We start from the raw sequence: 47482 nt of genomic DNA, 5'->3' as shown, positions 1-47482 counted from the left end.
CTGATGGAGAGTAATTGCAGAAATACTACAAATGAGCCTCAATATTGTTTTAGTGATTTCTACCAATCGTATCTCCGTTTTCGATAAATCGTACCTCCGTTTTTTATAAAACATACCTCCGTTTTTAATAAAACGTACCTCCGTTTTTAGTGAAACGTACCTCCGTTTTCGATAAATCGTACCTCCGTTTTTAGTGAAACGATAGTACTTTTTGTTTAAAACGATAGTACCTTTTATCTAGTTATAGGCTACAGGCGTATGATTCGTAGGGTATGAATTATATTTCTGTTCTCCGCCTAGTATAATTCGGCAATGTTACTAATGTGGATTTTTCTCTGATAATCTTGTACTCATAGAGCTTTATGATAGGAAAAAAGTATAAGTATTTCTATGACATACTGATTTCTGTTTGTAATTAAATTGGGAAGAATTTGCGACATTTTTTTTGAGTGCCTTGTAGATTGTAAAAGGTGGAAATATTAGTTTCCTAGAGAGCTTAGAATTGAATTGTATATATGTTATAGCCTTTATTTATAAATTTTATTTGTGGAAGGACTTTAGACGTAAGATGGTTCGTGCGTTTTATGAAAAAGAAGTAAGTAAACATTTGTAAGATTTCTAGTTAATCCTTACATTTGTATCAAAAGTTGTTCTATAGTCAGAAGTGGTATCTTTAGATGGAAAACCTAGTGTTGGATTTAGTTATGGAGTTTAAAGCAATGAAATGGAGATCGAGTATGTCTTTAATTTTATTACTTGCTGCAATGTTGTTTAGTAGTGGTATACCTAAGCAGGAGGTAATGGTTAGGAAAACTACCCCAAAGTCCCTAATAGTATCGAAAGATATACTTCAAATGTATGACAAGCAAATTAGGTCTTATTATTTGGATTTGAAGGAAGTGTCAGATGGTGGGATTCTCTCTTTTCCGAATAAAGCTCAAGTTGAATATACTGATGTTGCTGTTGAATTGCTGAACGCTGCACTTCGCCAGAGAGGCTTCTGCCCAGTTGATGATGAGTCAGCGCGAAATGCGATCTTAAAGTATTTCAATATTGATGTAACCCAGAGTAATTCTTCTTTAGGAAAGTTGCAGTTTAGAAAGTTTATCTTTAAGGGTGGTAACTATGCAGAGCGTATGTTACAAGCTAAGAGTATGCAATGTGACTTCTTTGATCAGCCTAATTACTTTTGGAAGTGCCTTATTTATATTCCAAAGTATAACTATCTTATGAGTGTGTCTCCTGTCATTGAAGATGCAGTCCGTATCGAAGGGGTGACAGATGAAGGCTCTGATAAGTTATATAAAGCGAAAGTGAGGCATGGGAAATTAGTTCTTAATCTCGTAGAAGATAAGTATTTCTATGAGAATGAGTTTATCTTTCACGATAATAAGATAGCTTTTCAATGGTTAAAGAAACATGATGTAGAGTTTCTCACGAACTTATTTTATAATTATGGATACGATAAGAATGAGGATATTAACAGACTTGTAATGAATGAAATGTTATCGAAATACAAAGAGGAAAAGGAAGTCTATATGTTTGAAAATACCTTTGCTTGTAAGAATACGAAACATTCATCTGTTGGGATTCGAGAAGGATTGTTGAAAACTATCCTCAACCAACCTGTTAATGATGTACGTTATTTTGTGTGGGGAAATCTTCTTCAGTCATATTTATCCCAATTCGTGTTGATGACTGAAGACGAACAACCTGAGTGGGTGAGTGCTTTCACGAAGCAAGAACGATTTCAAATAGTAGCTTATATTAGTTATTATCTTTATCAGTTAGGCGCTAAAGGCAGACAAAATTGGACATCGGTATTGGGTCATGAGCTTTATTATGAAGGCGCTTTTAGGGCTTATCTTGAGGAGAATAATTACTTAAATCTTCCAGACTATAAGAAGTTATGTGAGAGAGTTTATCATGAGTATGAAACAATGGTAAAATCGGGTGATAACTTAGAAGATGAGTAGTTATCTTATAAATCCAGCATATTTAGATATACCCAAGCTCGTTACTTTGAAAAAGATATTGAAAGTGGAGTTTGCTGGTTGGGATTAAATGGAGAGAAGAAAATGATACTCAATGAATCTTATCGTTTCAATTTGATCCTTTTTCATGAGCTTTTGGAAGTAATAATTATGAGATCTTCTCGTTATTAAAGTATGCAATGGACAGATAGGATCAGACAGGTAAAGATATTATTAGTTTTGGCAGCAATTTTTATTGCTGTTGCCTCTTTGCTTATCTCACATTCTTTGATACGTGATTTGGCGCAACAAGAAAGAAGTAAGATGGAGGTTTGGGCTGAAGCTATGAGGACATTGAGTGAAGCCGATGATAGTGCTGACCTGAGTTTAGTATTAAAAGTTTTAGATGAGAATAATACGATACCTGTGGTTGTTCTGGGCAAGGATGGTATGGTCACGGAGTATCGAAATGTGAAAATCAGTGCTAGTAATAAATCTGATAGTGTGAAATATGTAAATAAAGTAGCACAGCAGATGAAGGCCGCGGGGCAAGTTATTCGAATACCATTGGCAAATAATCATAATGATTATATAGAAGTTTGCTATGATGAATCACTCATGTTGAGACGAATAGCTATTTATCCTTATATTCAGTTAGGTGTTGTAATGCTTTTTGTTGTAGTTGCTATCTTTGCGTTATTGACATCTAAAAGAGCTGAACAGAATAAGGTTTGGGTGGGTTTAAGTAAGGAAACAGCCCATCAGTTGGGTACTCCTATATCCTCTTTAATGGCGTGGTTAGCTATTTTGAAGGAATCATATCCTAATGATAAATTACTTCCAGAATTAGATAAGGACGTGCAGAGGTTACAGCTTGTTGCAGATCGCTTTTCTAAGATAGGTTCTATTCCAGAACCTGTCCCAGCTAGTATGAATGAGGTCTTAGACCATGTAGTTGACTATATGGATCGTCGCACTTCTAAGAAAATACAGATGATAGCAGATTTACCTGACGAAGATATTATAATAAAAATGAATGCTTCGTTATTTGAATGGGTCATAGAGAATCTTTGTAAGAATGCTGTGGATGCGATGGGAGGAGAATGTGGACAAATAGTCCTTCATCTTGAACAACTTGATAATAAAGTTGTTGTTGAAATTTCAGATACTGGTAAAGGTATAAAGAAAAAGAATATTAAGAATGTATTCCGTCCAGGTTTTACAACAAAACAGCGCGGTTGGGGACTTGGATTAAGTCTTGCTAAACGTATAGTTGAAGATTATCATCATGGTAAGATCTTTGTGAAAAGCTCGGAGTTAGGGAAAGGAACTACGTTTAGAATTGAATTGAAGAAGGATTAGGAAATCCTCTTTTAATATTTAGACGTGTGACTTCTATAATGCTATTATAGCTAGATATTAGCGATAAAGTGTATATCCTTTCTATGAGGCGTTACTCTTATCTACGTTTACTTTTTTACTTATAATTTGCTTATAATCAGAAAAATATTCGTAACTTTGCAACCTGATTATGGACTTAGAAACCCTTAAAATCGACTTGAAAGGTCTTAATGAAGGTGCTAATCACCTTGAGTTTGACCTTGATGACACTTACTTTAAGGCAGTTGAAGCTCCTGAAGTGAGTCAGGGGAAAGTGCGTGTTTTATTGGATATTATGCGTACAGGAAATGATTTCTTTACCCTGGACTTCCATGAGACAGGCGTGGTAATGGTTCCATGTGATATCTGTCTTGACTTAATGGAGCAGCCCATAGAGACAACACAACGTCTCGAAGTGAAATTAGGAACAGAAAACTCAGAAGAGGAAGACCTTGTAATGGTGGCCGAGGACGAAGGAATACTCGATATTACATGGTACCTCTACGAATTCATAGCTCTCGCAATCCCTATCAGGCATGTGCATGCACCTGGAAAATGCAACCCTGCCATGATACGTACTCTTGAAGAGTACTCTGCCACCCGAAGTGGTCAGGAGGAAGACGACACACCAATGGATCCGCGCTGGGAAGCTCTATTAAAATTGAAAGAATAATATATTAAACGTTTAAAGAATTATGGCACATCCAAAAAGAAGACAGTCAAAGACTCGTACACTCAAGAGAAGAACTCACGATAAGGCAGTAGCTCCTACATTGGCAGTATGCCCTAATTGTGGTGCTTATTATGTTTACCACACAGTTTGCCCTACTTGTGGTTACTATCGTGGTAAAGTTGCTGTCGTAAAGGAAACAGCTGAATAAATATGAGTAAAATCAATGCGATCATAACGGGTGTCGCAGGTTACGTGCCAGACTATGTCCTCAACAATGAGGAATTGTCGCGCATGGTAGATACCAATGATGAGTGGATTACCACACGTACTGGTATTAAGGAGCGCAGAATCCTGACAGAGGAGGGACTTGGTACTTCTTATATGGCTCGAAAGGCTGCTAAGCTTCTGATGAAGAAGACTGGTGCAGATCCAGACAGCATTGATGCTGTTATTGTAGCCACTACGACCCCTGATTATCCTCATCCTTCTACAGCATCAATTGTATTAGGTAAGTTAGGTTTGAAGAATGCTTTCGCATTTGACTTTGCTGCAGCTTGCTGTGGTTTCATGTATGCATTTGATGTAGCCTGCAACATGATTCAAAGCGGTCGCCATAAGCGTATTATCGTTATTGGTGCAGATAAGATGTCGTCAATTACTGATTATCGTGATCGTGCGACATGTCCGCTTTTCGGTGATGGTGCGGGTGCTGTTATGGTTGAAGGTACAGAAGAGGAGGGAATCGGTTTGATAGATTCTTATCATCGCACAGATGGTAAGGGACTTCCTTTCTTGCATGTTAAGGCAGGCGGTTCTGTATGTCCTTCATCTCGTTTTACGGTAGACCATCGTTTGCATTATACCTATCAAGAAGGTCGCACAGTTTTCCGCTATGCTGTAACAGCAATGGGTGATGATTGTGCAGCATTGCTTGAGCGTAATGGTTTGACACAGAATGACGTTGATTACGTTGTTTGTCATCAAGCTAACTTACGAATCATAGAAGCAGTCGCAAAGCGTATTGGCGTTCCAATGGAGAAGGTATTGGTAAATATCCAGCGATATGGTAATACCAGTGCAGCCTGCATGCCTCTCGTTCTTTGGGATTTTGAGTCACAGCTAAAGAAAGGTGATAACATCATCTTTACGGCATTCGGAGCTGGTTTCGTAAATGGTGCTTCTTATTATAAGTGGGCATACGACGGAAATTCAGCAGCGGTTAAGAAATAAGACTCTAAGTTATCATATAATAAAAACGCATCTTTCTTTTCCTATAAGATTGATGCGTTTTTTTTAGGAGTTAATGGGCTTAGGGAGTGAAGAGCGTTAATCCTAATGTACTCTCTACTTTTAAAAGCCTCGCATATTAATGAAATATTTCGCAACTATCCCATAGAAAGGAGGTAGATATCAATTATGCACAAAGCAGGATTCGTAAACATTGTTGGCAACCCGAACGTTGGTAAGAGCACACTAATGAATCAGCTCGTTGGTGAGAAACTTAGTATTGCTACCTTTAAGGCACAGACAACACGTCACCGCATTATGGGAATTGTTAATACGGATGATTCTCAGATTGTGTTCTCTGATACGCCAGGTGTATTGAAGCCAAATTATAAGATGCAGGAGATGATGCTTCAGTTTTCTGAATCAGCCTTAGCTGACGCTGACATCCTACTCTATGTGACAGATGTTGTTGAAGACCCAGAGAAGAATATGGACTTCCTGGAGAAAGTCTCAAAGATGACAATCCCTGTCATTCTGCTTATTAACAAGATCGATGAGAGCGACCAGAAGAAACTTGGCGACCTCGTGGGGCGGTGGCATAAGTTACTCCCGAATGCTGAAATACTCCCTATTTCTGCAAAGAATAAGTTTGGTACAGACATCTTAATGAAGCGTATTCATGAGTTGTTACCAGATAGTCCTGCGTTTTTTGACAAAGACCAATTAACGGACAAGCCAGCCCGATTCTTTGTGTCGGAGATTATCCGTGAGAAGATACTCCGTTACTATGATAAGGAGGTACCTTACTCTGTTGAGGTTGTTGTTGAGCGTTTTAAGGAAGACGATCGACAGATTCATATCAATGCTATCATTTATGTGGAACGTAGCAGTCAGAAGGGTATAATCATCGGTCATCAGGGTATGGCACTGAAGAAAGTCTCAACAGAAGCACGAAAGAGTCTCGAGCGTTTCTTTGATAAGAAAGTATTCCTAGAAACCTTTGTTAAGGTTGATAAGGATTGGCGTAACTCTCAGAAGGAATTGAATAACTTTGGTTATAATCCAGAGTAAAAGCCCCCTCTAACTCCTGTGGAAGGGGGAGAGATGGGGGAATAAGGTTATTGAGCTAATCAGTCTAATAAGGCTAATAGACCCAATTAGGCTAATAGGCTCAATTAGGCTAATAGCCCCCCTTTGACAATAAGAAGACAATCGCCCTGACTGCTTAGTAGGGTACACTCTCACACAATGTGAGGGCTGGGGAATGGTCATCCTCGGCAAATATTCATCGGATGCCTGACCACATCCGGCGCCTTTTCATAATTTATTTATCAGTGTTAGAGCTGAGTTATGAGGAGGGAAAAGACCAATATTAATGGCAAATTTAGTAGCTATTGTGGGACGCCCTAACGTTGGTAAGTCCACTCTTTTTAATCGTTTGACTCAAACTCGTCATGCTATTGTGAGCGACACGGCAGGCACAACACGCGACCGTCAGTATGGTAAGTGTCAGTGGAATGGACGCGAGTTTTCCGTTGTTGATACGGGCGGATGGGTTGTTAAATCGGATGATGTATTTGAGGATGCAATCCGTAAGCAAGTACTCGTTGCTACGGAAGAGGCCGACCTCGTCCTGTTCTTAGTGGATACTGAGACGGGTGTTACTGATTGGGATGAAGATGTTGCAATGATTCTTCGTCGCACGAAACTTCCCGTATTGCTCGTTGCTAATAAGGTGGATAATAGCGGCGAATATTACCAGGCTGCTGAGTTTTACAAGCTCGGTCTAGGTGATCCTATATGTATTAGTGCCGCAACAGGTGGCGGTACAGGCGACTTGCTAGACACACTTCTTGAGAAGTTAAAAGACGCACCAGACGAGACAATCGATCAGGACATCCCACGTTTCGCCGTCGTTGGTCGACCTAATGCAGGCAAGTCAAGTATCATTAATGCCTTCATTGGTGAGGATCGTAACATTGTGACAGAGATAGCAGGAACCACACGTGATAGTATTTATACACGCTATACAAAGTTCGGTTTCGACTTCTATCTTGTAGATACTGCGGGTATCCGTCGTAAGAATAAGGTAACAGAAGACCTAGAGTTCTATAGCGTAATGCGTTCCATCCGAAGCATTGAGAATGCCGATGTATGTATTCTTATGTTGGATGCCACACGTGGTATTGAGTCGCAAGACATGAATATCTTCCAACTGATCCAGCGTAATAATAAGAGTTTGGTTGTTGTGGTCAATAAGTGGGACTTGGTGCCAGATAAGAACCAAAAGGTTATCGACACCTTCGTCAATGCAATCCGTAGTCGTATGGCACCATTCGTTGACTTCCCAATTATCTTCGCATCAGCTCTCACCAAGCAGCGCATCTTTAAGGTGTTAGAGACCGCTAAGGAGGTGTATCAGAATCGTAAGGCTCACATAGGTACAACCAAATTGAATGAGGTCATGTTGCCTATCATTGAGGCTACTCCACCGCAGTCAGTCAAGGGTAAGTATATCAAGATAAAGTATTGTTCACAACTGCCGAACACGCAAATCCCATCCTTTGTCTTCTATGCGAATCTCCCACAATATGTTAAGGAGCAATATCGTCGATTCTTAGAAAATAAGTTACGTGAGAATTGGAACCTACATGGTTGCCCCATAAATGTATTTATTCGTCAAAAGTAATGATAAGTAGTCTATGTCAATGAAGCAGGTTTCATCATGTCTTCTCATTGTCGTAACGTTACTATTAGCAGCTTGCGGCGGGAAGAAACAGGATATTGATCAAGGAAAGCTAGCAGCCAAAGCGGCAAAAGACTATTATGAGCAACTCCTAAAAGGCGATTACGAGGCGTTCCTCAATAATGAGAATCGCACCAATAACCTGCCTGATGGCTACAGAAAGCAGCTATTGCTCAATCTTAAGCAGTTTGTGACTCAGCAAGATAGTCTGCATCATGGTATCGATTCCATATCCTTAGGTGCATCCAACTTCTCTGCTAAGGATAACACAGCTAGCGTATTCCTCCTCTTCCATTATGGTGACAAAACCACAGAACAAGTGGTTGTGCCGATGGTGAAAGAGCGTGGGAAATGGATTCTTAGATAATCGTCTTATTATCTTATAAATGAGGATATACTGGCAAGTATATCCTCTTTTTTATGCTCCTTCATACGGGTGGTGACTCCCTAACACACTTGCCTCATCCTGATTTTACCCTAGATTTCGCACAGCAATATCCACTTTTTGTCTGCGTTAGACGCCTATGTTCTTGCGATCCTATGCTGATTTCGTATTCAATTCATACGTATCTTATTTTATTTGCGTGCGTATCTCGCATTTGTGGAACACGTATGTTTTTATATTATCTAAGTGTGATAAAGTATTATCTAAGTTTGATAATTAATTATCTAAGCGTGATAAAACTTTATCACACTTAGATAATACGATTAGATACGTTCAAAAACAATGCAGAACACGCAGGAAAACAATGCGGAATAGGTTGGGAACTAATGCGGAATGCGTTAGAAAACAATGTGGGATAGGCTTGTAAGCAATAAGAGATACGCTGGCGAATGATGGCGAATAGGCTAGAGACTAGTGTAAAATACGCCAGGAGACAAACGAAAAACAGGGAAAACGAAAGGCAATACGCGCGTATTTCGTTTTCCCTGCTTATCCTTTCGGATGGGTTATTGATGTTATTTCTTCTTTTAGAAGGCTATGCCCGCCAGCGAACTTTGGGTAGGTGCTGCCCTCCTATATAATCCTATGAAGTGCTATTTACTCTGCGGATAGCTCAATGCTCTTCACCTTCTTGAAGAGATCCGATGCGAAGACAAGGTCGTTCAGTTTCTTATTATGTGATGAGATGACAGAATCTTTATCGCCTTGCCACTCCTTCCTACCGTCTGCAATGAATACTATATTCTCGCCAATACCCATCACGGAGTTCATATCATGCGTGTTGATGATGGTCGTCATATTAAACTCTCGAGTGATACTCGTTAATAGTTCGTCTATGACAAGGGAAGTCTTAGGGTCGAGTCCAGAGTTCGGCTCATCACAGAAGAGGTATTTCGGGTTCATAACGATGGCTCTTGCTATGGCAACACGCTTCTGCATACCTCCTGAGATTTCACCCGGAAACTTCTGTTCTGCGCCTGATAGATTCACTCTCTCTAGACATTCTAGTGCCCTTTTGTCGCGTTCAGTAGCCGACATATCCGAGAACATATCTAGTGGGAAGCGTACATTCTCTAGCACGGTGAGCGAGTCAAAGAGCGCAGCACCCTGGAATATCATACCCATCTCACGCCTCATGAGTATCTTCTCCTTCTTTGTCATATTCACAAAGTTGCGTCCGTCATATAAGACTTCGCCCTTTGTGGGTTCTATGAGTCCCGTCAGAGAGCGCATGAGCACGGTCTTTCCCGCACCACTTTGTCCGATGATGAGATTCGTCTTACCATCTTCAAAGACTGTATTAATGTCCTTCAGCACTTCTTTGTCACCGAATGACTTGAATAGATGTTTTACTTCAATCATAGTAGAGGAGCCTCCTCCAGCCCCTCCGAAAGGAGGGGAGTCCCATATACTAAGAGTGGGATGTGGGAGAATTGTTAGTTTTCTTATTCTTAATGATACTATATGAAAAGTTTTCCCTGCCGTTTCTAACTAGCTTTCGTTAGATACTCCCTTCCTTGGAAGGGCTGTGGGAAGTCTTTTTCTAACTCAACATCTGCGTTAGGAACACATCGCTAAAGAGAATCAAAACGCTAGAGCAGACTACGGCATCAGTGGATGCTTTGCCCACTTCGACACTTCCGCCCTTCACGGTGTAGCCCATGTAAGACGATACACTTGAGATAATGAAGGCAAAGAAGAAGCCCTTAATAATACTCATCCACATAAACCACGGATTAAAATCATGCTGCAATCCAGCGGTGAGATCTACTGGTGTGATGATATGTGCGAAGTAGGCTGTGGCATAAGCTCCGATGATACCCGTTGCAGCAGAGAATATTACGAGGAATGGCATGATGGTCATCAAACCGAGAATCTTTGGTAATATCAGATAGCTGGCGGAGTTGATTCCCATAATCTCAAGGGCGTCTATTTGCTGAGTCACACGCATGGTGCCAAGCTCAGAGGCTATATTTGAGCCAACCTTACCCGATAATATCAAACACATGATACTACTCGAGAACTCCAAGAGCATAATCTCGCGCGTTACATAACCAGATACCCAATGAGGCATCCAAGCACTTTGTACGTTGAGTTTTATCTGAATACAAATCACAGCTCCTATAAAGAACGAGATGAGCAACACGATTCCTATAGAATCGACACCTAGTTGTGACATCTCTTTAAGATATCTTTTAAAAAACATCCTCATGCGTTCCGGGCGACTTAATGAGCGTCCCATCAGCATAAGATAATTACCGAATGTATTCAGCCACTTAATGATAAGCATGATTCTCTTATTTAGTTTTGTGGCTACAAAAGTAGGCAAATAATCACAGATATAGGCAGGAAAGACATTATTTAATAATCTTTCTTGTGTGGTTCTTGTGAATTATAGTGCATGAATAAAATGTCTGATGAAAGGCAAGAGGGGAGGGGTGTGCTGACAATAAATGATCTCTATTCAATGTGTTAATGGCTTCGTATATATATAAGAGCAATATTTATTTTCCTTATTAACTATCAGTTTGGCACAATTTTGTTTGCATATTTCAAATAAAATAACGAATATTGCAAAATGATTGCCACATATTCAAAGTGTCATCTATTTGCTTTCTTTATTTATTTAAATAACTCACTAGCGTTCCTTTTACGCTATATTAAAACAAATGTGTATGATGAAACAATTACTTATTTCAGCTTTATTCTTATGCTGTGTGACAATTTCAAGAGCTCAAACTATTCCTAATGAGAAGGTAGTAATCAGTGTGAAGGCTAATACCGCCTCGGTTTCGTTTGCAGTGCGTACGCTTGCTAATGCTCCCGTCGTCTGTGATTTTGGATCAGATGAAGGCGTTAAATCTTTTCCTTCAAATACTGATGGAACCTTCACAAAGGTAGAGTACCAATTCGTAACTCTTTCTACTTCCGAGCGTACCTTTACTATTGCTGCCGACAAACTAATGACTTTACGGATTGTACAGAGGCGTGAAGTAAATGGTGTGGTAGAGGTGAAGTCAAATACTCTTCGTGATTTGAATGTTGATTATGTAGACCTTACTGCGCACGACAAGGTGGATGTCTCTTTATGTCCTAACCTTGAAGTATTGACCTTGAGTGCTAGTGGTGTTGGTGAGATAGTACTTCCTAAGAGTGATAACCTTGTGTCGGTGCAGGCATCTCCAACCCTTCTTGGACAAGGATCATTGCGCCAGTTGAATAATCAAGACGCAAAGAATCTAAAGCAGTTAGGGGTTACGGGGGCGTCTATTAGCAAGCTCGATGTAAGCAATAACCTTAACTTAGAAACCCTTGTATTCGCTAATCCTAAGAAAGTTCTTCGTGAGATTAATGGAGCGAAGGCTCTTCGTAAATTGCAAATGCTTGATGTTCGAGGAAATGCACTGGCTTTTGATCAAATCCCCGACCGCTATATTCAGGATTCACCAATCGAGAACTTCCGATACAGTGGACAGACTGCTTACCTTGTTCCTCAAGATAAAGTAAACGGGTTAACAGTAAACCTTTCTTACCTTCTGTCTGCTCGTGGTATCTCAACAGCAGCCGAACGAACAGAGTTCACATGGATGTATAAACGTAATGAAGCGGCTGCTTATGAGCCTGTTCCTGCTAACAAGTTGACCAATATACTTGGTGTATTTACTTTTGATAAGTCTTTGTCGGAGGATGATATTGTGCGTGTTTATTGCAAGATGTCGAACCCTGGTTTCCCTGGTATCGGTAAGAAGAGCAGCAATACACTTGGGACTTATATGATAAAACTCAAAGCCATCCCTAATGGTATCACTTCTGTTACGGCTTCGGATGCTGCTTTACATGTGATAAAGACCGATGATGGTTGTCGTATAGAGACAGCCACACCACAACAGGTTATGGTTTTTGATGTGAATGGAAAGACTATTTGGACTGGAAGTACACCATCAAATATAGAATTGAAACATGGTGTTTATATTGTTCGTTCAGCGTCTGGTAAGGTTCTGAAACTAGTTAAGTAATACTCGGATGTGACTCTTTGTCTCTTAAAAAACACAAACAACAAGGTGCTATATAGCCTTGTTGTTTGTTGTTTTATTAATATTTTGCTACATTTGCAAACTATAAGGAGAGGCAAGATAACAGCAAACTCGAAAGAAAAGAATAGCTATGTCAGAGACAGATAATATAGTTGTGCGTCCAGAAGAAGAAGGGAGTATCCTGCATACGGACAAGTTGGTAAAGCGGTACGGAAAGCGTACTGTGGCAAATGGTGTGAGTATTAGTGTGCGACAAGGGGAGATTGTCGGGTTGCTCGGACCGAATGGTGCAGGAAAAACAACATCTTTCTATATGACAACAGGACTTGTTGTTCCTAACGAAGGTCATGTTTATATTGACGACCAAGAGATTACTAATTATCCTGTCTATAAGCGTGCGCGTGCGGGTATAGGCTATCTTCCACAGGAAGCAAGTGTCTTTCGCAAGATGAGTGTCGAAGACAACATCATGAGTGTATTAGAGATGACGAAGTTAAATAAGCAGGAACGCATTGATAAAATGGAAAGTCTTATCCGTGAGTTCCGCCTCGAGAAGGTGCGTAAAAACCTTGGTGACCGTCTTTCTGGAGGTGAGCGTCGTCGCTGTGAGATTGCTCGTTGTCTGGCTATTGATCCAAAGTTTATCATGCTGGATGAGCCTTTTGCGGGTGTAGACCCTATCGCTGTTGAGGATATTCAGCATATTGTTTGGCGATTGAAGTTCCGTAATATCGGTATTCTTATCACCGACCACAATGTGCACGAGACGTTGAATATCACCGATCGAGCTTATCTCTTGTTTGAAGGACGCATCCTTTTCAAGGGGACACCAGAAGAGTTAGCCGCCAATAAGATTGTTAAGGAGAAGTATCTGGGTACAGACTTCGTGCTACAAAAGAAGGACTTCCAGCTGTTAGACCAGCGTAAGCGAGCACAGCAAGAGGGTGTTGAGCTATAATAGACAATAGGAGTTGAACATTAGATTAGAGCGTACATCATTGTTTTATTAATTATCAGTTAGAGCGAAATTCACCCTTTGATAATTTGTTGTTTACATCATAAATGCTTACTTTTGCACTGCATTTAGTAAGGAAGTATGGCAGAGTGACCGAATGCGCTGGACTCGAAATCCGGTATACGCCCATAGGTGTATCGGGGGTTTGAATCCCTCTACTTCCGCAAAGCTATTCGGTAAAGAGTAACGTAATCATATCTTATGTGTATCGCAGGATATGGTTACGTTTTCTTTTATTAAAACCTTCTTCTCTCCCTTCTTCCAAATGAATAGAGGATAGAATAGTATTAGTCAAAAACGAAGGGGACGTTTCTTTGATACAAGGAAATGCCCTCTTCGATATGAAGAAACGCCTTTCTCGAATGGAGAGGGGCGTTTCTTGTGAAACAAACTCTAGATTCGATTCGTTAAGACAATGGTAGTACTGAAACCATTGGGTGTATTTACTTATCTCTGTACAAGTCTCTTTGGTCGGTTTGTTATGGTATCTGCCTTGGTAAGCTATACTTTCGAAGCAGATAATCAGGGGGATTACTCTTATTAAGTTATAGTAGTGACAATGTGTTTCACTCATTGCTTTGAGTAGTTATAATCGCTATAATATAGAAAGCCCACCTATCGCAAACTCTTTTGAAGAGTAAGCAATAGGTGAGCAGGATAGGTTTAATAAATGAATAACTTATCGCTTCAAGTTTGGATTTTTCTCAACTTCTGTACCTGGATAAGGCAAGTAGTTCATGTTATCATTCCATGTTCCTGTGACTGGAACACTCTCTGTTGCAACGAACCCAGCGGCTACTGTGAGTGGTGCGTTAGCCTTGCGATACTCGAAGTTATTACGTAGAATGTTCATACGCAACTCATCACTTCGGCGTGTAGCAAGGGCAACCCAGTTACCAGCAACTTCCCATCCATGCTCTTTAAAGGCAGCTTCTGCAAGCTGGTTAGGGGTCATAGCATCAATAGCAACACCATCAACGATTGTTGCCGCAGCCCCATCAACAGCGCGAGCACGCACTTTCTTCAAACATTCCTTAGCCAGTGCGAGGTTGCCACCACTGCGTGCTGCACTCTCTGCATACCATAGTAATACCTCTGGATAGCGTATGAGTTGATGGCGAGTGTCGGTACACATACCCTTGTAAGGCTTCTTGGTGTAGTCGTAAGGTGCTTTAATCTCCTTGCCATTATCGTCTGCATTGATGGTAAAGATGGAGAACATTGGGTGACGCTCTGCCACAATAGGCTTACCGCTACCAGCAAGTGCCCACCAATCAACGAGCGTTCCATCCTTTAAACGTATTTGTGGATCATAGATGGCACGCTTACGTGGACCATCAGGGAAGTCTTTCCAGAACTTAATCTCACCCCATGCATCGCCCCATCCACCGAGACTTTCAAAGAAACAACAGCTTGAGAACTCTGAATCAGTTGACCAATTCTTTGTCGGGGAGAAGTTGATTCCAAGTATAGTCTCCTTGTTGTAGTTGTTACCATACGAATAGACGTTACGCCAATCAGCATCCATAGTAGCGTTATACTTGCCGCTGTTCACACCATCAATAACCTCCTTTGCCTTTTCTGCAGCCTTCGCATAATATTCCTGACCCTTGTTTAGAGGATAACCAGCCATTGACATGTAGACTGCGGATAGTGTTGACTTCACCGCCTGTTGTGTTACATAGACGTCAACACCGAAGAGTTGGGCTGGAGCTGATGTGTAATGTGTTGGCAGATTGACAGCATCAACAGCCTCCAGATCCGATACGATGAGGTCATAGACGCCCTGAACATCAGTTAACTTAGTTGTTCCGTTGTCATCTTCATTGTGTAGATTGATGGGAAGAGGACCGAACACACGCACAAGATAATAGTATGCGTATGCACGCCAGAAACGTGCTTGGGCGATGGCAAGGTCGATGTTCTCTTTAGCAACAGGCGTCTTCTCTGCATTGTCAATGATGTAGTTAGCTGCCTGAATGAGATTATAATGCAGTCTCCAAGCATCCCTTACCCCCTTGTTGTTATCGGACACTTGGAACTTATCTATCTCTGCACAAGCCTGCTTATTAGAGCCTGGATTAGCCGTAATATCGTCACCTTGCCATTGAGGATAGCCTGGATTGGTGTAGTTTTGAGTATGATTCACCTGCTCATAGAGGGCATATAGACTTTCATCAAGGTCGTTTTGTGAAGCGAAGAAATTACCAGGGGTATGCTTACCTTTTGGGTCTTCGTCGAGAATATCACTACATGCTTGTAGCGTAAGGGCTGAAGCAAGGAGCATACAGCCATAGAATATATTTCTTTTCATATCGTTATTTTGTTAGAAGTTAAAGCGAATGTCGAATGTAAAGGTGCGTGGATTAGGATATGTGCCCATATCAATACCATTGTCCATGTCGACGTTGTTGTTAGAAAAAGACATACCTGCAGGGTCAGCACCCTTGTAGCTTGTGATTGTAAAGAGGTTTTGTATGCTCAATGCTAAGCGTATATCAGCAAAGTGAGTGTGCTTGCGAGCAATATTGTATGCTATGCTTATGTTCTCACAACGGAAGTAGTCTGCATTCTCAATCCACTTGCTTGAGTTGCCAAGGTTATTATTTCCTACAGCATTAAGAGCAGGCATTGTTTTACCAATCTCACTGATATAATCGGCTGCAGTAACAAACTTTGAAGCACCTACCATGGAGTTCATTGCGAAACGAACAAGATTCAGTCGTTGTGCTCCAAAGGCACTATTGAAGAAGGCATTGAACTCCCAATTCTTATAGGTAATTGAGTTGTTCCAACCCATTGTGAAGTCTGGATTAGCACAACCGAGTATCTGTCGGTCTGCACTTTGGGGACTTGTAGTGATGCTCCCATCGGCTGCATAATAGCTGTCGAGACCATTTGCGTTTAGACCTGCCCACTTGTAACCATAGAATGTACCGATAGGTTGCCCTTCCTTAATGATAGTTGAAGGTTCAACTGTGCCTGGCGAAGGTGAGCTACCATAGAGAATTGGATCTTGTGATGTCAACTTTACGACTTTATTCTTTAGATAAGAACCATTGATAGTAGATGTCCATGAAAGTTCTGGAGTATCTATGATGCGTGCTGTAAGTGCAATATCAAGACCTTTGTTGGTAATTTCACCAGCATTAACCCAGTATTGTGTACCACCGAGATAATAAGTACGTGACTTCTTTAATAAGGCATCGGTGGTCTTCTTATTGAAGTAGTCAATGCTCAACTCCAACCTGTTATTGAGGAAGCTAACATCTAATCCAATGTCAAACTGTTTCGACTTCTCCCATGTTAGGTCTGGGGTTGCGATGTTTTTAGCCCAGTAGCCTGTGTAAGTCGTTGATGTTCCGAAGTCAAAGTTAGTAGCGGTCATGGTGCCTAAAGTTGCATATACTGGTACTCCTTGGTTACCGATAAGACCATAACTAGCACGGATTTTCATGTTACTAATCCATGTGATTGGTTTCATGAATTTCTCATTACTGATGGTCCAAGCCGCAGCGATAGAAGGGAAATAGCCCCACTTCTTCTTTGAGAAACGTGAACTACCATCGGCACGGAATGTTCCTGTTAGCATGTAACGATTATCGTAATTGTACATTACACGACCTACCCATGAGAGAAGTCCCCACTTGCTGTAATCGTTTGAACCACCTCGGTTAGTTGCATTGTTATAATCCCACCATCCAACGGATTCTGTTTGAAGGTTAGTACCATTGAGTCCCATCATACGAGTGGTACTCTGTGTAGCCTCGAATACACCTGTTGCTGTGAGGTTATGCTTGTCCCATGCGCCTGTATAAGTAAGGTTATTGGTGGTTTGTAAAGTGGCACGTTGATGATCATTGTTGCCCATACTACTCTTAGGAAGTACCCTTGTGGTTGAGAAACTATAGCCTTTGCCATCAAAGTAATCAAATCCGTTGGTACTGGTAAAGGTAAGTCCTGGAAGAATATGGAACTTTAAGTCTGCATGACCAGTGAGTATATCTGTGCGAAATTGACTAGCATTTGCAATCAAAATACCATAAGGATTGGCTTGAATTGAGTTATAAGGATCCTTCATAAAATTGCCTTTCTGGTCATACATCTCCATGGTTGGAGAGTAGTTTTCAGCAATCCATAGTGGATTATATTGCGACATATCAAAACCACCTCCTGTACTCTTTCCATGGCTGTAATCGAGGTCTCCTGTGAATTCAAACCATTTATAAAGGCGAGAGTGAATGTTGAGTTTAGCTTGATAACGTTCAAATTGAGTATTCTCAACGACACCTTTATTCTTTAGGTAGCTGCCACTCATGTAGTATTGTGTGTCGGCATTACCCTTAGATATCGTAAGTTTATAGTTCTGAATAGTTCCTGTGCGGAGAATCTTATCCATCCAATCAATGCCAGGCTTCGTACCATCGAGGTAAGGTTGTAGCTCTGCTTGGTTTGTAATCTTACCTCCATCAAGTAAAGCCTGTGCATATTGCTTTGTGTTCATCACCTTAGGCATGTTGTAAGCGTTGGCAATTCCGAGGCTAGCATCAAACATGATACTCTGTTGACCTTGTTTTCCTTGCTTGGTCTGAACGAGTACAACGCCATTTGAACCACGGCTACCATAGATGGCTGTAGACGATGCATCCTTCAAAACTTGTATGCTTTGGATATCTTCAGTATTGATACCGTCGAGTCCATTCTCACGTACAATACCATCAACAACATATAGTGGGTCGTTGTTACGATGGATAGAACTCGTACCACGCACACGGATCTTTACGCCACCACCAGGTACGCCACTCTGGACAACATTGATACCTGTTACACGTCCTTGGAAGGCTTCACTAACGTTCTTAATAGGTTGATCTCTGAAGGCTTTGTCGTTCATTACTGCTACAGAACCAGCCAAATCGGCTTTGCGAACACTACCATAACCAATGACAACAACCTGATCCATGGTTTGTGTACTTTCTTTTAAGGTAACGTTAAGTGAGCCTCCTCTCCATATAATCTCGTTCTTTTCATAACCAACATAGCTGACAATAATGATTGTACCTGCCTTTACGTTAGATAGAGAAAACTTACCATCAAGATCAGTAATAGTACCATGTGTAGTTCCTTTTGCCATGATTGTTGCTCCGACGATAGGGTCACCATTAGCATCGACAACCTGTCCTGTGCAAGTGTTATTGTCCTGTTGCATGACAGGCAAACTTGTCATAGGTTGCATAGCAGACTTTCCTGCATAGGCAGATCCTGTAGAAATGGCAGCTGCAACTGCAAACATCCCCAGCTTCCTAAATTGCTGTTTCATATTAAGTATTGTGTCTTAGATGAATAATATCGACCTGGTAAACTTGATTTAGGTTTCTTGTTTGTTTAGGTCGGTTAGTATTTATGTCTGTTTAGGTTTATTGTATTATTTGTGACAAATGTAATTCTTTTTGTGAAAAGAATCTTACTTTTATACTAAAATTAACATTTAATAAGAGAAAAGAGAATACTGATTGTTATAAGAACTCTTGCTAATTGGGTTCTTAAAGGATCCCTTCTCTAGAGGAAAAGGGTCGGGATTTGAGTTTTGAAGAGTGCTGATAAGTTCGTTTTTAACCATTACTACCTAGGTTAAAAAAACAAATTTCCCTCTATATATGATAAGGTTGTGCGAAAAATTAAGTATCTTTGCACACCAAATACCCTACGAAGTGCAATACTCTTAGCGTGTATGTAAACATTTGATAAATAATAATTAAACATAAATTCAATAATATCAAGATGAAGATTTCATTTGAAAATCCAGACAAAGTAAATGGTTTGATGACCATTACAGTAGAAGAGTCTGACTACAAGAATGAGGTTGAGAAGACCCTCAAGGATTATCGTAAGCGTGCTAATGTACCAGGTTTCCGCCAGGGGCAAGTACCAATGGGCATGATTAAACGTCAGTATGGTCCACAGGTGAAGATGGATGTTATCAATAAGATCCTAGGCGAGAATCTACAGAAATATATTACTGATAATAAGATTCAGATGTTGGGTCAGCCAATGTCATCAGAGGCTCAAAAGCCTGTAGAGTTGGAGCAACCTGCACCTTATGAGTTTAAGTTTGATATTGCTGTTGCACCAGAGTTTAAGATCGAATTAAATGGTAAGAACAAGATTGACTTCTATGAGATTGAGGTTGATGACAAGTTGATTGATCAGCAAGTTGAGATGTTTCAGAGCCGTGCAGGTCACTATGATAAGGCAGAGACTTTCGATCCAGAACAGCGTGACTTGTTGAAGGGTGATCTTCGTGAGTTGGATGAGAATGGTAATACTCTTGAAGGTGGTATTACTGTAGAGGGTGCTTCTTTGATGCCACAATATATAAAGGTTGAGGATCAGAAGAAGCTCTTTGATGGTGCAAAGGTTGGTGATATTATCACTTTCAATCCTACTGCAGCTTACCCAGATAACGATATCGAGGTGTCTTCTCTATTGAAGATCAAGAAGGAAGAAGTTGCTGAACATAAGGGTAACTTCTCGTATCAGATCACTGAAATCTCACGCTTCGTAAAGGCCGAGAATAATGCTGAGTTATGGAAAAGCGTATATGGTGAAGATACCGAGATAAAGGATGAGGCTGCATTCCGCAAGGCTATCGCTGATGGTTTGAAAGAGCAGTTGAAGGGTGATTCTGACTATAAGTTCGTTCAGGATCTCCGTGCTTATTGTGAGAAGAAAGTGGGCGATCTTACTTTCCCAGATGCTCTCTTGAAGCGCATTATGTTGGCTAACAACCAGGATAAGGGTGAAGAGTTTGTAGAGAAGAACTATGAGCAGAGCGTCAAAGAACTCACATGGCACTTAATCAAGGAACAGCTAGCACAAGCTAATGATATTAAGGTCGATGATAATGATGTACGTGAGAGTGCACGCCAGATGGCACGTGCCCAGTTCGCTCAATATGGTATGACCAATGTGCCAGAGGACTACTTGAATGGTTATGCTGATGAGATGTTAAAGAAGCGCGAGAACATCGATTCTTTCGTAGAAGCAGCATTGGATCGTAAGCTCGCTGCCGCTATTAAGAAGGTAGTGAAGCTAAATACTAAGACTGTAACTCTCGATGAGTTCAACAAACTTGTAAGCGAGTAACAATTTTAAGAAAAATCTTCTTTTATATATAGAGGTTATCGGTTTTTTTCCTTATCTTTGCTTATAGTAAGCGAGAAGATGCCTGTTTTATGGCATACTCTTTGTGAATATGGCAATAATAAGGGAGGTCGATAACCTCTATTTTTGTCACATTATTATATAAGAAAGGATTACAATGAATGATTTTAGGCGATTTGCCACAGGACACCTAGGGATGAATGGTATGGTGCTAGACGATGTTGTTAAGGCACAAGCACAATACTTAAACCCTTATATACTTGAGGAACGTCAGTTGAATGTCACCCAAATGGATGTTTTCTCACGCTTGATGATGGAGCGTATCATCTTTCTTGGTACACAAGTAGATGATTATACAGCTAATACAATACAAGCTCAACTTCTTTACTTGGACTCTGTTGACCCTGGTAAAGACATCTCTATTTATATCAATTCACCAGGTGGAAGTGTGACAGCAGGCTTGGGTATCTATGATACCATGCAATTTATTTCTAGTGATGTCGCAACCCTCTGTACTGGTATGGCTGCATCTATGGCAGCAGTATTATTGGTTGCTGGAAAAGAAGGGAAGCGATCTGCACTAAAGCATAGTCGCGTTATGATTCATCAACCATTGGGTGGGGTACAAGGTCAAGCATCCGACATTGAGATAGAGGCAAAAGAGATTATGAAGTTCAAGAAAGAGCTTTATACCATCATTAGTGACCATTCCCATCAGAGCTTCGAGAAGGTTTGGAATGATAGTGATCGTAACTATTGGATGAACGCAGAAGAGGCTAAAGCATATGGAATGATAGATGATGTTCTTGTTAAGAAGTCTTCCAATAATGCCCTCAATACGTCTGATGACAATACTGAATCAAATAAGTAAAGGAGTAAATAATGCCCCAGAAGAAATGTAGTTTTTGTGGTCGCAGTGAGAAGGAAGTTAAGCTTCTCATCACAGGGTTGGATGGTTACATCTGTGAAGATTGTGCACAGCAGGCTTACAAGATAGTTACACAGGCAGGCGCATTGGCTGATGATGAGAATACTGGTAGTGTTGCTTTTAAGGTAAAGGAGGTTCCTAAGCCCAAAGAAATTAAGCAGTATCTTGACGAATATATCATTGGACAGGATGAAGCTAAACGCTATCTTTCAGTTGCAGTGTATAACCATTACAAGCGACTTCAGCAACCGAAGAATGAAGATGGTGTAGAAATAGAGAAGAGCAACATCATTATGGTGGGTTCAACTGGTACTGGTAAGACCTTATTGGCACGTACTATTGCGAAACTTCTCGATGTTCCTTTCACCATTGTAGATGCAACTGTATTCACTGAAGCAGGTTATGTTGGTGAGGATGTGGAGAGTATTCTCTCACGCTTGTTACAGGTAGCTAACTTCGATGTAGCAGCCGCTGAACGTGGTATAGTATTTATCGATGAGATTGATAAAATTGCCCGTAAGAGTGATAATCCAAGTATTACACGTGACGTAAGTGGTGAGGGTGTTCAGCAAGGATTGCTAAAGTTATTGGAAGGAACGATGGTTAACGTCCCACCAAAGGGTGGTCGTAAGCATCCTGATCAGGACTATATCCATGTGGATACCCGCAATATCTTATTTATTTGTGGTGGTGCTTTTGATGGCATTGAACGTAAGATTGCACAGCGACTCAATACACATGTGATTGGTTATAACTCTGTTCAGAATGTTGCAAAGATAGATAAAAAGGACTTAATGAAGTATGTTTTACCACAAGACTTGAAGTCCTTTGGTCTCATACCAGAGATAATTGGTCGTTTGCCAGTGCTTACCTATCTTAGTCCACTCGATCGAGAAGCTTTGCGCAACATCCTTATTGAACCAAAGAATTCCATTGTTAAGCAGTATATCAAGCTGTTTGAAATGGACGATATAAAGCTCACTTTCACAGAGGCAGCTCTTGATAGTATTGTAGACAAGGCTGTTGAATATAAGTTAGGAGCCCGTGGACTACGTTCAATCGTAGAGTCTGTAATGATGGATGCTATGTTTGAAGTCCCATCAAGAGACGTAAAAGAATTTGAGGTGACGGAACAATATGTTCGTCAACAGCTCGATAAGGCTCATATCCAACAATCGGGTTCAGCCTCATAACATATATGTATAGTCTGCCGATGTCGTGTGTAACGCTGCATCAGCAGACTTTCTTTGTTTCTACCAAAACCATAAACGGATAGGAAATCACCAACTATTAACATGACAAAAGAGCTCAATCTTACCGAAAAACTTAAATATTACTTTGGCTTTGAGAAGTTCAAAGGTGATCAAGAAGCCATTATACGCAATCTTCTTGCAGGACATGATACCTTCGTACTAATGCCTACAGGTGGTGGTAAAAGCCTGTGTTATCAACTTCCATCACTGATAATGGAGGGTACAGCTATTGTTGTTTCGCCTCTTATTGCATTAATGAAAAACCAGGTAGATGTCATCAATGGTATCAGTGAAGAGGATGGTGTGGCGCATTATCTTAACTCTTCTTTAAAGAAGGCTGAGATAGATAAGGTGCGTGCCGATATTGTTTCCGGACGCACAAAGCTACTTTATGTAGCCCCAGAATCCCTCAATAAAGAGGAGAATATGGCATTTCTAAAGTCGGTGAAGATAAGTTTTTATGCGATTGATGAGGCTCATTGTATATCTGAATGGGGACACGATTTCCGTCCAGAATATCGTAAGATACGTTATGCAATAGATACTATTGGAGCTGCACCGGTCATTGCGCTCACTGCAACAGCTACCGATAAGGTGCGAACGGACATCATCCGTAGTCTTGGAATAGAGGATTGTGCCGAGTTTAAAAGCTCTTTTAATCGTCCTAATCTATACTATGAGGTACGTGCAAAGAGGAGTGATGATGATACAAGCAAGCAAATAATTAAGTTCATTAAGCAGCATACTGGTAAAAGCGGAATCATCTATTGTCTTTCACGTAAGAAGGTGGAAGAGTTGGCAGCCATCCTTCAAGCTAATGATATAAAGGCTGCGCCCTATCATGCAGGGCTTGATTCGGAAACGAGATCGAAGACTCAAGACGACTTCCTTATGGAGGAGTTGGATGTTATCGTGGCTACAATAGCATTCGGAATGGGTATTGATAAGCCTGATGTACGCTTCGTTATCCATTACGATATACCGAAGAGTTTGGAGGGATATTACCAAGAAACAGGACGTGCTGGGCGTGATGGTGAGGAAGGGATCTGTATTGTCTTCTATTCAAAGAACGACTTAAAGAAACTCGAGAAGTTTATGGAAGGGAAGCCTGTAGCCGAGCAGGACATTGGTAGGCAGCTGTTACAAGAGACTGAGGCTTATGCTGAATCGTCTGTTTGTAGGCGTAAGATGTTACTTCATTACTTTGGTGAAGAATATCCAAAGGATAATTGTTGTATGTGTGATAACTGTCTGCACCCGAAGAAGAAGATTGAGGCAATGAATCAGCTCTTGATAGTTCTCCAAGCAGTGAAGGCTTTGAAAGAAAACTTCCGACAAGAGTATGTCATTGACTTCGTCAAAGGTAGGGCAACAGATGATCAAAAAGATCATAAGCACAACGAGCTTGAAGACTTCGGTGCCGGCGAAGATGAAGACCCGAAGATATGGAACCCTGTAGTCAGACAAGCACTCTTGGCTGGTTATTTGAAGAAGGATGTCGAGAATTACGGATTACTGAAGTTGACAGCAGCAGGCAAACGCTTCATGAAGTCGCCAACGTCGTTTATGATCGTAATGGATGCCGAATTTAAGGATGAAGAGGACGATGATACACCATTGACGGGCACTGCAGTTCTCGATCCGGAGCTTTTCTCTATGCTAAAGAACCTTCGTAAGAAGATAGCACGTAAGTTAGAAATTCCTCCATACGTCATCTTTCAGGATGTATCCTTAGAGCAGATGGCAATGATGTATCCTATTAATGAAGAGGAACTACAGAACATTCAAGGGGTAGGAGCAGGTAAGGCGAAGCGTTATGGGAAAGAGTTTTGTGAATTGATAAGGCAACATTGCGAAGAAAACCACATCGAACGTCCCGAAGAACTACGTGTGCGAACGGTCGCAAAGAAGTCTATGCAGAAGGTAAAAATCATCCAAAGCATTGACAGACAACTCCCACTTGATGACATTGCATCGGCAGAAGGACTTGATTTTGATGATCTTCTCACTAAGATTGAAGAGATTGTCTATAGTGGAACGAAGCTCAATATCGATTACTTCCTAGAGGATGTTTACGATGATGATACAATCAATGACATCTATGACTACTTCATGGACAGCGAGACAGATAGCCTAGATGTGGCAATGGAAGAACTTGATGGTGATTATAGTGAGGATGTTATCCGGTTGGTACGTATAAAGTTTCTGTCAGAGATGGCAAATTGATTGTATATAAAAAATATAACTTTGACTTAAAGGAAGTGCTTTCTTCGATTTGAAGAAAGGCTTCCTTTGATGTAAAGAGAGGCTTTCTTTGAGGTGAAGAAGGCGTCTCTTTTTTTTCAACCATTTATCCGTTGCTAATGAGGTTGGGGTTCTTTAGTTTGCAACTACTAGTTAGAAGATGTATGAAATGCTCAAATTTTATATACAGAAGAGGGTTAAGACATCTGTTACCCTATCTTTTTTCCGTGTGATATTACTGATATTCTACTATCGTACTAATCTGCCGTTAAATAGCTTTAATTCGATTAGAGAAAATGGAGAAAAAGCCTGTCTATTTGATAATTAATTGCTAAATTTGCATGCAATAAATTTCCAAATCATTATGTCATCATTTGTTGCAGAAAAGATCAAGATGGACGGATTGACTTACGATGACGTCCTTTTAATCCCAGCTTATTCGGAAGTATTACCCAAAGAGGTACAGTTGAAAACCAAGTTTTCACGCCACATTGATCTCAATGTGCCCTTTGTTACAGCGGCAATGGACACCGTTACGGAGAGCTCAATGGCGATTGCCATCGCTCGAGAAGGTGGTATTGGTGTGATCCACAAGAACATGACTATTGAGGATCAAGCACACCAAGTTGCAATCGTGAAGAGGGCTGAAAACGGTATGATTTATGACCCACTGACTATCTTAAAAGGTAGAACTGTGAAGGATGCACTCGCGATGATGGCCGATTACCACATTGGTGGTATCCCCGTTGTAGATGAGGATAACCACTTAGTAGGCATTGTGACCAATCGAGACTTGCGTTTTGAACGCCATTTGGATAAGTTGATTGATGACGTGATGACCAAGGAGAACCTTGTTACTACACATCAACAAACCGACCTTACTGCCGCTGCGCAGATTCTTCAAGAGAATAAGATTGAGAAGTTACCAGTAGTCGATAAGGACAATCATCTTGTAGGTCTAATCACTTATAAGGACATCACAAAGGCTAAAGATAAGCCTATGGCAAGCAAGGATGAGAAGGGTCGTTTGCGTGTCGCAGCGGGTGTTGGCGTTACAGGTGATACCATGGAGCGTGCCGAAGCATTGGTTGCTGCAGGTGTAGACGCTATCGTCATCGATACTGCTCATGGACATTCTGCAGGTGTTATTGGTAAGTTGCATGATGTAAAGGCGGCCTTCCCTAACCTTGATGTTGTAGTGGGTAATATTGCGACGGCAGAGGCAGCTAAGTTCCTTGTTGATAATGGTGCGGATGCTGTGAAAGTAGGTATTGGTCCTGGATCTATCTGTACAACACGTGTTGTAGCAGGTGTGGGTGTACCACAGTTGAGTGCTATCTATGATGTTTATAAAGCGTTGGAAGGAACGGGAGTGCCATTGATAGCTGATGGAGGATTGCGCTATTCTGGTGATGTCGTGAAGGCTTTGGCAGCTGGAGGAAGCAGTGTGATGATTGGTTCTTTGGTTGCAGGAACAGAGGAATCTCCTGGTGACACGATTATATTCAATGGTCGTAAGTTTAAGAGTTATCGTGGTATGGGCTCTTTGGAGGCTATGGAGCAGAAGAATGGTTCACGTGATCGTTACTTCCAGAATGATATTCACGATGCAAAGAAACTAGTGCCAGAAGGAATTGCAGGACGCGTTCCTTATAAGGGAACTGTTCAAGAAGTTATCTATCAACTTGTTGGTGGTCTTCGTTCTGGAATGGGCTATTGTGGTGCTGCATCTATTGAAGATTTACACAATGCGAAGTTTACTCGTATCACCAATGCAGGTGTTATGGAGAGTCATCCACATGATATCACTATTACGAGTGAAGCACCAAACTACTCTCGTCCAGAGTAATTAAATAACTAGGAATCAACCGCCCTCTTCTCTGTAAAAGCAGTGGAGAGGGTATGTGTGTTTTAAATAATAACAATGAAAGTCAAGGCTCTTTTATTATTGTCGCTGCTGTCTACCACGATGGTATTTGGGCAGAGTGACCCAACCATAATGACTATCAATGGGCATCCAGTTAGTCGTTCTGAATTTGAGTATTCATATAATAAGAACAATGCTGAAGGAGTCATTGATAAGAAGAGTATAGCCGATTATGTGGATCTGTTCATCAATTATAAGTTGAAGGTGCAAGCGGCTTTGGATGCTCGTTTGGATACGTTGTCTTCCTTCAAGCAGGAGTTCCTTACCTATCGAGATCAGCAGGTTCGTCCATCGTTCCTAACAGACTCAGATATTGAGAAAGCGGCTCGGGATATTTATCAAGAGACGAAGGGGAGTATTGAAGCGAATGGTGGCTTGTGGCGTTGTGCACACATTCTTGTAGGAATAAACCAGCGTGCGACAAAAGAAGAAGAATTGAAAGCTAAGGTCTTGGCAGACTCTATCTATAATGCTTTACAGCATGGAGCAAACTTCGGAGAGTTGGCTAGGAAGTATTCTGCTGATCGAGAGTCTGTACAGAACGGAGGCGAGTTGCCATTGCTTCAAAAGGGGCAAACAGTACAGGAGTTTGAGCGTGCTATGTTGGCATTGAAGCCTGGTGAAATTAGTAAACCAACGCTTTCTCCTTATGGTTATCACATTATTAAGATGATAGCACATGAAGGATTGGCTCCTTATGATTCGTTGCATGCAAGGATCTTACAGTTTATTGAGATGCGTGGATTGCGTGAGCAGATTGTCGATAAGAAGTTAGATAGCCTTGTTCAGCAGGCTGGTAAGGGTGTAACTCGTGAGCAGTTGCTTGATAAACAACTTGCGAAACTGGAAGAAAAGGATGCTAATTTGAAGAATCTTATCCGTGAGTATTATGATGGCTTATTGATGGTTGAGATGAGTAATCGTATGGTTTGGGATAAGGCATCAGCAGATATTACGGGCTTAGAAAACTACTTTCACAAACATAGGAAACAATATAAATGGACTGAACCACGCTTTAAAGGCATTGCTTATCATGTAAAGAATCAAGCTGATGTTGAGGCTGTGAAGGATTGTGTGAAGCGACTCCCTTTTGCACAATGGAATGATGCACTGCGTAAGACATTCAATGCTGATAGCACACTTCGCATACGTGTTGAGAAGGGAATCTTTCGTAAGGGTGATAGTGAACTTGTCGATGAGCAGGTGTTTGGAAAGAGTGTTCCTGTGAAAGAGATGAAGGACTTTCCTATTGGTGCAACCTATGGTAAGAAGTTGAAAGCACCAGAGTCTTTGGATGATGTACGTGATCTTGTGGTTTCTGATTATCAAAAGGAACTTGAGAAGAATTGGGTCGATTCATTGCGAAAGAAATATAAAGTTGTGGTTGATAAGGCTGTGCTTGCTACAGTCAATAAGCATTAAGTGATAATAAAGGAATCAGATGAAGATAAATAAATGTAAGACAGGTGCTTTGCTCATAGGCGTTACGCTTGTGGCAATGGGCTTGCATGCAGGTGCCTTTCGTGCCTCTGCACCGCTAGTTCTAACAGATTCGGTAGATACGAACCAGGTTGATAAAGCCAACAATGTTGTCGATGAGGTGATATGGGTTGTGGGTGATGAACCAATCTTAAAGTCCGAAGTCGAGATCATGAAACTGCAAGGAGAAGCAGAGGGAATGAAGTGGGATGGAGACCCAGAGTGTGTGCTGCCAGAACAAATAGCTGTGCAGAAACTCTTCCTTCATCAGGCCGCCCTTGATAGTGTAGAGGTGACTGAGTCGGAGATAGCACAGGGAGTTGATCAACAAATCAACTACTGGATTTCCTTGCCACAAATAGGTTCTAAGGAGAAACTAGAGGAGTTCCAACATAAGAGTATAGCACAACTTAGACAAGACTTGCATGATGATTATAAGAATCGTCAGTTGGTTCAGAAGATGCAAGAAAAGCTTGTTGGTGATGTGAAAGTATCACCAGCAGAGGTGCGAGAATACTTTAAGAAGCTACCAGTGGATAGTATTCCTATGATTCCAACTACCGTGGAAGTAGAGATTTTGACACAAACACCAAAGGTGGAGACAGAGGAAGTTAATCGCATTAAAAACCAACTACGTGACTATACGGATCGTGTAACAAAGGGAGAAACATCCTTTGCCACTTTAGCACGTTTGTACTCCGAAGACCCTGGATCATCGCGTCAGGGCGGTGAATTAGGTTATATGGGAAGAGGAGTGTTAGACCCTGCTTTTGCAGCAGTAGCATTCAATCTAACTGATCCGAAGAAGGTTTCTAAGATTGTAGAGAGCGAGTTTGGGTATCATATCATTCAGTTGATTGACCGTCGAGGAGATAAGATTAATTGTCGTCATATCCTATTGAAACCTCGTGTATCAATGGCTTCTATTGATGCTGCAAAGGAAAGGTTGGACTCTATTGGGCGCGATATTCGCAAAGAGAAATTCACTTTCGAAGATGCTACCGCATATCTTTCTGATGACAAAGATACGAAGAATAACCATGGTCTCATGGTCAACTCGTCAGATAACTCACGCACTTCACGCTTCAAGATGAAGGACTTACCAACGGAAGTAGCACGAGTTGTTGATACCATGAAAGTTGGTGAGATCTCTGCTCCTTTTCAGATGGTTAACAATCGAGGGAAGGTTGTTTGTGCTATCGTAAAGCTAAAGAGTCGCACGGACGAACATAGAGCTACGATAACAGAAGACTTCCAAACTATGCGTGATATAGTTATTGCTCATCGTCGTCAAGAGATAATTCATGAATGGGTTGTAAGCAAGATTAAGAATACTTATGTTCGAATGAATCCTCGCTACAAGGATTGTAAGTTCAAGTATGAAGGTTGGATTAAATGACATTAGAAAACACTTATATATATAAGCTTTGCGGGCATAGAATCATGTTAATCACGATTCTATGCCTGTTTGGGTTATGCTATAACTACCCTTCTATGGCTCAGAAAGTGACGGAAAAGAAGGGTAGTAAGTTCTATATAGACCATGCTGATAACCTTAGACACAACCAGATGTTGATGCCAGATGTGCAGATTGCAAAGGGTAATGTTCGGTTGCGTTATAAGGGAATGACGCTTAGTTGTGATAGTGCATACTTCAATGACCAATCGAATTGGTTTAAAGCTTTCGGTAAAGTTCATATGACTCGACCGGGTGGAGTGACGCTTGATTGTCATCGTCTTCACTATGATGGCATGTCTCAAATGGTTCATGTTAGAGAAAAGGTTGTGGTTCGTCAGCCAGGAAAGTCGCTACGTTGTGATAGCTTAGACTATAACATGATATCGAAAGTTGCCAATTACTTCGGTGGTCGTGGAACCTTGGTTTACAATGGAAATACCGTTATTGCCGATCAAGGTGATTATAACACAGAGAGCCATGATGCCAACTTCTTCGGTAATGTTGTTATGTTTACTCCTAAGTACAGGATCACAACTCCAGAGGCACATGGTAATACAGAAACAGGCTTGGTACACGTTGTTGGCAAGTCAGTTATTCGAACAGCAAAGGGCGAAGTCGTGCATACTAGCGATGGAACTTATAATAGTCGAACTGACAACATGGAGCTTAATGGTCATTCAACGATTACATCTCCAAAGCAAGATGTAGAGGGAGATAACATCGTTTATAACAGTTCGACGGGTGAAGCCGAAGGGCATGGTAATGTAAAGATAGTCGATAAGGCAAATGACAGAACCATAATAGGTCAAGACGTATTCTATAATGAGAAGACTGGTCATAGCACTGCTCGTGGTAATGTGAAGATCGATGATCGTCGACAAAAGAGAGTGATTACTGGCGATGAAGTAATCTACAATGCCAAGTCTGGATATAGTGAGGGACATGGTAATGTGAAGATTATTGATAAGCTAAACCAGCGTACAATCACTGGTCGCGATCTTACTTATAATAGTAACACTCACGAAGGAACAGGGGAAGGAAACTTCTATTATATAGATGAGAAACAGAAACATGCCTTCAAAGGAGACTATCTTCACTATACTGACTCGGCGGCTATAGCATTTGGCGGAAAGCCTGGTCCGATTGCAAAGGACTTCTCTCAGGGTGACACACTATTCGTTCATGCCGACACTATTAGTATGAAGGGATTCTACATGAACACGCCTAAGATGTATCGTGAAATCTATGGCGTCAATAACGTGAGGGCGTTCCGCACGGATGTACAAGCCGTATGTGGATTCCTTGTTGCTAATACGAAAGACTCCTGTATGACTATGTATGACTACCCGATAGTATGGAGTGGTAACCGTCAACTAGTAGGTGATTCGATCAAGGCATACATGAATGATTCCACCATTCGACAGGCTTTTGTCTATGGTAATGCGTTCTCTATTGAGACGCTTCCAGATAAGCAACACTATAATCAAATATCGTCACGTGACATGCGTGCAGACTTTGTCAATGGTGCTGTTAGGCGTGTGGACGCATGGGGAAACGTAGAAGTTGTGTTCTATCATACCGATAAAGACAGTACGTTGATAGGGCATAATTACACGGAGACAGATACCCTTCGTATGTTCATAACACCCGAACGTAAGTTGAAAAAAATATGGATGTCTAAGGCAGATGGTGTGATTAGTCCAATGACGCAGATTCCCCCTGATCGCCTGACATTGCCTCACTTTGAGCTTTTTGATAATGTTCGTCCAAAGGATAAGAATGATATCTTCCGTCGTGCGGCACGTAAGACGGCAGCTACCAAGCGCAATGCTCAAGTCATCTTGCCACCTCGACAACGTATAGAGTGACCCCTTGTCAACCTATTGTCATAATCATTTACGACAATAGGTAGAATCATTTCCGACAATAGGTCAACTTCTCTTCACATTATTAACATCATTAACTCCTTTGAAATATGTTCTTCTTTCAATCATCAAAACCCCGTCGTTTTCATCATGAATACATGTATGTTGATGAACGTAAAGAGTTTCTCTCGGATATAGAGAAGCGTGCGAAAAATGAGTTAGAACAGCAAGATGAGCCAAAGGAGGGATATCGTGAGGGACTTCAAAGGCGTCTTTCTCATAGTTTGCGACCGCAAGTTTTGACACACAAACACAATCGTTTCACAGCCATGTGGGTGTCTTTGATTCTCTCTGCAGGTGTTATAGCACTGCTTATCTTATTCTTGTTTATTGCTTAAGCATTATTAATCAATGAGTGATATCATACAACTTTTACCCGATAGTGTAGCCAATCAGATTGCAGCGGGAGAGGTGATTCAACGCCCAGCATCCGTTATCAAGGAGCTAGTAGAGAATGCCATCGACGCCGGAGCAACATCAATTAATGTCTTAGTAGTTGATGCGGGGCGCACATCTATTCAAGTGATTGATAACGGAAAAGGTATGTCTGAGACTGATGCACGCCTCTCTTTTGAGCGACATGCAACTTCTAAGATACGGAAGGCAGATGATCTTTTCTCACTTCATACCATGGGCTTTCGTGGAGAAGCTCTTGCGTCGATTGCAGCGGTGGCGCAGATAGAATTGAAGACACGCATGGCGAGTGATGATCTTGGTACTCATCTGTCTATCTCGGGTAGTCGTTTTACGAATCAAGAACCTTGTTCTTGCCCTGTAGGAAGTAATTTCTTGGTTGAGAATCTCTTCTTCAATGTACCTGCACGACGCAAGTTTTTGAAGTCAAACACCACTGAATTGAATAATATCATCAATGCTTTTGAACGCATTGTATTGGTTTATCCGCATATAGCCTTTACCTTATATAGTAATGGAACAGAGCTTTTTAATCTTCGGTCATGCAACTATAGACAGCGAATTGTTGAGGTGTTTGGGAAGAGACTGAACCAAGATCTCTTGTCAATCGACGTTGACACGAGTCTATGTCATATCCATGGCTTTGTCGGGAAACCAGAGTCTGCACGCAAGAAGACTCCCCAGCAGTACTTCTTCGTTAATGAACGTTATATGAAACACCCGTATTTTCATAAGGCGGTCATCACTGCGTTCGATCGACTCATCCCTCAGGGCGAGCAGATTCCTTACTTTCTTTATTTTGAAGTACCGCCTACGAACATTGATGTAAACATTCATCCGACAAAGACGGAGATAAAGTTTGAGAATGAGCAAGCCATCTGGCAGATTCTTTTAGCAGCTGTGAAAGAAGCCGTAGGGCGTTTTAATGATATTCCTTCGATTGACTTTGACACCGAAGGGAAGCCTGATATTCCTGTATTCGACCCTCATTCAGGAACTAAAGCACCGAAGGTTGAAATCAACCCATCGTTCAATCCCTTTAAACAAACAGCCCAACCGCAGAAGCCAAGTGTGCCAGAGGGTTGGGAGGAGTTGTACTCTGGTTTGGAAGGGAATGCTGAGATACGCCAATCGAAACTTTTTGAACAAGATGAACTAGATGTTAATACGACTCCAACAGACGAGAGTTTGATTATTTCATCAGCCTCTACAGCCTCTATGAACGAGTCGGTGATAGAGGAAAAGTCACCTTCGCACTATCAGTATAAGGGTAGTTATATCATGACAGCGGTGAAGTCTGGCTTGATGATTATCGACCAGCACCGTGCTCATATACGCATTTTATATGAGGAGTATTTGCGCCAGTTGTCATCTCATAAGGCTCATTCGCAAAAGGTTTTATTCCCTGAAGTGGTGCAACTCACCGTATCTGACAAGTTAATCATCGATCGCATCCTCCCTGAAATGGCAGAGATGGGCTTCCAATTGGATAGTCTCGGTGGTGATAGTTATGCTGTGAATGGAGTGCCAGCAGGCATCGAAGGGCTCAATGCTGTTAGTCTTATCCAAGATATGGTGGCATCGGCTGTGGAGAGTGGGGCGAGTGTGAAGGAAGATATCGATCGTACACTCGCTTTGAGTTTAGCACGTAATGCCGCTATTCCACAGGGTCAGGTGCTGACCAATAGTGAGATGGATAACCTTGTGAATGAACTTTTCACTTGTGGAAATGTCAATTACACGCCATCTGGCGAACCGATTATTGCGGTCATGAAGCAGCTGGACATTGAACATTTGTTTGATAGTTAAAGGAGGAGAAGCGCCTAACGGAAGGTCGTGTACCTGTATTCCTCTGTCATAGAAATATGTCATTAAGACGACTTGTCATTGTGTCTTTAGGTCTAAAAACACGTCTCCTCTATCTTAGAAATATGTCATTACGACAATCTGTCATTGTTTCATTCTGTCTAAACCATGTCAGTAAAGGGTAGGGGAGAGCCTATTGTCAATCTTGTTTTACCCCTCTGCAGCATGATAAGAAGAGCGAACCAGCGGTCCACTCACCACATGCTTGAATCCTTTCTCCAATGCAATGCGCTTGTAATCGGCAAATTGTTCGGGTGTAATATAAGCTGACACGGGGAGATGGTGGGCTGTTGGTTGAAGGTACTGCCCCAAGGTTAGACGCTTACAACCCGTTTTGAGAATGTCATCCATCGTCTCTAATATCTCCTCGTGGGTCTCTCCTAAGCCCAACATAAAGCCTGTTTTAGCTGTAATACCGCATTCCGTAATCTCATGCAACACCTCCAAACTTCGGTCATAGCGTGCTACTGAACGCACAGAAGGCGTCAGTCGTCGCACAGTCTCCATGTTATGACCAGCCACATGAGGCTTTGTTGCCATTACCTGATGTATGAGCTCGGCTTTACCCATAAAGTCAGGGATAAGTAGTTCGACCTTTGTTGCGGGGTTCAAACGCTGTATTTCCTTGATAGTCTGTACCCAATGTGCAGCTCCATAGTCGTCTAAATCGTCACGATCCACCGATGTGATGACGGCATAACGCAGTCCTAAAGCCTTGATGGATTCGGCTACTCTGGTCGGTTCGTTGCTATCTAATGCTCTTGGTCGCCCACTCAAAGTGTTGCAGAAACGGCATTTTCGGGTGCAGATATCGCCCCCAATCATCAGAGTCGCCGTGCGTGCCATCCAACATTCAGCCCTGTTTGGACATAAGCCACTCGTACAGATGGTGTTCATGTGGTGTTTCGACAAGATTCCTGCGGTCTCTCCAGTAGACTTCTTCGATGTTAGATCAATCTTCAACCACTCTGGTTTCATCACGTGTGGTTTGCGTCCAAAGAGCAAGCGGAGCAGTTGCGATACTTGAAAGCCACGTATGATAGTCGACAAATCAGTGTTTCCTAAAATATTTTCAATAGCCTCTCTCGTAAACTCCACGCCTTTCAATGGTTTCAGAAGAGCGTTATCAATATCTCCAAGGAGGAAATAATCGCCCATCAAATTGATGTTTACAATCGTGTTATTCTTTAGTTCTATGTGTGCTTCCAGTGTTCCCACACCCTCGAAACGATGCTTTTTTACAATAGAATACTTCGGATTTTTACCATAAACAAAGCTGTCGGAGGCTAACTCCTGTTCGATTCTTTCAATTCCCTGCATATCCTCTTCGGTCAATTCTAACACCTCACTATGGCAGAATTGCTGTCGGGTATAGCGCATGAAGTCGGTTATTTCAATGTCAGTATATTGTGACACGTTGTTGACACGTTGCCGAACAGAATCGATTCCCTTGCTCTTGAGCTTCGTAATTGAGGGCGTGAGTGCATTTGAAAGATGCGATAGTTGCGTGTTGAAAAGCAATGAATTATGCAGAACACAGCGGTTATCAAGTTGATAAAAAGCACATCCTGAGACCTTTGTGTCATTGATGAGAATATCATTTCGCCCTGATAATTGAGCATTGATACCAATACTTTGTAGCAAATTAGCCATGCGATTCATGTATTGAACGAAGGCTTCATTCGCATTAGAGAGGCGTGAGATATACGAAAACTGTATGCACCCTTCATCGGCATAGATACATCCTCCACCACTCTTACGCCTGAATATGTCGATAGAATGTGCCTTGCAATAATCAACATTCACCTCATTTTCAATCAGTTGATTGCGCCCTAACATCACAGTAGGGGGTACACGCCATGCCAAGAAATAATCATCATCGGGGTAATGATGGGCTACGTATTCTTCGACAGCAAAATAGAAAGGTAGCTGATGGAGCTTATCTTGTTTAGGTAATAGTATATATTTCATCGTTTGGTATTGATTGATACTGCTTACAAATGTACGAACTTTTAGAAAAAGAGACGAAGTAATATGGGTAAAAAAACAAATGATTTTGTTGTAAATATTAGTGTTTTGCTACGTTGATAAACTCCTTCTATTTTTGAAAAGAAGTCTGTCTCTCTGAATACAAATGCTCCACTATGTTTGAGAAGAACTCTTCTTAGGTGAGTTTTTAGTTTATTTTTTCTTCGTTATTTGTTTATTTTCTTATTAAAAATAGACTATTTTTTAGATGAAAACGGCTTTAAATCTAACGTAAAATAATCTATTTTCCCCAATGACAAAAGTCTTTCTCTGATAAGGTAGAGCCTCCTTTTGCAAATTAAAGGGAGCTGAAAGAATACTAAAAGAGCTTGTGTAACAAGCCTAACGACCTACTACAAGTACAACACATAACCGAACAGCAAGATATCAAATAGAAATAAAGAAAGATGTAAATAATAGCAACCTACATTAAAATAATTCCTTAATTGTTTGCCAGAAACAAAAAAAACACTTACCTTTGCACCCGCCTTACAGAAAGTGAGGGGCGTTTAGCTCAGTTGGTTTAGAGCATCTGCCTTACAAGCAGAGGGTCGGCGGTTCGAATCCGTCAACGCCCACAAGGGGTGTTTCCCTGTGATTCTTCGGGGTTGCAGGAATTTTAATTTAGGGCGTTTAGCTCAGTTGGTTTAGAGCATCTGCCTTACAAGCAGAGGGTCGGCGGTTCGAATCCGTCAACGCCCACGAATGGTTATCAACAAAAGAGAAGACTTCGTAACACTTGTTACGAAGTTTTCTTTTTATCTGTATAAAAGGCGTCTTCTTTTTTGTTTTATTATTATTTATCCTTGTGAGTTTACCGATTTTATTGCTAAATTTGCACCTATTATTAATCATCCATTGTTATGACTCTCGACACATTAACAGCCGTATCTCCAATTGACGGACGCTACAGAAACAAAACAGAACGTCTAGCTGATTATTTTTCAGAGTATGCTCTTATTCGCTATCGCATACGTGTAGAAATTGAGTACTTCATCACTCTTTGTGAACTACCACTACCCCAGTTGGCAAGTTTCAACCATGATTTATTTGAACAACTACGTGATATTTACCGCAAGTTCGATGAGTCTGGTGCAGCAAGAGTAAAGGAGATTGAGAAGACAACAAACCATGATGTTAAGGCTGTAGAATACTTCATTAAGGAGGAGTTCGATAAGATTGGGGGCTTAGATGAGTATAAGGAATTTATCCATTTCGGCTTAACTTCACAGGACATCAACAACACGAGCGTTCCTCTGTCTATCAAGGAGGCACTTGAGGAGGTGTATTATCCACAGGTGGAAGAGCTTATTCAGCAGCTAAAAGAGTATGCAGAAGAATGGAAAGACGTTCCAATGCTAGCAAAGACACATGGGCAGCCAGCTTCTCCTACTCGATTAGGAAAGGAAATAGAAGTATATGTATATCGTCTTAGTGAGCAACTGGAATCCTTACGCAGTTGTAAGTTTACAGCCAAATTTGGTGGTGCAACAGGTAATTTCAATGCGCATCATGTAGCCTATCCAACGTATGACTGGCGTGCTTTTGGCAATCTGTTTGTCAGCGAGAAACTAGGTTTGGAACGTGAACAATGGACTACACAGATTAGTAATTACGACCACATGGGTAGTATTTTTGACGCTATTCGTCGTATCAACACCATCATTATAGACCTTGATCGCGACTTCTGGATGTATATATCAATGGAGTATTTCAAGCAGAAGATTAAAGCCGGAGAGGTTGGTTCAAGTGCTATGCCACACAAGGTGAACCCTATTGACTATGAGAATAGCGAAGGTAACTTGGGTGTCGCTAATGCTATTTTGCAGTTCTTAGCACAGAAATTGCCAGTTAGTAGATTACAGCGCGACTTGACAGACTCTACTGTCTTACGTAATGTAGGTGTACCACTTGGTCACAGCGTTATCGCTATTCAAAGTACGTTGAAAGGTTTACGTAAACTTATTCTCCATGAAGAGAAACTACGTGAAGACCTTGATGATACATGGGCGGTAGTAGCTGAAGCGATTCAAACTATCCTTCGTCGTGAGGCTTATCCACATCCTTATGAGGCATTAAAGGCTCTCACACGTACCAATAACAAGATGACTGAGGAGACAATTCATGAGTTCATACAGACATTGAATGTTAGTGATAGCGTAAAGGCAGAGCTCATGGCAATTACTCCACACAACTATACGGGAATTTAAAACATCCATAAATCATTAAAAAGAAAGATTATTAATAAAACTGAGTAGCTCCTTCTAATAGGAGTTCTAACAAATAATAATTAGAAATAAAAGAATAATAAACTTTATTACTCATTGATCGTGAGGTCAGTAGTTAACATTAAAGCAAACTACAATTATGGCAGAAGAATTCGAGAACAAAGAGGTTCAGTCTGAACAGAATGATAATGGCCGTGAGGGCTATTCTGCAGCTGGACAAGGTGGTTATCAAAGAGAGTACCGTGGCACAGGACGCCCACAACGTCCACGTATTCACACACAGCGTGCTTATAGCAGCGACAAGGCTAATGGCGGAAATGACGAAGGTGGATTCCGTCCAGAGGGCTTTGGCTCAGGCTTGCAAAGCAGTAGCCGTCCACAACAAGGAGGTTATCGCCCACGTCAAAGCAACTATGGTGGTGGATACAACAATCGTAGTGGCTATCAAAGTCGCCCTCAACAGGGAGGATACCGCCCACGTTACAACAGCAACAATGGCGAAGAAGGAGGATATCAATCACGCCAAGGTGGATACCAGAGTCGTGGTGGTTATCAAAGCAGACCACAGCAAGGTGGCTATCGTCCACGTTATAATAACGAAGAAGGAGGATACCAGTCACAAGGTTATCGCCCTCGTTATAACAACAATACTAGCGCAGAAGGAGAAGAGAACAACAATGGTTATCAGGTAAACCAGGGTGGCTATCAGCCACGTCAAAATGGTTACCAAAACCGTGGTGGATATAATAATCGCGGTGGGTATAATAACCGTGGTGGTTATCAGAACCGCAGTAGTTACACTAATCGTGGCGGTTATCAGAGTCGTGGTGGGTATAACAACCGTGGTGGATATAACCAAGGAGGATATCGTCAGCGTACTGCAGATTATGATCCAAATGCAAAGTATTCATTGAAGAAACGCATTGAATATAAGGAAGAGAATTTCGATCCAAACGAGCCAATTCGTTTGAATAAGTATCTAGCTAATGCTGGTGTTTGTTCACGTCGTGAGGCTGACGAGTTCATCCTATCTGGTGCTGTCACCGTAAATGGTGAGGTTGTTAAAGAACTTGGAAGTAAGGTTCTACGCACTGATGTTGTACTCTTCCAAGATAAGACAGTTTCACTAGAAAAGAAGGTTTATGTCCTATTGAATAAGCCTAAGGATTATGTTACAACAAGTGATGACCCACAACAGCGTAAGACTGTAATGGATCTTGTTAAAGGTGCATGCCCAGAGCGTATCTATCCTGTTGGACGCCTAGACCGTAACACAACAGGTGTGTTGCTCCTTACAAACGATGGTGACCTCGCTTCTAAACTCACACATCCTAAGTTCTTAAAGAAGAAGGTTTATCACGTATTCCTTGATAAGCCTGTCACAGCAAATGATCTTCAGAAAATCTCTGATGGTATCGAGCTTGAAGACGGAGAGATAAAGGCTGACGCCATTGAATACGCTAGTCCTGACGATTTGGCACAGGTTGGTATTGAGATTCATAGTGGCAAGAATCGTATCGTTCGTCGTATCTTCGAGAGTCTTGGTTATCGTGTTGTTAAGCTCGATCGTGTACAGTTCGCTGGTCTAACAAAGAAGAATGTACGTCGTGGCGATTGGCGTTTCCTCACAGAGAAGGAAGTTGATATGCTGCGCATGGGTGCATTTGAATAAGAAGCCCTCCCCAAGCCCCTCCGAAGGGAGGGGGTGAGAGGATAAACGAGGATAAAGACTTCTACAATAAACTTCTAAGGAAAGAATGTGTAAAGAGATTCCCTCTTTATTCCTTCTCCTTTTCTTTTGAGCTTGTTGAGAAGTCCTAATTACAATACAAAGATGAAAAGAACAAAAGTCGTCGATGCACTTGCTTGCACCGACTTTGGTAAAGATATTAATGTAAAAGGCTGGGTTCGCTCACATAGAAGTAGCAAGGCTGTTGACTTCATCGCACTGAATGATGGTTCTACTATCAAGAACATTCAGGTGGTCGTTGACCCTACTACTATCGACGATGAGAAACTGAAGAGCATTACAACAGGTGCTTGTATCAGCGTTATCGGTACGCTTGTAGAGAGTCAGGGTGCTGGTCAGACGTCGGAGATTCAATGTAAAGAGATTGAAATCTATGGTCTTTGTCCAAGTGACTACCCTATGCAGAAGAAGGGGCAGAGCTTTGAGTATATGCGCAAGTATGGTCACATGCGTCTGCGCACAAATACTTTCGGTGCTGTATTCCGTATTCGCCACAATATGGCAATCGCTATCCACAAGTACTTCCACGACCATGGTTATTATTATTTCCACACTCCATTAATTACTGGTAGTGATGCCGAAGGTGCTGGAAATATGTTCCAAGTAACGACACTCGACCTCGATCGCGTCGCAAAAGGTGGTGAGGTTGATTATAGTGCTGACTTCTTCGGTAAGCGCACGAACCTTACTGTATCTGGTCAGTTGGAGGGTGAGCTGGGTGCTACCGCGCTTGGTGCTATCTATACTTTCGGACCCACTTTCCGTGCAGAGAACTCTAATACGCCTCGTCACTTGGCAGAGTTCTGGATGGTTGAGCCAGAAGTTGCTTTTATTGACAAGGATGAACTGATGGATCTTGAGGAAGACTTCATCAAGTACTGCGTTCGTTGGGCATTGGAGAATTGCAAGGATGACCTTGAATTCCTTAACAAGATGATTGACAAGGGATTGATAGCTCGCCTAGAGGGTGTACTTAAGGAAGACTTTGTTCGCCTAACTTACACAGAAGGTATAGAGATTCTTCAGAAGGCAGTTGCTGATGGTGTGAAGTTTGAGTTCCCAATCACTGGTTGGGGAATGGATCTCAGCAGTGAGCATGAGCGTTATCTCGTTGAGGAATACTTCAAACGCCCTGTCATCATGACCGACTATCCAAGCGAAATTAAGTCGTTCTATATGAAGAAGAACCCTGATGGCAAGACAATGCAGGGAACAGACGTCCTCTTCCCACATATCGGTGAAATCATTGGTGGCTCTGTCCGTGAAGAGAATTACGACAAGTTGCTTGCAGAGATCGATAATCGTGGAATGAAACGTGAGGTTTACGACTGGTATCTCGACACTCGTAAATATGGAACCTGTCCACATGGTGGCTTCGGTCTTGGCTTCGAGCGCCTGATTCTCTTCGTTACTGGTATGCAAAACATCCGTGACGTAATCCCATTTGCACGTACTCCAAAGAACGCTGAGTTCTAAAGATAAGATAACAGAAGGCGACTATCTCAACAGATGGTCGCCTTTTTTATTCTCGAGGAATATTCTTCCATATCAGGAGTTAACAGAATAGACTAATAAAGAAAAACATATAGAACATTTTCAACTCTATTCTTATTCTTTGAAAGTTGTTCGTTAAATCTACATCTACTCAAGAATTCAATTCACTAAGTATTCCTATAAAAGCAAAGTCACATGTAGTAGGGCTTTAAACTTCTCAAACATATTCGCAGCTTGACAAGATATGTGTTGTGGAAGAGGTTTATCGAATGCTATATTTTGTAATAAAATACTGCTAATTTGAGGGGGTATTTCTGCGATATTTTCAAAGAGGAATGTACTTTGACTCAAATACGCAAAATATGGGGCTGAAAAGATAATGTTTTATAATCTACTGATATTCAAAGTTTTACATATTTTATAGTATCATCTTAACAAAAGAAATATTCATTATTCCTGAAAAACAAGGGAATTTTTGTCGAAAAACTATATATTTCTCAACAAAAAACTATATATTTCTTAGCGAAAAACTATATACTTTTTAGCAAAAAACTATATACCTTTTGCGCAAAAAGTATATACTTTTCTGGAAGAACCTACTTTTGACTCATTTTTCGACCATATTAATTGACTATTTTCTCTAGAATGAGAATTTTGAATGTAAAGAACTTTCGGAAACAAATGCTATCATTGTAATACCTAAAGAGAGATTACTAAATGGGCTAGCATTTATATGTCCTCAGATTTATTCTTCAGAGAAAATACATGACCTATAATCGCGTCTTAGCGAATAAGGCATTTTCTTTCCATAGCCTAACCTTATAAGAATAGTCGGGTACTCGTTAGAGATTTGAAGTTGCTTTACCATTTCTTTTGTAATATCATTTTCCTCATTAGGCTGATTGAAATAAGCATTTGCAATACCCATCTGCGTTGAACGCAGTAATATCTGTTCCAAGGTTCTGCCAAGTGCAACCCATTGTTCAACAGTATTATTTTTTGTTGTGAAAAGTACAAAATGAGATGCTGAAGCTATCTTTTTCCGATCACCTTTATTCTGCGTTTTCGTGTTGATAGCCTTTGACATGATAAATTTTGCCAAGAATAGAGGAACATTTGGTGCACCAAAAGTAGCATAACTCAATCCATCTCTTGTATTATTCTGATGTTTCTTATTATAACGCATCCACTTTGTCAGTTCTGATTTGAAAGCTTCATTATTCATTTGTAAGCTATTACCAGCATAAACCATATTAGCAATCTTTTCATAATCAACAGTTCCCCTTTTGTAAAAATAAATAGAGATAGAGGGGTCAATAGAAGTGGCTTTAAGTAGATTAATGCTATCTTTAGGAATTTCTTTCCCATCATAAACACTTCTATTTGTTTGTCTTACTGCGATTTGAGAGAACAATGAAGAATCAAATTGCTTTTTCTTATCTTTTGTAAGTAGAACTCGAATAAAGGAGTCCTTAATAACTTTAACTTCAGTCTGATACCCCTTTTCCTGAGCAGCAATACAAAGATTCTCTGTCGCGCACCCCAAGCTAACAAATAACTCTCGATGACTTGGGTCTACGATAGGTAACTCTTTTGACAAATCAGGGTATATATCAATTTCTGACTCTCTGATTTTAAACAACCAAGGCTGTGTGTTATGCCCAGAAGGAGCCTTGCAAGCATTCTCAATCATAAACAGATAGTCTGGGTTCTGTGCTATTATATTATCCATAAATCCCATAAAAATAACAAATACAATAATTAATTTTCTCATTCCTGAATACTTTTTATCCATAAGTCAACTATCATTTCGACCCCTTTCATTATCTCATCCCAGCCCTTATCAGTTTGCAAAGAAATACCGTTATATGACAAACATTGGTCTTCAATCAAAGCTAAATAGCTGATAGCAGCCGAGAGTATACTGGCTAAAGAGGCAACCTCTGTATTAGGACAACCTGTTAATGTACTTACCAGTTTGATTAGACTGCATCCATTTTCTTCACGTTTATCTCTAAGCTGCTCAATGCTTGTGTTGTTACAGGACAGTTCCCACCTACACAAACGTCGTAGAGTTATATCGTTTCGTAATTGCTCGATCTGTTTACGGAACATATTCTTTATACTGTCTCCTACAGATTGAGGATTGATAATAACAGTACCTGTATTAGCCCAATAATCCTTCTGCATTATAAACTGTGCAATTAACTCTTCAAGTCCACCAAAATACCTATATATCAGCATCTTCGAAACATTAGCTTTTGAAGCTATTGTATTGATACCAAGCTTCTCGAATCCTTCGCTTTCTACGATACTTGCGACAGCTTCGAGTATTCTACTTTCTGTTTGTTCTCTATTTTTCATTCTATTATGTGGTTATGTTGACATACTTATGTTACCAATTAGTAACCACAAAGATAGGTTACTTATCGGTAACATTTTAATAAAACCCTAGGTTGTTATTGTCTTTTCATGTTATTTAACTAAAGGATTTATAAAATAACAATTTTATAAATCAATGTCGCTATATATTTTTATTAGATGTACAAGGGTATGGATATATGATGAGTGTACAGATTGCTAAAGGTTGAATTTAAAAGAAAACGAAGAAAAACGTTCGGTATATATACGATCTTTGTTTTATCCACATTCTTTTACTACCTTTGTCGAAACATATAGATGTTATTAGCAAACCGAAGTATTATTACTAATTTAAAAGATACAATTATGACAGTTACAAAAGCAATTTATCAAGGGAAAGGGCGAGTTGAAGCAATACACGTTAGGTCTGCAGTAACCATAAATACTGATGCTGGTAAGGCTGTAGGAGGATTGGGTGAAAATCAAAATCCTGTTGAGTTATTGGGCAATGCACTGGCTGCATGTGCGCTGACGATGATGGGATTGCAAGCAGAACGGGGTGGCGAAGATTTTTCTGGTTGCTATGCTGAGATTGGTCAGATAGAAGAAGATATGGAGACTTTCGCTGTTTCACGTATTCCAATCACCTTTCATCTGAAAGCTTCATTTGACGAGAAGCAACGTAAGAAGTTTGAGCATATCGCTCTAAAGACTTGCTTTGTAGGTAATACGCTAACTGCAAAGAAAGACTTCACATTCGTTTATGAGTAATCTCATAGTATAATTTGACATAACAAGCAACAAAAACAAAGGGCATTTGGAGATTGCAACATCACCAAATGCCCTTTTATTTTCTTAAGTAGTCTTAGGATTATGTCTTTCTAACAATGACAGAAAAACTTATATCCCCTTAATATATACAATATAAATACATTACTTTTCTGCAGCAGCCTTCTCTGCTTTGATTCGTTTATGCTCTTCCAACATCTTTGCTGCACGCTCACGAGCGATTCGAGCAGGCTCACTTGTAGCCTCATCTTCAGGGCGGATGCGCATAGTGTGGGCAAGATTGACAAGATCTTTCACAGCTTCTCCACCAGCAATTAGCCCCGCAGTGGCTGGAACCCACGCATTAGAACTTGGGATAGTATGGCGGTCGGTGCACTTACGCATATCTTTATCAGGGCAGATGCAGTGGAAACGACAAGAAATTTCGGGTTGCTCTATACTCTCAAGCGGTTCCTCTGGACTGTACACCACCTTCAGGTGTTTTATCTTGGTCTTACGAAGTTTCTTACGTATCACCTTCGCTAATGGGTCGTTGATAGTCTTGAAGATGTCAGTCACACGAAACTGCGTAGCATCGAGCTTATAAGCAGCACCCATGCAAGAGAGCAAAGGAATATTCAACTCATGACAACGATAGATGAGATCGAGCTTAGCTGTTACAGTATCAATGCAATCAATGACATAATCATAATGTGAGAAGTCGAATTGATCGGCATTGTCGGGTAAATAGAAGGTCTGATATTTCCGAACAATACAACGAGGATTAATAGAGTGAATACGCTCTTCTGCTACATCTACTTTATGCTTCCCCACTGTTCGAGTAGTGGCAAGGAGTTGACGATTGACATTTGTCAGACAAACACGATCGTCGTCAATAACATCAATAGCACCTACGCCACTGCGTGCCAAGACTTCCACAACATATCCACCAACACCTCCAACACCAAAAACAGCCACGCGACTACCATTTAAGGTGTCGATGGCAGGCTTACCAAGAAGAAGTTGGGTTCTTGAAAATTGATTCTGCATTGTATTTTATTATCCTTTATTTGGTCTGCAAAAAAAGCGAGTTAGAAGAATCATTGCTCGCCGACTAAGCGTATAGACAATGGTTCAACTGTGATGAGTCGGCGTTTGTAAAGGTCGCCAATAGCTCGCTTATAAACCTTCTTTGACACTTGGAAACGACGCTTGATATCCTCTGCTTCGCTCTTATCGCCAAGGTCGCAGATGCCATTATGATCACGGAGATACTGGAGGAGCACCTCAGCAAAGTCTTCTGCATGCTGCTGCCCTGTGGGTTGAAGTGTACAATCTATCTTTCCATCGGGGCGAACAGTGGATATGTAACCCTTCAATCGGTCGCCAGTGTGAACATATTGAAACACCTGATCTTCATAGATAAGACCAGGATACTGGTTATCAACAATCACCTTAAAGCCAAGATCTGTCTTCTGCCATATGAGAAGATCAACCTCCTGCCCATGCTTATAATCACGTGGTCGACGTTCGTCAAGATAATGTTCCACTTTAGCAGATGCCACAAGGCGATAACTATCTTCGTCCAAATGGATATGCACAATATATGAATTACCCATTACCATTCGCTTTTTCTGTTCACGGAACGGACAGAAGAGATCTTTCATCACACCCCACGAAAGGAATGCACCATACTCATTGACCCACGAACACTCCAAGTAAGCAAAGTCGCCCACCTGCGCCAGGGGATCTTCTGTCGTAGCAATAGGGCGCTCCTCTTGATCAAGATAGACAAATACTTCTATCTCATCACCAATCTCAGTACCTTCTGGTACATACTTCTGAGGCATGAGAATCTCACCATCTGGTCCTCCATCGAGGAAAAGTCCAAATGGTTCACCATTGCCTTCACGTAAGGCAATCTTTAATACAGTGAGCGTGTTGTATGCTCCGAGCTTTATTTTAGACATAATGCTTTATTTTTAGACAAAATGAACTTTAGACAGAATGACTTATTAGTTAATGACATAGAAAGAATGAAATAGACAGAATGACATAAAGACATATTTTTTAATGACATATTAGTTAATGACATATTCTTTAAATATGCGGAGTATAAACTCTATACTTGCGTTTAATTTCTAATCTCTCTGCAGCACCAAAGTTAATAATTAGTCCATTGTCTATCTCTGCTATGGTAAGATAGTTTACGAGCTGAATCTCATGTGCAGGTAGCAAATGAGCAACAGCCTTTAACTCTATAATAACGCTTCCTTCTACTATTATATCTGCTCTGAAATTGCCTATCACATGTCCTTTATATTGCACAGGCAACTCTACTTCATCCTCTACTTTGAGCCCAGCTTCTCCGAGTTCTAACAACAAAGCCTTCTTATATACACTCTCTATATACCCAGCTACTAAATGGCTCCGAACCTCGTAGGCGGTGTTTATAATTAGTTTTATCAACTGCTCTGTGCCCATCGTATATCAGTTTTAATGAAGATTTAACAGTGACTTATTCCTTTCACCTCAGAAATATCTCATTAAAGAAATATGTCATTAAAAGATATGTCTCTATGCTTTCTATGTCAAAAACCTCCAATATTTCTTATTTTAACTATTTATTTAACAATTACACTTTGTGTTGCCAAACAGATATTGTCAGGTTGATACATACAACCAGTTCTGACCATTGCAGTTA

At 41.0% G+C, this 47482-nt stretch carries 35 protein-coding genes and 3 tRNA genes; 28 read left to right on the top strand and 10 right to left on the bottom strand.

Annotated features, from left to right (window positions below):
* The first annotated feature begins 737 nt into the window (after positions 1-737).
* From F0475_RS11475 to F0475_RS11440, 8 genes are all read left to right on the top strand, one after another.
* A complete protein-coding gene (locus F0475_RS11475; protein WP_234423007.1) occupies positions 738-1976 on the top strand; it encodes a hypothetical protein in 1239 nt (412 codons plus the stop codon).
* A 192-nt stretch (positions 1977-2168) separates the two neighbouring features.
* Positions 2169-3335 (top strand): sensor histidine kinase, encoded by a 1167-nt coding sequence (locus F0475_RS11470; protein ID WP_155716735.1) that lies wholly within the window; start codon positions 2169-2171, stop codon positions 3333-3335.
* Between the two features lie 169 nt (positions 3336-3504).
* Positions 3505-4026: a YceD family protein gene (locus tag F0475_RS11465; RefSeq protein WP_009434456.1), complete on the top strand. Its 522-nt coding sequence runs from the start codon at positions 3505-3507 to the stop codon at positions 4024-4026.
* Between the two features lie 22 nt (positions 4027-4048).
* Complete coding sequence (gene rpmF, locus F0475_RS11460; RefSeq protein ID WP_004382259.1) at positions 4049-4234, top strand: 50S ribosomal protein L32; 186 nt, start codon at positions 4049-4051, stop codon at positions 4232-4234.
* A 2-nt stretch (positions 4235-4236) separates the two neighbouring features.
* Positions 4237-5256, top strand: a complete 1020-nt coding sequence (locus F0475_RS11455; RefSeq protein WP_155716734.1) for a beta-ketoacyl-ACP synthase III — start codon at positions 4237-4239, stop codon at positions 5254-5256.
* A 186-nt stretch (positions 5257-5442) separates the two neighbouring features.
* Positions 5443-6324 carry a GTPase Era gene (era, locus tag F0475_RS11450; protein ID WP_155716733.1) on the top strand — a complete coding sequence of 294 codons (882 nt, stop codon included), beginning with the start codon at positions 5443-5445 and terminating at the stop codon, positions 6322-6324.
* 304 nt (positions 6325-6628) lie between these two features.
* Positions 6629-7942, top strand: a complete 1314-nt coding sequence (gene der, locus F0475_RS11445; protein WP_009434470.1) for a ribosome biogenesis GTPase Der — start codon at positions 6629-6631, stop codon at positions 7940-7942.
* Positions 7943-7955: 13 nt separating this feature from the next.
* Complete coding sequence (locus F0475_RS11440; protein WP_155716732.1) at positions 7956-8366, top strand: hypothetical protein; 411 nt, start codon at positions 7956-7958, stop codon at positions 8364-8366.
* 675 nt (positions 8367-9041) lie between these two features.
* Here the strand turns inward: F0475_RS11440 and F0475_RS11435 are convergent.
* Together F0475_RS11435 and F0475_RS11430 are read right to left on the bottom strand one after the other, a co-directional pair.
* Positions 9042-9806, bottom strand: a complete 765-nt coding sequence (locus tag F0475_RS11435) for an ABC transporter ATP-binding protein (RefSeq protein WP_009434461.1) — start codon at positions 9804-9806, stop codon at positions 9042-9044.
* Between the two features lie 181 nt (positions 9807-9987).
* Positions 9988-10734 (bottom strand): MlaE family ABC transporter permease, encoded by a 747-nt coding sequence (locus F0475_RS11430; RefSeq protein WP_004381600.1) that lies wholly within the window; start codon positions 10732-10734, stop codon positions 9988-9990.
* A gap of 385 nt (positions 10735-11119) precedes the next feature.
* Here F0475_RS11430 and F0475_RS11425 point away from each other — a divergent pair, with 385 nt between their 5' ends.
* The 4 genes from F0475_RS11425 (at position 11120) to F0475_RS11950 (ending at position 14037) form a co-directional block, all read left to right on the top strand.
* On the top strand, positions 11120-12460 hold the full coding sequence (locus F0475_RS11425) for a hypothetical protein (RefSeq protein ID WP_155716731.1): 1341 nt from the start codon (positions 11120-11122) through the stop codon (positions 12458-12460).
* A 148-nt stretch (positions 12461-12608) separates the two neighbouring features.
* Positions 12609-13436: an LPS export ABC transporter ATP-binding protein gene (gene lptB, locus F0475_RS11420; RefSeq protein ID WP_009434464.1), complete on the top strand. Its 828-nt coding sequence runs from the start codon at positions 12609-12611 to the stop codon at positions 13434-13436.
* A 132-nt stretch (positions 13437-13568) separates the two neighbouring features.
* A tRNA-Ser gene (locus tag F0475_RS11415) sits at positions 13569-13657 on the top strand.
* 251 nt (positions 13658-13908) lie between these two features.
* Positions 13909-14037, top strand: coding sequence for a hypothetical protein (locus F0475_RS11950; RefSeq protein ID WP_262885105.1), 129 nt, complete (start codon positions 13909-13911; stop codon positions 14035-14037).
* A 135-nt stretch (positions 14038-14172) separates the two neighbouring features.
* On the opposite strand, the gene F0475_RS11410 is transcribed toward F0475_RS11950, so the two are convergent.
* Both F0475_RS11410 and F0475_RS11405 read right to left on the bottom strand, forming a co-directional pair.
* Positions 14173-15807, bottom strand: coding sequence for a RagB/SusD family nutrient uptake outer membrane protein (locus F0475_RS11410; RefSeq protein WP_155716730.1), 1635 nt, complete (start codon positions 15805-15807; stop codon positions 14173-14175).
* 12 nt (positions 15808-15819) lie between these two features.
* Positions 15820-18783 carry a SusC/RagA family TonB-linked outer membrane protein gene (locus tag F0475_RS11405; protein WP_155716737.1) on the bottom strand — a complete coding sequence of 988 codons (2964 nt, stop codon included), beginning with the start codon at positions 18781-18783 and terminating at the stop codon, positions 15820-15822.
* Between the two features lie 488 nt (positions 18784-19271).
* On the opposite strand from F0475_RS11405, the gene tig reads away from it, so the two are divergent.
* From tig to mutL, 10 genes are all read left to right on the top strand, one after another.
* On the top strand, positions 19272-20636 hold the full coding sequence (gene tig, locus F0475_RS11400; protein ID WP_155716729.1) for a trigger factor: 1365 nt from the start codon (positions 19272-19274) through the stop codon (positions 20634-20636).
* Positions 20637-20811: 175 nt separating this feature from the next.
* The gene (gene clpP / locus F0475_RS11395; protein ID WP_155716728.1) at positions 20812-21525 is read left to right on the top strand and encodes an ATP-dependent Clp endopeptidase proteolytic subunit ClpP; all 714 of its coding nucleotides are present in this window, start codon (positions 20812-20814) and stop codon (positions 21523-21525) included.
* An 11-nt stretch (positions 21526-21536) separates the two neighbouring features.
* Entirely contained in the window at positions 21537-22775 is a 1239-nt protein-coding gene (gene clpX / locus F0475_RS11390; RefSeq protein ID WP_155716727.1) for an ATP-dependent Clp protease ATP-binding subunit ClpX, read from the top strand.
* 102 nt (positions 22776-22877) lie between these two features.
* Positions 22878-25061, top strand: a complete 2184-nt coding sequence (gene recQ, locus F0475_RS11385) for a DNA helicase RecQ (RefSeq protein WP_155716726.1) — start codon at positions 22878-22880, stop codon at positions 25059-25061.
* 382 nt (positions 25062-25443) lie between these two features.
* The gene (gene guaB / locus F0475_RS11380) at positions 25444-26928 is read left to right on the top strand and encodes an IMP dehydrogenase (RefSeq protein ID WP_155716725.1); all 1485 of its coding nucleotides are present in this window, start codon (positions 25444-25446) and stop codon (positions 26926-26928) included.
* 75 nt (positions 26929-27003) lie between these two features.
* Positions 27004-28428 carry a peptidylprolyl isomerase gene (locus F0475_RS11375; protein WP_155716724.1) on the top strand — a complete coding sequence of 475 codons (1425 nt, stop codon included), beginning with the start codon at positions 27004-27006 and terminating at the stop codon, positions 28426-28428.
* 19 nt (positions 28429-28447) lie between these two features.
* The gene (locus F0475_RS11370; RefSeq protein WP_155716723.1) at positions 28448-29884 is read left to right on the top strand and encodes a peptidylprolyl isomerase; all 1437 of its coding nucleotides are present in this window, start codon (positions 28448-28450) and stop codon (positions 29882-29884) included.
* A gap of 95 nt (positions 29885-29979) precedes the next feature.
* Positions 29980-31812: an OstA-like protein gene (locus tag F0475_RS11365; protein ID WP_155716722.1), complete on the top strand. Its 1833-nt coding sequence runs from the start codon at positions 29980-29982 to the stop codon at positions 31810-31812.
* Positions 31813-31919: 107 nt separating this feature from the next.
* Positions 31920-32207 (top strand): ubiquitin carboxyl-hydrolase, encoded by a 288-nt coding sequence (locus F0475_RS11360; protein ID WP_155716721.1) that lies wholly within the window; start codon positions 31920-31922, stop codon positions 32205-32207.
* A 13-nt stretch (positions 32208-32220) separates the two neighbouring features.
* Positions 32221-34092: a DNA mismatch repair endonuclease MutL gene (gene mutL / locus F0475_RS11355; protein ID WP_155716720.1), complete on the top strand. Its 1872-nt coding sequence runs from the start codon at positions 32221-32223 to the stop codon at positions 34090-34092.
* Positions 34093-34299: 207 nt separating this feature from the next.
* Here the strand turns inward: mutL and lipA are convergent, their stop codons facing one another.
* A complete protein-coding gene (gene lipA / locus F0475_RS11350; protein WP_155716719.1) occupies positions 34300-36120 on the bottom strand; it encodes a lipoyl synthase in 1821 nt (606 codons plus the stop codon).
* A gap of 560 nt (positions 36121-36680) precedes the next feature.
* Here lipA and F0475_RS11345 point away from each other — a divergent pair.
* The 5 genes from F0475_RS11345 to asnS all read left to right on the top strand — a co-directional run bounded on the left by F0475_RS11345 (position 36681) and on the right by asnS (position 41631).
* Positions 36681-36755, top strand: a tRNA-Val gene (locus F0475_RS11345).
* A 49-nt stretch (positions 36756-36804) separates the two neighbouring features.
* A tRNA-Val gene (locus F0475_RS11340) sits at positions 36805-36879 on the top strand.
* Positions 36880-37040: 161 nt separating this feature from the next.
* Positions 37041-38387, top strand: a complete 1347-nt coding sequence (gene purB, locus F0475_RS11335) for an adenylosuccinate lyase (protein ID WP_155716718.1) — start codon at positions 37041-37043, stop codon at positions 38385-38387.
* Positions 38388-38544: 157 nt separating this feature from the next.
* Entirely contained in the window at positions 38545-40077 is a 1533-nt protein-coding gene (locus F0475_RS11330; RefSeq protein WP_155716717.1) for a pseudouridine synthase, read from the top strand.
* Positions 40078-40239: 162 nt separating this feature from the next.
* The gene (gene asnS, locus F0475_RS11325) at positions 40240-41631 is read left to right on the top strand and encodes an asparagine--tRNA ligase (protein ID WP_155716716.1); all 1392 of its coding nucleotides are present in this window, start codon (positions 40240-40242) and stop codon (positions 41629-41631) included.
* A gap of 763 nt (positions 41632-42394) precedes the next feature.
* Here the strand turns inward: asnS and F0475_RS11320 are convergent.
* A complete protein-coding gene (locus tag F0475_RS11320) occupies positions 42395-43423 on the bottom strand; it encodes an Acg family FMN-binding oxidoreductase (RefSeq protein WP_155716736.1) in 1029 nt (342 codons plus the stop codon).
* Positions 43420-44013 (bottom strand): TetR/AcrR family transcriptional regulator, encoded by a 594-nt coding sequence (locus F0475_RS11315; RefSeq protein ID WP_155716715.1) that lies wholly within the window; start codon positions 44011-44013, stop codon positions 43420-43422. Before F0475_RS11315 ends, F0475_RS11320 begins: the two co-directional genes overlap by 4 nt.
* 363 nt (positions 44014-44376) lie before the next feature.
* Between F0475_RS11315 and F0475_RS11310 the strand changes: the two genes are divergently transcribed.
* Complete coding sequence (locus tag F0475_RS11310; RefSeq protein WP_155716714.1) at positions 44377-44781, top strand: OsmC family protein; 405 nt, start codon at positions 44377-44379, stop codon at positions 44779-44781.
* Between the two features lie 162 nt (positions 44782-44943).
* Here the strand turns inward: F0475_RS11310 and F0475_RS11305 are convergent, their stop codons facing one another.
* The 3 genes from F0475_RS11305 to F0475_RS11295 all read right to left on the bottom strand — a co-directional run bounded on the left by F0475_RS11305 (position 44944) and on the right by F0475_RS11295 (position 47262).
* On the bottom strand, positions 44944-45828 hold the full coding sequence (locus F0475_RS11305; protein WP_155716713.1) for a tRNA threonylcarbamoyladenosine dehydratase: 885 nt from the start codon (positions 45826-45828) through the stop codon (positions 44944-44946).
* 50 nt (positions 45829-45878) lie between these two features.
* Positions 45879-46748, bottom strand: coding sequence for a CvfB family protein (locus F0475_RS11300; RefSeq protein ID WP_155716712.1), 870 nt, complete (start codon positions 46746-46748; stop codon positions 45879-45881).
* Positions 46749-46878: 130 nt separating this feature from the next.
* Positions 46879-47262 (bottom strand): GxxExxY protein, encoded by a 384-nt coding sequence (locus F0475_RS11295; protein WP_155716711.1) that lies wholly within the window; start codon positions 47260-47262, stop codon positions 46879-46881.
* Positions 47263-47482 lie beyond the last annotated feature (220 nt).

This window comes from Prevotella vespertina (assembly GCF_009728485.1).
In the GTDB taxonomy this organism is placed as follows: Bacteria; Bacteroidota; Bacteroidia; order Bacteroidales; family Bacteroidaceae; genus Prevotella; species Prevotella vespertina.
This window is presented reverse-complemented; position numbering and strand designations above follow the sequence as displayed.

Bases quoted from the DNA above. Each gene is read 5' to 3' on its own strand.
- F0475_RS11320 (WP_155716736.1), bottom strand. From the start codon at position 43,423: ATGAGAAAATTAATTATTGTATTTGTTATTTTTATGGGATTTATGGAT.
- mutL (WP_155716720.1), top strand. From the start codon at position 32,221: ATGAGTGATATCATACAACTTTTACCCGATAGTGTAGCCAATCAGATT.
- F0475_RS11435 (WP_009434461.1), bottom strand. From the start codon at position 9,806: ATGATTGAAGTAAAACATCTATTCAAGTCATTCGGTGACAAAGAAGTG.
- clpP (WP_155716728.1), top strand. From the start codon at position 20,812: ATGAATGATTTTAGGCGATTTGCCACAGGACACCTAGGGATGAATGGT.
- rpmF (WP_004382259.1), top strand. From the start codon at position 4,049: ATGGCACATCCAAAAAGAAGACAGTCAAAGACTCGTACACTCAAGAGA.
- clpX (WP_155716727.1), top strand. From the start codon at position 21,537: ATGCCCCAGAAGAAATGTAGTTTTTGTGGTCGCAGTGAGAAGGAAGTT.
- F0475_RS11465 (WP_009434456.1), top strand. From the start codon at position 3,505: ATGGACTTAGAAACCCTTAAAATCGACTTGAAAGGTCTTAATGAAGGT.
- guaB (WP_155716725.1), top strand. From the start codon at position 25,444: ATGTCATCATTTGTTGCAGAAAAGATCAAGATGGACGGATTGACTTAC.
- F0475_RS11300 (WP_155716712.1), bottom strand. From the start codon at position 46,748: ATGTCTAAAATAAAGCTCGGAGCATACAACACGCTCACTGTATTAAAG.
- F0475_RS11365 (WP_155716722.1), top strand. From the start codon at position 29,980: ATGGCTCAGAAAGTGACGGAAAAGAAGGGTAGTAAGTTCTATATAGAC.
- tig (WP_155716729.1), top strand. From the start codon at position 19,272: ATGAAGATTTCATTTGAAAATCCAGACAAAGTAAATGGTTTGATGACC.
- F0475_RS11440 (WP_155716732.1), top strand. From the start codon at position 7,956: ATGTCAATGAAGCAGGTTTCATCATGTCTTCTCATTGTCGTAACGTTA.
- F0475_RS11430 (WP_004381600.1), bottom strand. From the start codon at position 10,734: ATGCTTATCATTAAGTGGCTGAATACATTCGGTAATTATCTTATGCTG.
- F0475_RS11405 (WP_155716737.1), bottom strand. From the start codon at position 18,783: ATGTTTGCAGTTGCAGCTGCCATTTCTACAGGATCTGCCTATGCAGGA.
- F0475_RS11315 (WP_155716715.1), bottom strand. From the start codon at position 44,013: ATGAAAAATAGAGAACAAACAGAAAGTAGAATACTCGAAGCTGTCGCA.
- asnS (WP_155716716.1), top strand. From the start codon at position 40,240: ATGAAAAGAACAAAAGTCGTCGATGCACTTGCTTGCACCGACTTTGGT.
- F0475_RS11470 (WP_155716735.1), top strand. From the start codon at position 2,169: ATGCAATGGACAGATAGGATCAGACAGGTAAAGATATTATTAGTTTTG.
- era (WP_155716733.1), top strand. From the start codon at position 5,443: ATGCACAAAGCAGGATTCGTAAACATTGTTGGCAACCCGAACGTTGGT.
- F0475_RS11455 (WP_155716734.1), top strand. From the start codon at position 4,237: ATGAGTAAAATCAATGCGATCATAACGGGTGTCGCAGGTTACGTGCCA.
- F0475_RS11295 (WP_155716711.1), bottom strand. From the start codon at position 47,262: ATGGGCACAGAGCAGTTGATAAAACTAATTATAAACACCGCCTACGAG.
- F0475_RS11410 (WP_155716730.1), bottom strand. From the start codon at position 15,807: ATGAAAAGAAATATATTCTATGGCTGTATGCTCCTTGCTTCAGCCCTT.
- F0475_RS11330 (WP_155716717.1), top strand. From the start codon at position 38,545: ATGGCAGAAGAATTCGAGAACAAAGAGGTTCAGTCTGAACAGAATGAT.
- der (WP_009434470.1), top strand. From the start codon at position 6,629: ATGGCAAATTTAGTAGCTATTGTGGGACGCCCTAACGTTGGTAAGTCC.
- lipA (WP_155716719.1), bottom strand. From the start codon at position 36,120: ATGAAATATATACTATTACCTAAACAAGATAAGCTCCATCAGCTACCT.
- F0475_RS11360 (WP_155716721.1), top strand. From the start codon at position 31,920: ATGTTCTTCTTTCAATCATCAAAACCCCGTCGTTTTCATCATGAATAC.
- F0475_RS11950 (WP_262885105.1), top strand. From the start codon at position 13,909: ATGGTAGTACTGAAACCATTGGGTGTATTTACTTATCTCTGTACAAGT.
- recQ (WP_155716726.1), top strand. From the start codon at position 22,878: ATGACAAAAGAGCTCAATCTTACCGAAAAACTTAAATATTACTTTGGC.
- F0475_RS11375 (WP_155716724.1), top strand. From the start codon at position 27,004: ATGAAAGTCAAGGCTCTTTTATTATTGTCGCTGCTGTCTACCACGATG.
- F0475_RS11305 (WP_155716713.1), bottom strand. From the start codon at position 45,828: ATGCAGAATCAATTTTCAAGAACCCAACTTCTTCTTGGTAAGCCTGCC.
- F0475_RS11425 (WP_155716731.1), top strand. From the start codon at position 11,120: ATGATGAAACAATTACTTATTTCAGCTTTATTCTTATGCTGTGTGACA.
- F0475_RS11310 (WP_155716714.1), top strand. From the start codon at position 44,377: ATGACAGTTACAAAAGCAATTTATCAAGGGAAAGGGCGAGTTGAAGCA.
- lptB (WP_009434464.1), top strand. From the start codon at position 12,609: ATGTCAGAGACAGATAATATAGTTGTGCGTCCAGAAGAAGAAGGGAGT.
- F0475_RS11370 (WP_155716723.1), top strand. From the start codon at position 28,448: ATGAAGATAAATAAATGTAAGACAGGTGCTTTGCTCATAGGCGTTACG.
- F0475_RS11475 (WP_234423007.1), top strand. From the start codon at position 738: ATGTCTTTAATTTTATTACTTGCTGCAATGTTGTTTAGTAGTGGTATA.
- purB (WP_155716718.1), top strand. From the start codon at position 37,041: ATGACTCTCGACACATTAACAGCCGTATCTCCAATTGACGGACGCTAC.